This is a genomic window from Chitinophagales bacterium, assembly GCA_013816805.1.
Lineage (GTDB): Bacteria > Bacteroidota > Bacteroidia > Chitinophagales > UBA10324 > MGR-bin340.
In genome coordinates, this window is sequence record JACDDS010000014.1 from 1 (window position 1) to 57,671 (window position 57,671).

Genomic DNA, 57,671 nt, shown 5'->3' on the forward strand with positions numbered 1-57,671 from the left:
TACATTTGAAGTGCAAATTGATCTGCCCCAAAATTGCATGCTTATCTGCGTTTTGGGGCTTTTCATTTTCCACATCCCATTGTGAAATCCTTCATAGATAAGCCTTTTGAGTTTTCAGGTTGACCCTTACTAGAGGAAGACTGCTTGCAATGGAGTCTGTAACTAAGAGTTTAAAGTCTATTTATTTTAAAATAGCTAGTACTGTTTTTCCTCCTTTTACATTCTCATTCAGGGCTACTTTAATTTCTGCATTAACCGGTATAAAAACATCAACCCGGGACCCAAATCTGATGAAGCCAATTTCATCACCAGCTTTTAACACCTCGCCGCCTTTCAAGTAGCAAACGATTCTACGGGCCATAAAACCTGCAATCTGCCGAAACAAAATTTCTTCCTGACCATTACTGATAACAATTGTATTGTGTTCGTTGTCAATGGATGATTTTGGATGCCATGCTACAAGATAATTTCCTTTGTGATACTTTACATATTTTACTTCACCGCCGACAGGAGTCCTGTTTACATGAACATTGGCTGGTGACATGAAAATGGAAAGTTGTTTTTTCTTTGCCTGAAAGTATTCTTTCTCCTCCGTTTCCTCAATAACCACAATTTTTCCATCAGCAGGTGCAATTACCTCATTATCTTTTGCATCGGTAAAACGGTTGGGATTTCTAAAAAAAGAAACAACGGCTAAAAAGAAAAGCAATGAAATAAAGGATAGTATAAGTTTCCATATTAAAAATTCAAGTAAAAAAACACATAGAAAAAGATTAATTGCAGTTAATACAACAAAGACAATGATTAAAATTTTAATTCCTTCTTTGTGGATTCTATACATAAAGTTTTAACAGCATTAATATTATAATGTGCAGTTTCATTTTACCTGGAAAATATATCTTCAACGGGAACTTCCGGTAAACAACATTAAACCTATATAATAAATAAATACAAAGGGTATCATAAAGATAAATGCATCAAAGCGGTCCAATAATCCACCATGGCCCGGAAAAAAATTTCCGGAATTTTTAACACCTGCATGCCTCTTAATCATAGATTCAATAAAATCTCCGAAAGTGCCAAAAATTGAAACAATACAGGCTATCACAAGCCAGTTAACAGCATTCAACTGATGAAAAAAATATGACAATATGAAACCACATAAAATTGAAAATAGTAAACCACCTGAAAATCCTTCCCAGGTTTTTTTTGGTGAGATGGAAGGCAATATTTTATGTTTACCTATGAGCGATCCGGTAACATAGGCCATAGTATCATTAGTCCAGACGAGAAAAGTAATACCTAAAATTAATCCGCATCTGTTGGGGAACCATTCCGTGTTTTCATTAACATAAGGGAAAAATACAATCATTGATAATGGGAAAGTGATATAAAATATTCCAAGGATATTTATAGCCGCATTTCTTACAGGACTTGCCGTTCTGTAGAACAGCTCAATGATTAAAAAAATTAAAATGCCCGGAATAATTAAAAAATAGAGAAGGTTATTTATATAAAACACAAAACGGAACCCGGTAGCTAAGATCCACCACGAAATAATCCCAACTACAATCCTGATAATATTTATTGCTTTAAGCTGCATTACAGAATAATTCTGCTCTGATTTCATCAATGAATAAAACTCCCAAAGACAACCCGCATGGATCAGAAAAATAAGGGCGAGAAAAGTTAATTCATGAGCTGCAATGCTTCCGATCATTACAATAGCAAATAGAGTTCCTGTAATCGAGCGGCGTAGCAGATCATTCATAGTGGTTGGTTATCGATAATCACGTAAGCCTCTGCTGCCTGTTCTATTGATACATATACAGCAACCTCTCCGATCGTAATATAGGATGAATCCTGCTGGTTAAGAATTACGGCTTTAATGTTATGCTCTTCCAGTATTGACTGCACCATTGCTGCCTGGTGCGGCTTTGAAGTTTCATATACTTTAATCCATTCTGTGTCCATCAGATAATAATGCCGGGCTTATTGCAACTTACCGCTTCAGTAAATAAATTTATGCAGCTCACATTTTCTTTGATACATATATACACCTGCGGCTGTTAAAACAGTACAAATCAATACGATTATAATCGGGATTGGATCATTAGAATTAATATCGAAAGCAATCATACCATGATCATGAAGATAAATAAGAATTACCTGTACCCCATTATTAAGTGCATGTGCTGCAATAGGAGTCCATAAATTACCGCTCCACAAGAACAGATACCCTAGTAATGCACCCAGCAATAACCGCGGTATAAATCCATAAAATTCGAAATGAATAAAGCTAAAAATGGCTGCGGAAATCCAGACAGCTGCGTGCTCTTTGTTTATCCATTCATTTATTACCTGCTGTATACAGCCTCTGAACATTAGTTCTTCACCGATAGCAGGTATAACAGCTATTACAAGGAGATTAAATAATAAATCTATTGGTCCCGGCATTTTCAGAAACAGCAGCATCAGTTTTTCAGACGCGTCTTCTGAAGACCGGATTTCTTTTTCCAGGTCACCCATAAAAGCAGGCAGCGAAAGCTTTTGATTGAGCTCATAAGTAAATTGAACCAATGGTGTGGATAAAAAAAGAATAGCGATGGCGAGAAGCAGAAGTGAAAAGCGGGGTACTATTTTTAATTTCAGATAATCCCCAACCGGAAACTTTCGCTGCGCAAAGAATAGTGCCGGCAATAGAAATGCTCCTATGGAGGCCAGCAATTGCAAAAGTTTAAGCGCATTCAGCTCACCTGGATTTTTTGCTACCTCATCAGGCTGGGTTGTAAAAGCGCGTATAACATCCTCCAGATTTGTAATTCCAAATAAAGGCCTGACTAATGCAAAGCCAAGGGCAGCAAATAACCCTGCAGATACAATAGATAGCGCGCCTAAGAACAATAATTGCATCAGCGGATGCATTGTATCAAACAGATAGCGGGGACGACTCATGGGACAAAAGTCGTAAATTTGGCGACTCAAAGAGATGATAAAAATCGGAAATATAGAGCTCCCTGAATTCCCACTGTTGCTGGCACCAATGGAGGACGTTAGTGATCCGCCCTTTCGTGCGGTATGCAAAATGAATGGTGCTGATCTTATGTATACGGAATTCATTTCTTCCGAAGGATTAATACGGAATGCGCGTAAGAGTATGATGAAGCTTGATATTTATGAAGATGAACGTCCCGTTGGTATTCAGTTTTTTGGAGGGGAAATAGATACCATGGTTAATTGTGTCGAAATTATTGAAGAAGCAGATCCGGACATTATTGACATTAATTATGGTTGTCCTGTTAAAGGAGTAGCATGCCGGGGAGCAGGAGCTGGTATTCTAAAAGATGTACCGAAAATGGTAAGGATGACAGCGGAAATTGTAAAGAAAGCTTCACGGCCTGTTACTGTTAAAACACGTTTAGGATGGGATGATCAATCAAAAAATGTAATAGATGTGGCAGAGCGCCTGCAGGATATTGGTATTGCTGCAATCTCTATCCATGGCCGCACCCGGGAACAAATGTATAAAGGGCAGGCTGATTGGAACTTAATTGGTGAGGTAAAAAACAATTCACGCATGCACATACCGGTGTTTTTAAATGGCGATGTTACTTCACCTGAAAAAGTGAAGTATGCTTTTGAGAAATATGGTGTGGATGGGGTAATGATTGGCAGGGCAGCAATTGGAAATCCATGGTTTTTCAATCAGGCAAAGCATTATTTAAAGACTGGAACCCATCTTCCCTTACCTGATATTACCGGCCGCATCAATGTATCCCGTACGCACCTTTCAAAATCTATTGCATGGAAGGGAGAACGGCTTGGTATTTTAGAAATGCGAAAACATTATTCTAATTATTTTAAAGGATTGCCTAATGTAAAAGAATATCGTGATCAATTAGTGAGACTGGAAACAGAAGAGGAAATAGAAAATATTTTTAATCAAATGGGTGAAGCCTATATGAATGCCGAACCTGCAATTCAGGAAACACTTGAAATGTCTTTATAAAATTGTAATTGGTTTAGAAGAATCCTTTGAAATTCCACAGGAATTTAAAGTACACCACGATCTGATAAAAAAGCAGCATTTTCGCTAAAGATTAGTTACCAGCCTAGCAGCCAGGCAAAAACTAACGGTGCTACAATGCTTGCATCCGATTCAATGATAAACTTAGGAGTTTCTATACCTAGTTTTCCCCATGTAATCTTCTCATTGGGAACAGCTCCGCTATAAGAGCCAAAGCTGGTAGTGGAATCTGAGATCTGGCAGAAATAACTCCAGAAAGGAACGTCATGCCATTCGAGATCCTGGTACATCATGGGTACTACACAAATTGGGAAGTCTCCGGCTATGCCACCACCGATCTGAAAAAATCCGATACCTTTTCCATCTGAATTTTGTCTGTACCATTCTGCAAGCCAAACCATATATTCAATCCCGGACTTCATGGTCGAGGCTTTTAACTCATTTTTAATAACATAACTCGCAAAAATATTTCCCATGGTAGAATCTTCCCATCCGGGAACTACAATCGGGAGATTCTTTTGTGCGGCCGCAAGTACCCAGGAATTCTTCGGATCAATTTGATAGTATTGTTCAAGCACGCCACTGAGCAACATATGGTACATATATTCATGGGGGAAAAAACGCTGATTAGAAGATTCCGCTTCCATCCAGATTTTATAAATATGCTGTTGTATCCTTCTAAAAGCCTCTTCTTCTGGAATGCAAGTATCAGTAACCCTGTTAAAATGATTTTCTAGTAAGTTCCACTCATCAGCGGGAGTAAGGTCCCGATAATGCGGTACGCGCTCGTAATGGTTATGGGCTACCAGGTTCATCACATCTTCTTCAATATTTGCTCCGGTGCACGATATAATCTGCACCTTATCCTGACGAATCATTTCTGCAAGCGAAATCCCCAGCTCTGCAGTGCTCATTGCTCCGGCAAGTGTAATCATCATTTTTCCCCCTTCATTCAAATGTATTTCATAACCCTTTGCGGCATCCACCAATGCAGCGGAATTAAAATGAAGAAACTGCCTCTCCATAAATTCTGATATTGGTCCTCTTTTCATACCCTTATTTTTTTGCAAATATAGAATGATGTGTCACCCGCGGGTGTGAAAAACAATCTTATTTTTCTTTATTATACAGGATTGCTTCCTGCAAAGTATTTACCTGAAATACTCCTACTTCAGGAACTGAGTCCTGAGTTTGAATTATATTTCCTGTAGTCCATGTACGGTTGTATTCACCTTCAAAAAGCTCAATGCGCATTTCCTTCTTCGTGATCAGGTTAAAGGTGCATTCAAATAAGATTCCATTCAGGCTAAATCGGCTTATAAAATGGTTTCCAAATACAGAGCTTGGTATATCAATTCCATTTTTTTCATCTATAGAGTACGTGTCATTGCCTTCACCCCGCTTTACTAATTCATATGTTTTAGAATACGTATCGTATGCGAGCCGTAAAATCCATCTGTTGAAATAAATGTTTGGTTCAATGACAAGCTGTACAGGTATTATCTGCTCTAATCCTTTTGCAGAATAAGACTTCAAATTTCCGTGCCAGTTACCAACCCAGTCATCGGGAAATATTAAAGCATCAGAATCGGTTAATAATACGGCTGGATAAAAAAGAAACGGAGGTTCCTGGGGCAGCTCCTCTACAAGCACTTTAGCCCAGCCCTGATATAAAATGTTAAGAGAATCTGCCGCGGCTCTGGAAAGATCGATAATTCTTCCTCCAAAGTAAGGGCCGCGATCATTAATTCGTACAACAATGGATCTATTATTCTCCAGATTGGTCACCTTTACAATGGTTCCAAAAGGTAATGTCCGGTGTGCTGCAGTTAAAGTTTTGTTAGAGAAAATTTCTCCGTTCGCTGTCTTTCGGCCGTTAAAAAAATTAGCATAATATGATGCTATTCCATTTTTGGTGTATAGTGTTTGAGAAAAGGAATCAGCAAAAACCAACAACAGACTAAAAACAAAAAGTGATTTCTGCATCAGGCGACCGGTAATGATGCTGATAAATGTACAGAATAAAAATTACTGCCGTAATCGGTTTAGGATACGGATTATCCTGAGTTCTCTTTACTTCTTTTTTCTGCTTCCAACCGCCTGGCCATTCTGCTATTGGTAATTTTTTTTGAAATAAGAATCCCAATCTCGAACAATCCATATAAAGGCAGGGCAACTAATGTTTGACTCACCATATCTGGCGATGGTGTAATAACAGCTGAAAGGAGTAAAATAAAAACAACAGCATATTTTCTATAGCCCGATAAAATTTCGTGGGTTGCCACTCCTATAACAGCAAGTAAATAAATAATCAGGGGGAATTCAAAGACAAGCCCGCATGCAAAGCTTAATCCGGTAACGGTTTCAATATACGATGAAAGGCTGATCGTATTTTTTACTTCAGTACTTACCTGATAAGTGCCCAGGAAAAATACTGTAAAAGGAACAATAAGGAAATAACCGAAAACTACTCCGAGATAAAACAGCAAGGATCCACTCAGCACAATACCATATATTTTTTGCCTTTCCTGCTCATATAAAGCCGGGCTAATAAATTTCCAAAGTTCCCATAGCACAAAAGGAAAAACGATCACAAGCCCGAGTGTAAAAGCATTTTGCAGGGAAACCATGAATTGCCCGGAAAAGTCTATGTTCTGAACGGGCACATTAAAATTTTGAACACACAGGCTGCTCATATGTACCCAGCTTCCCAATTTGCACATGACCCTGAAGGTCCAGAAGTCAGGATTTTTAGGAGCAAAAATGATGTGATCAAAAATAAATTTAGTATTTAAAAAAATAAAAATACCGGCAACTACTATAGCAATAAGAGACCGCAAAATAACCCAGCGCAATTCTTCCAGATGATCAATAAATGACATCTCTGCCTGATCACTGCTGCGCTTTTTTATTAAAGTATTGAGCCAGCCCATTAAATAGAATAAATAATTCGTTTATAGTCTCAGCAGTCCGGATTCATCTGGTTAACGGCATTAATTTCCGAGCAGCTTTATCAGTTCATTTAACCTGGGAGAAAGTATAATTTCAGTTCTGCGGTTTTTTGCTCTTCCTTCCGCGCTTTCGTTTGACGTAACGGGAAAATATTCTCCGTGACCGGAAGCAGTAACTCTCTTCGAATTCACACCATTCTGAACTAAGATTCTTATGATTGATGTGGCACGCAATACGCTTAAATCCCAGTTATCTTTCATGGAGCCGCTACCGGCTAAAGAAACATTATCCGTATGTCCTTCCACTTCCACATTTATATCCTGATTTTTTTTTAATACCGCGGCTAATTTTTGCAATGCATCGGTACCCTTAGGATCAACCGCTGTACTTCCTGATTTAAATAATAATTTTTCAGCCATGGAAACATAGACTCTTCCATTTCGCTGCTCTACAGTTAAATCACTTTTTTCAAATCCGAGCAAGGCTTGTGATATAGCATTTTTTAAGGCAACTGTCGCAGAATCTTTTTTATCGAGCAGCGATTGAAGTTCTTTTGTCTTTAATTCTCTCTCGGCGAGATTTAGCTGAAGAGAATCCAATGCACGTGCTTTTTTATTCAATTCAGCTTGTTTCTTTTTTAGCGAATCATTCAGGGCTAATTTTTCTGAGGAAGAAGATGAAAGTAAAAGTTTATTCTGCTGCATGGTCTGCTCATAGAGCTGTGTCATTTTTTTATGCTGCTCATTAACGCTGCGGTATTTTTGCCCTAAGGCTATGGTATCTCCGGTTAAATCTTTTACCTGGTCATTTAAAGCATTGATGCTTTTAACAATGGCAGCGTTTTTATTAATCTGCTCATCAACCTGGATTTGCAAATGAGCGGTTTGATCTTTGAGGTCGGTAATTGTTGATTGTGCATCTTCTAATTTTTTTGCCGGAACACATGATTGTAAGATCATTATTCCGCAGAAAATAATCAGGACCGTTTTAAATTTCATGCGGGCTGAAATTTTTAAGGGGCGAAATTACAATTAATAAACAGCCGGCTGATCGTAATGTATGTTTAATGCTCCCGCATATGGAGATATATAAAAGAAACAGCCACCTGCTTTAACAGGTGGCTGTTTCTTTTATCCGCATTTAATTATTTTTCAATCATAAATTTAACATGACTGATTTCATTTCCATTTCTAATTTCAAAAATATAAATTCCTGAATTCAGGCTGCTGAAATCGTAATTCAATGTGTTCAATCCTTCAGAAGCATTTTCAAATTTGCTGAACACAATTCGTCCCATTACATCCATTACATAAACCGTTATATTGCTGGAGGCGCTGCTGGAGTATTCGATATTCATTAATCCATTGGAAGGATTTGGGTAAATGCCGCTAATGCCTGTCACTATAACTCGTGCGCTTTCATTGCTTCTGAAAGGCGAACTGCTGACAGATGCAGTAAGCGTGTAGCAATTGATAGCATCGCCGGAATTATAGGGATATACCTTTATTTTATATTTGCCAATAGACCCATTATTATAAGTTATTATTTCATCCAGTGTATTGCTGCCGTTGGAAGTAGCTACTTTAGTTCCGCTTGGGTTATATAGTTGAAGGTCATAATCCTGCGGAAGATTGGTAAGGCTAACCTGAATGTTAGGTGTGCTTGCTGAATTACTGAAGCTAAACCAATCCACATCAGTAGAGGTAGCGATAAGTGCGCTTATGTTCGTATTTACACTGATAGCAGCAGCCTTATTTTTACCATTATTTGGTTCATAGATGTCAGAACAGCCATTAGAGGTAGTTGTGAAATTTGCAGAGCCTGAATAACTGCTATTACCGCTGCTGCATGAGGCCTGAACCTGAAATTCATAAATAGTACCTGATGTAAGTCCTGAAACTGCTACAGAAGTAGATGCAGAAGAAGTCAAAGACCAGGTAGAATTTCCGGTAGGCCGGTATTGTACATTGTAGCCTGTAGCACCGGATACAGATGACCAGTTAAGCGAAGCCGAAGTGCTGGTTACACCGGTTGCATTTAAGCCTGAGGGAGTACCGCAGGAACCGCCGTTGGGCGGTACACAACCCTGGGAAGAAGCAATAGAAATACGTGCGCCACCTGAAGCAAACAGTGCCTGCATTCTTGACTTCTGATCTGTGGTAAAGATATTCATGCAGCGGTCATCTGAATAGTCCATGTAATTTTGATACATATTTCCGTTTGGTCCGTTAGTACAGCTAATAACTATTCCCGAAGGGCAGCCGAACGTATTATTTCCCTGGTTGGGTGTATCATTACATTGGTCACTGCCATTGCATCCGTTACCGTCATCGCCCCAGATGTGATAAAGGTTTAGCCAATGACCTACTTCATGGGTTGCGCTTCTGCCCAGATTGTAAGGATATAAAGAAGAGTTTCTTCCGAATGCAGAATATAAAATAACAACTCCATCAGTGCTTGCAGGTCCACCGGGAAACTGCGCATAGCCTAATAAACTTTGTCCAAGATTACAAACCCAGATATTCAGATAAGAATTTCTATCCCAGGCATCATCACCTCCTTTGCTGGTGTATTTAACATCATCATTCGTGGTAAATGCGCTGTGGGTAGTGGATACGTGGCGTATGCCATTGGTAGCATTGCCCTGGGGATCGCGCGCAGCAATGCAAAAATTGATTTCACAATCAGCGGCAACTCCTGTAAAATAAGAAGGTGTCTTAGAAGCATCTGCATTGAGGCGGCGATAATCTTCATTTAAAATATCTACCTGAGAAGAAGCCAGAGCATCACTTATGTTCTGGGTGCTGCCGTTGTACACGATGTGTATCACCACAGGAACGGTAACTACAGTCCGGGCATCCGCATGTTGCGAGGAAATATAATTTTGGGTGAAGGTTTCAATATCCTGAAGCTGCTTAGCATATCCGGGATTGGTTTGTAGTAATTGCTGCATATACTCAGAAGTCGCGCAGCGGTCAATGGATTGTTGCTGTGCAGATGCACCATACACTAAAGACATAGCAATAGCTAGAAAAGTAAAAAGTTTAATCATTGTTTGATTTTGGATTTGGTGAAAGAAAAATAATACTGGAAAACGTACTCAAATGTATAAAGTTTCACCCACGGTGACAAAAAATTCAACAGTCACTTAAAAACAATAATTATGCTTTCCTTACCTGCCGTTTTATAATTTATAGAATCACAAATGTTAATATTATGGATCTGAATTTTTAATGCATCTGTTTGTATGGCTTCAGTAAAAACAACCTTTTATTGTCAGAACTGCGGGGCACAATCCCCAAAGTGGATAGGCAAATGTCCTGCCTGCGGTGAATGGAATACTTACGTGGAAGAAGTAATAATTAAAGAAAAGAAACCTTCTTCATGGAAAAATAAGGAGAAGGGTGTTAAGATCATTAAGCCGGTAAAACTGGAAGAGATCAGTAATGATCTTAACCATAGATTCGTAACACCCGACCTGGAATTGAACAGGGTGCTCGGCGGCGGTATTGTTGCAGGTTCCATTGTATTAATTGGCGGTGAACCCGGCTTTGGAAAATCTACACTAATGCTTCAGCTTGCACTAAGCTTAAAGAATAAGGTACTGTATATTACCGGTGAAGAAAGCGAACAGCAGATTAAGATGCGTGCTGAGCGCCTCGGGCAGAAAAATGAAAATTGTTTTATATTGACTGAGACGAACACTGAAAACATTTTTTATCACATTGCTGAGCTCGAGCCTGAAATAGTAATTATTGATTCTATTCAAACAATGCAAACACCCGCACTCGATGCGACAGCGGGCAGTGTTTCACAGGTTCGGGAATCAACCGGCGAATTTTTGCGATACGCAAAGGAATCAGCCACTCCGGTATTTTTGATTGGTCATATTACAAAAGAAGGAATACTGGCAGGGCCAAAGGTGCTCGAGCATATGGTAGACACGGTTTTGCAGTTAGAGGGTGACAGGCATTATGCCTACAGGATTTTAAGAACAATAAAGAATCGCTACGGCTCCTCATCAGAGTTGGGTATCTACGAATTAAATAACGCTGGCATGCGACAAATTAAAAATCCATCAGAGCTGTTATTAACACAACGTGATGAAGCAGTGAGTGGTGTTGCAGTTGCCACTACTATGGAAGGAATTCGGCCTATGCTGGTGGAAACTCAGGCACTCGTCACTCAATCGGTATATGGCACACCACAAAGAACTTCTACAGGTTTTGATTTGCGCCGTATGAATATGCTCCTTGCTGTGCTCGAAAAACGGTGTGGTTTCCACTTTGGTATTAAAGATGTTTTTTTAAATATTGCAGGTGGACTGCGCGTAGAAGATCCTGCAATCGATCTTGCTGTAGTAGCTGCCTTGATTTCTTCTTTTGAGGATATTGCTATTGAGAATAATATTTGTTTTGCAGGCGAAGTGGGATTATCAGGGGAAATCAGGGCTGTGAACCGGATTGATCAGCGGATTACAGAAGCGGACAAGCTTGGGTTTGAAAAGATTTTTGTTTCGAAATACAACAGGAAAGGATTAGACGTTTCTAAATTTAAAATTGAAGTGAACTGGATCGGAAAAGCAGAGGATATGATTAGCAGGTTGCTCTCCTGATGCGGATTATTTTATCCGTACACAATCACCCGATACCTGGTCGTGGAGTTATCGGTCAAATCAAACGCTTTGCCGATTTATACGCTCGGTTTAAGCGAAAACCTTAATCAATAAATCACCAGTCCCTTACATTCAACTTTATAATATCTAATAATGAAATCCTTATTTATGAAATACATAGTATTCCTGATAATTGCATTGGTCACATTGTTTGCCGGATGTATCTCCCCTAAACAACCCACTGCAAAACCAACTGCAATCAACCTTGATTCCCTCAATAATTTGCTCAAAGAAACGGATCTGGACTTTTCAGATCTGTCGGTGAAGGAAGGTTTCAATAAAGCATTTATAGCATATGCTGCCGGGAACGCAACTTTGCTGCGCAGAAATCATATGCCTGTTGTAGGAAGAGATTCTCTTTATGTAAATATAAATTCAGAGCCGGATTCAACATATACGCTTACATGGCAGCCGCTCTTTGCGGATATAGCTGCTTCTGGTGATTTAGGTTATACTTATGGAAGATTTCTTCTGAAAGAAAAAAGAAGCGGTGAAGAAGCGGAAGGAACCTACTGCACAATCTGGAAAAGGCAAGGTGATGGCAGCTGGAAATACGTGCTGGATACCGGCAATTCAGGATTAAAGCCTGCAAAATAATCTATCTGTTTTTCATTAATACTCCTTCAATTTTTTTAGTGCCGCCTTGAATCTTTCTTTAGGCAAAAAATTATTTTCGAGAGGAATTGCAAATGGGACGGGCGTGTCCAGTGAGGCACATCGCATAACAGGTGCATCAAGATAAGTAAACAGATTTTCAGAAATCCAGGCTGCTATTTCTCCCCCTATGCCACCAGTTAAACAATCTTCGTGAAGAATTATAACCTTTCCGGTTTTCTTTACGCTTGCTGCAATTGCTTCTTTATCGAAAGGAAGTAGTGTTCTCAAATCAATAACATCAGCTGACACATCTGTGTTTTCTTTAAGCGTATCTAATGCCCAGTGAACTCCTGCTCCATAAGTAATCACAGAGACGTCCTCACCTTCCTGTACTGCCTTTGCTTTTCCAATTTCGGTGGTAAAGTAATCATCAGCTACCATACCGCTGATGCTCCGGTAAAGGGCTTTATGCTCAAAAAAAAGAACTGGGTTGGGATCTTCAAATGCAGCTAACAACAGTCCCTTTGCATCATCCGGAAAAGCAGGGTAAACTACTTTTAAACCTGGAGTGTGCGTGAACCATGCTTCATTACTTTGGGAATGAAAAGGACCGGCACCCACACCTGCACCCGTAGGCATTCGAATTACAACATCAGCATGTTGTTCCCAGCGGTAGTAGATTTTTGCAAGGTTGTTAATGATCTGGTTAAATCCGCAGGTTACAAAATCAGCAAACTGCATTTCAACCATACTCTTATAACCTTTTACAGATAGGCCAAGTGCTGCACCTAATATGGCGCTTTCACAAAGCGGGGTATTGCGAACACGCTCTTTTCCAAAAATATTTACCAAGCCATCGGTTACTTTAAATACACCTCCGTATTCAGCGATGTCCTGGCCCATGAGTATCAGGTTAGGATGATGCTCCATGGCCTGTTTCATTCCTTCGGCAATTGCATCAACCAATCGCAGCTCTTTTGATGAACCTGCTGAGACTGTGACTACAGGTGAATACGGAGCATATATATCATGAATTTCTGTTTCCGTATTAGCAATCAGTGATGGTTCTTCAAAAGCAGTTTTTAAACCTTCATCGATTTCTGTTTTTAAAGTATTTCGGAATTCATTTTTTATATCTTCTTGCAAAATGTTATTTTCCAGAAGAAAATTTTCATAAGATATTACCGGATCTTTCAAGCCCCATTCAGTTATCATTTCTTTTGGTACATACTTAATGCCGCTGGCTTCCTCGTGTCCTCTCATTCGGAAGGTCATACATTCCACCAGATAAGGTCGCTGGTTTTCAATACAATAATCTCGGATGCCTTTTATAGTCTCATAGACTTCAATAATATTATTACCATCAATCGTGATGCCTTCCATACCATAACCTATTGCCCGGTCGGCTAATTGTTTGCAGCGAAACTGTTCCGAAGAAGGTGTCGACAGCCCGTAGCCATTATTCTCAATTAAAAAAATTACCGGCAGATTCCAAACGCTCGCCACATTCAATGCCTCATGAAAATCACCTTCACTAGTCCCTCCTTCGCCTGTAAATGCAAGAGCCACTTTATTTTCCTTGCGAAGCTGATGTGCTAACGCAATCCCATTGGCTATAGTAAGCTGCGGGCCCAGGTGAGAGATCATCCCTACAATGTGGTGCTCATTGGAGCCAAAATGAAAAGAGCGTTCCCTGCCTTTCGAATAACCGGAGCTGTTTCCCTGCCATTGGTTAAAGAGTTTTAAGAAAGGCATTTTACGAGTGGTAAATACACCTAAATTTCGGTGCAGTGGCATAATGTATTCATCTTCATCCAAAGCCAGCGTAGCTCCAACTGCTATTGCTTCCTGTCCAATGCCTGAAAACCATTTTGAAATTTTTCCCTGACGAAGAAGGTTGAGCATCTTTTCCTCTATAACACGCGGCTTTACAAGTGCTTTATACATTTCAATAAGTATCTCATTACTATAATTTTTTTTGTTGTAAATAATCATGCTTGGTAAAATGTGGTGCAAAGGTCGCTTTCCGTTTTATAATTCTAAAATGAATACTTAAAAGCAAAAGCTCTCACAGGCATGACTGCAAGAGCTTTTGAAAAGAATTTCTAAATTTTTATTTTTCTATAATAAGTTTTGTTGTTACAAAGTGACCGCTCTCTTTAAGCTGCACAAAATATATTCCAGCAAGAAAATCCTTTGCATCAATAGTTTTTGAGAACATACCCGTATTAGCAAATTCACTCGATTGAAAAACTATTCTGCCCGATAAATCTGAAATCCACAGCGTTACTTCCCCCGGCAAGGATAGGTTATACTCCAGCGTTGTCTGTATTTTAAATGGATTGGGATATATCTTCAAGCTATTTACTGTAATTGCATCACGTAAAATGGGAGAAGATGAAATTCCAAAATCAGAGAGTGGTCTTTTCCACACACCATCGTGATATAATCCTGCAAATAAATACGTGCTGTTCGCTGCTATTCCCTGTACAGCATTGTTGGGATCTGGATCCAGGCCTGTATTTGCATTGGTAAAGCTCGAGCCCTGATTATTAGAAAAATAGATACCTGCTCCATTTCCTACAAAAACATTGCTGCCGATTGCTTTTATAGCAAATCCTCCCGTTCCGGACGGAATACCATTTTCCATCAGTGTAAATGTAAGCCCATTGTTCGTGGACCGGTATGAATTGAATAAGGTGCCGGCATAAAATGTATTCACATTATCAGATTCTATGGTTATCACATCCAATATTCCCCCAATAAATGTCCAGGTAACCCCGCTATTTGTGGATCTGTAAAGGCCGCTTTGAAAGGGCGAAACTATTTGATCAACACCAGCCACAGCAACGCTTCCATTGGCACCCAATCCTTCCACGATGAAGCCACTACCGGAGATGTTGGTTGATTGCCATGTTTTCCCATTATCAGAAGAATAAAAAAGTCCCTGGTCAGTGGCTATTAGAACATTTGTTCCACTCATGGTCAAACTAAAATCACATTCATAATTGTTGTTACTGCTGAAAGGCAATCCATTCAATATATGTTTCCAGGATTTTCCATTGTTTGCAGAACGGTATAAGCCAAATCCACACGTGCCAGCAAGAATAATATCGGGAGCGGGATTCAGCATACAAAAAACTATTCCGTTTGAGAGCGAATCATTGTTGTTTGTGGTTCCTTTTTTCTTCCATGATTTTCCATTATTGCCTGTTTTATAAACTCCGTCGCTGTGAGTTCCTGTCCAGATATTATCCCCGATATCAATCATGCAATCATCAATAGTAGAGGCGCCCGGAAATCCTGAAATAGATGGATTCCAGGTGCTCCCTCCGTCAGCAGATGTATATATCCCAAGCTCATCCATTCCCAATAAAAAAATATTTCCGCTTTGTATAAAATGATTATAAAAGCGTGAGCCGATACGCAATCCTGTTTCGGGAATCTTCTGCCACGTTAATGCAAAATCAGTTGATCGGTACATGCCATCCTGAGATCCCGCATATACAATTCCATTTGAATACGCCAGGCCATCAATGCTGAAAACAGGGTTTACCTGCAGGAAACGGCTCCAGGATACTCCGCCATTATACGAATGAAAAACACCACCATAAGCCGATGCAACTATGGTATCTCCGATTACCAGAAAGTTATCGATTGGATAAAAAGCGGTGCTGCCCTGATCCACGAACCACGTATTACCTGCATTGGTACTATAGAAAATATAATTATCTGCTTCTACTATTAATCTATTATTGACGTAGCACATTGCCAGAATAAAGCTTTGATCCAAAGCGCCGCCATTTGCATTTGTCCAGGAGCCGCCCTGGTTTGAAGATTTAAACACTCCGAAGCCAATTGTGCCTGCAAACAAATATCCGCCCCCAATCGTCATTTCATATACAGATTGATTTTGAATGCCTGTATTAGCTGCTGTCCAGGTACTTCCATTGTTAGCAGAGCGGTAAACACCACTTTGGGTACCAGCATATAAGTTGGTTTGATCCTGAGCAAATGAATAAACAATTGCATTCTCTAAACCATCATTAGCTGCTGCCCAAGTGGCTCCATGATCAGCAGATCGAAATACGCCTTTAGCACTCGTTCCTGCAAACAAGTAAATTCCATTATCGAAGAATACATTCACATTAATTCCCTGAGGGCCTGAAGTTTGAGACCATTGTGCCTGAGCAGTTTCACCAGAGTACATGATGATAAAAAGCCATGAAATATTCAGGATTTTATGGCTTAAAAATGTTAAAATTGATTTCATGATTAAGGATTTAGGTTAATAATAATGGTGTGTCAAATCACCTTTTCATTGGGGTATTAATATAAAATGAATAAGCGGGGTAAATAGAAAGAAGTTAATGAAAGAGAATATCTAAGGTTTGAAGAGGCAAAAAATCTATTTCAGCCGGTACATTTTAATATTAAAACTCATGGATTTAAAATTTTAACGTCTGAGTCAGAGTGCTTTCTTCGTCTGGAATTTATAGTTATGCGGCCTGTTCATTTTCTTTTATTTTTGACGCGCACTACAATTTAGCTGAATGGCTTCTATAGAAGAATTAAAAAATATTGCTACCCAAATACGAAGAGATATTTTGCGCATGGTACACGGATCGCAGTCGGGCCATCCCGGGGGTTCATTGGGATGTACTGACTTTTTTACGGCGCTTTATTTTGAAATTATGAAGCACAATAATCAGTTCAATATGGATGGCATAGGAGAGGATCTATTTTTTCTTTCCAATGGGCATATATCTCCGGTTTGGTACAGCACACTCTCCAGGGCAGGGTATTTTGATATAAAGGAAATGTATACTTTCCGGAAGCTCAATACAAGATTACAGGGGCATCCTGCTATCGCCGAGCATTTGGAAGGTATTCGAGTAGCAAGCGGTTCGCTGGGGCAGGGTATGTCTGTTGCCATTGGCGCTGCACTTGCAAAAAAATTCAATCATGATGATCACCTGATATTTTCTTTACATGGGGATGGTGAATTGGAAGAGGGTCAGAACTGGGAGGCAATCATGTTTGCAGGTGCAAAAAAGGTAGATAATCTCATCTCCACGATTGACTGGAACGGGCAGCAAATTGATGGTACTACAAAAAAAGTTTTAGATTATGGCGATCTGGCACCCAAGTTTGAAGCTTTTGGATGGAAAACCCTGCAGATGTATGGCAATAATGTGGAAGAGGTAGTCTCGACTTTAAAATTAGCAAAAACGCTTACAGGCCAGGGACAGCCTGTTGCAGTGATTATGAAAACGCATATGGGATACCCGATAGATTTTATGGTGGATAATCATGAATGGCATGGAGTGGCGCCAAACGATGAGCAGCTGGCAAAGGCACTGGAACAGCTCCCTGTAACCTTGGGTGATTATTAAGAACTATAATTATTAATAGCAGGCTTTACGATATTTAACTATTACCATACATTATGCTTGACACATATACTGATAAAGACAAAAAAGAAACCCGTGCCGGTTATGGTGCCGCATTAGTGGAATTGGGTCGAAAAAATCATAATGTGGTGGCTCTTACGGCCGACCTTGCCGGCTCTCTCCGGATGGATGCTTTTATTAAAGAATTTCCTGATAGATTTATACAGGTTGGAATTGCTGAAGCAAATATGATGGGTATTGCAGCAGGCTTAACAATAGGAGGGAAGATTCCTTATACTTCCACCTTTGCCAATTTTTCAACAGGCCGGGTTTACGATCAGATACGTCAATCTATTGCATACTCTGAAAAGAATGTAAAGATATGCGCATCACATGCAGGACTTACCTTAGGAGAAGATGGTGCAACACATCAAATTCTGGAAGATATTGGTTTAATGCGAATGATTCCCAAAATGACTGTAATCGTGCCATGTGATTACAATCAAACCAAGGCTGCAACCCTGGCTATTGCCGATTATTATGGTCCCGTTTACTTGCGTTTTGGAAGACCAAAAGTAGCCAATTTCACACCGGAAAATGAACCTTTTGAAATCGGCAAAGCCTATGTTCTTTCGGAAGGAAATGATGTCACAATCATCGCCACAGGCCACCTGGTTTGGAAAGCAATTGAGGCGGGTAAAATATTAACACGTCAGGGAGTTTCACCTGAAATAATAAATATTGCTACCATTAAACCTCTGGATGAAAAAACAGTTATTAATTCTATAAGGAAAACAGGTTGTGTAGTAACCGCTGAAGAGCACCAAATTTATGGAGGTCTTGGAGACCTTATTGCAGGAGTTATAAGCCGGAATTATCCAGTGCCGATGGAAATGGTTGCCGTTAATGATTCATTTGGTGAAAGCGGACAACCGGAAGAGCTGATGACTAAATACAATATTGACACTCCAAACGTCCTCGAAGCAGTAAATAAGGTTATGGGCCGAAAGCAAATGAAGAACTGACAATGACCCCAAATGCAAGGTGATAAATGGTATAATATCCTTCCTTAGTATGTACTTCACCTTATTTATGTAAAGCTTAACGCTTATCTTTAAGTGTTTTGTTTTGAAAAAAAAATCAAACATTGTCAGGGCCTGCACTGCGCATTCAACCAAATTATACTGACCAGCAAATCCTTTCTGCCTTTCGTGAAAACAGGAAAGAAGAAGCTTTCACATGGCTGATGCACCGTGATCAGGAGCGTATATACTGGTTTATCCGGCGAATGGTAATTGATCATAATGATGCAAATGACCTGGTGCAGGATGTATTTATAAAAGTGTGGGAAAACTTGCCACAGTTCAGGGAAGAGTCCAGGATTATTTATTGGATGTATAGAATTGCTACTAACATTACCTTAAATTTTCTTGATAGAAAAAAAAGAAAGGGATGGTTTTCAATTGATGATGAAGACAGCGATCTCAAAAATAAACTGCAATCCGGTAAATTTATCAATGCAGATGAGGTACAGTTAAAACTTCAGAATGCCATACTCTCATTACCCGCTAAACAGCGCATCGTTTTTCAGTTACGTTATTATGATGAATTGCCCTATGAAGATATGGCCGGAGTTCTGGAAACATCTGTAGGAGCTCTAAAGGCAAGCTTTCATCATGCAGTAAAAAAGGTTGAAAAATTCTTGCTCGATGAAGAATAAAATTTGCCATCAATTAAACCTTTGTGAACAAATCCAATCTTAGAAACCGAATAATAATGCAGTGCAAAAGAAAATGGAAGAAAAAAAAGTCATACAGCAGGAAATAAGCAGGCATGCACCGGTTTTGGCTTCAGTTCAAAAAAGCCATCCTTTTATTATTCCGAAAAATTATTTCCAGAACCTGGAAATACTGCTTATTAAGGAAGTAAAAGGAAAAACCCGTAACGATATTGGAAACCTTTCAACAGTTAAAGACCATCCTTTTGATGTGCCGGATGGTTACTTTGATAAGCTTTCTGAGTCTATACTAAATTCAGTTAATGAATCTCAATACGCTAATGCAGCAGCGGCTCCTACTCACTTTATTTCAAAATATAAAAAATATAGAATCTGGCTTGCTGCTGCATCTGTTGTATTGATTGTGACTTTTTCAGCGTGGTTTTTCAGGAATGAAAATAAGTTGCTGACCGTTTCGCCCGTACCTCATGAGGTTGTAAATAAGAATTTGACTGAGGAAAACACAAGATTTTTATGTGAAAATATTTCTGAGCTGGATGAGTCCTTTGTTTATGACCTCTACTATAAGCAACACAACGATAAGGAGACGATAAAACAGAAAATTAAAAGCTCTTCAAAGGCCCCGGTTATTAAGCCGGAGTTAAAAGATTATCAACAGTATATGCTTGAGGTAAGTGATGTAGATGCGGGATTTATTGAAAATTTAAAATGATAGTTAAACATTATTGCTAATGAGGAAGAAATGTGTAATGGTGATAGTAAGCATCCTGCTTCTGAGTAATTTATCAAAGGCGCAAAGTCAAACTAAGCTAACAAGGGATATTGAATCGCAGCGTATTGCTTTTATCACTGAGCAATTAAATCTTTCACCCCAGGAAGCACAACAATTTTGGCCTGTCTATAATAAGTATCGGCAGGATCTTGCAAGCCTTAGAAGTAACAGAGCAGTGAAATTACTGGAGCCCAATGTAAATTTTGATAAATATACAGATGAGCAAATCAGTAAGCTTATGGAGAATGAATTAAATTATAAGCAAAAGGAACTGGATCTGAACCGTGAATATAATGAGGAATTTAAGGAAGTGTTACCCATAAAGAAGGTAGCTCAGCTTTATCGCGCGGAACAGCTTTTTAAAGTTTATATTATCAAGGGAAATGAGCCGCCTGCCCGGCAGAATGATCCAAATAGTAAATAGTGGGTATTAAGGATCTTCTTATTTGATAAGGGCTGGTGCATTTTAATTAATTGAGTTACTTTTACCATCTTAATCTTCTTAAATGGAACCCATTTTTCTATTAAGTGCTCCCGGTGGAAGTGAGTGGCTGCTTATCTTCCTTGCAATTCTTTTGCTTTTTGGCGGAAAGAAAATTCCAGAGCTCATGCGTGGCCTCGGTAAGGGTATTTCTGAATTCAACAGCGCTAAGAATAATATACAGAAGGAACTGGAAGATGGTATGAAGGATGGAGATAAAAAAAAGGAAACTTCCAATGAAGTTTCAAAAAATGCCAGTTAGTATTTTATTAACCGGCATAATATAACGAGCAATAACTCTATCGTACAGTGCAATAATCTCCTGCTAATTTTACCTTACCTTTTTATCTATTCATCTGGTGAGTTATCACACGAAATGGATTAAAATTGTTATCCTTCGTAAATAGCATTGTACTCAAGTGCATTATAGTTAATTGAATCGAACATTTGAATTATATCATATCCAGACGATAAAAGATATCGTTTTAGAGACAATGCGTTATTCCTTTTATCGTTCATCGTAATTCAGATCATAACAAGGTCATTCCGTTGTTAAAAATTTCTAAAAATGAATTTTTCCAGGTGATATTACATTTATTTGCAGCAAAGGAATTTCTAATGTAACAACAAAGTATCAATGACGAAGTACTTATCACTAAAAATGAAAGCAGTTTTTCTCTTCGCCTTTAGCTGCTTGCTAACTAATTCAGCAACATTATTTGCGCAAACAGATAGCTCTATAGCCTCCGATCCTTCGTTGCTGCCGGGCCAGTTTGAGAGTGACGATTCACTTAATGCCCTAGATAATAGTAATATTGTTATTGATAGTTTACAACCTGATAAAATTTCTTTTGCAGATGTGAATGTTCCTGCCTATGCTGATTCAGTGTATGAGGCTCGCATCCATCAGATTGCATTGGTATCCGGAGTTCCATTTGTATATAATTCGGAAGTAAGAAAATATATCGACCTCTATGTGCTCAATCGCCGGGAGCAGGTATCACGTATGGTTGGGCTCAGCAAAATGTATTTCCCCATATTCGACCAGATCATGGATCAGTATGGAGTACCACGGGAGCTTAAATATTTGTCTATTATTGAATCTGCCTTAAACCCCCATGCAGTTTCAAGGTGTGGAGCAACAGGCATCTGGCAATTTATGTATGGAACCGCTAAGCTATACGGGCTTAATATCAATTCATATGTTGATGAAAGAAAAGATATAATCAGGGCTACGGAAGGTGCTGCCCAATACTTAAAGAGTATGTATGAAATTTACGGTGACTGGCTGTTGGCAATTGCATCCTATAATTGCGGTCCTGGAAATATTAATAAAGCAATCTCGCGATCCGGTGGTAATACTTTTTGGGATGTTCAAAATTATTTACCACGTGAAACCCGGGCATATGTACCGGCCTTTATTGCTGCAGCATATGTAATGAACTACTATGATCAGTACGAACTTTCCCCAACTTACCCCCAATACATTTATGACTCTATCTGCACCGTGGATGTTTCAGGTCGAATGACTTGTGATGTGGTGGCGAAGTTTATGGATATGTCGGTAGAAGAAATAAAATTCTTAAACCCGGGTCTGAGGAGTAATGTAATTCCTGGCCTGGAGGACATTCACTACTTTTTTAAATTACCGAGCTCGAAAATTTCCCGGTATGATGAGAAAAAAGATTCCATGATTTTATATTCCAAAAATGTTAAAACCCTGTTTGAAGGTGGATACGATCCTACAGGCCGGGTAACTTATACGGTCCGCAGCGGGGATAATTTAGGAAAGATTGCTTCACGATACCATGTATCTGTAACTCAATTAAAAAAGTGGAATGGATTAAGGAGTTCTACCGTTCATAAGGGGCAGCATTTAAAAATCTACTCATCTCATAATGCTACAGGTGCTATTGCTTCCTCTTCTACCTCAAATTCTGTTAAAAAACCAATATCCTCAAACACCAGGTATGTTTATTATAAAGCAAAATATGGAGATACTTTATCAACTATTGCACAGCGGCACGGTACTACTATTTCCGCATTAAAAGCTATTAATGGCCCTTCCAAGTGCAACAATCTTAAAGCCGGTACGGTACTTAAGATTAGTTTGAAGGGGTAGTTACTTCGCAATATCTTTCTTTTTTTATTTTCATAATAATAAAAATAACTACCAAAAAAGAGAAATAAGTGTATTTTTGGCGCTGTTTAAAAAAGCAATAAGGCAGGAATCAGCAGCAGATTTTATGCGCCTTTTCTTTTAAATGCAGTAAATAGTCATTCATCCAATCATATTTTGGCTACAACTCCGATACCAGACACACTAGCGGTTGAAACGCCTGCTGAGCAAAAATCAATTTCTCTTTCCTACATTTTCCTTACTTTTTTAAAAGCAGGATGTCTTGGGTTTGGTGGATTTATGTCATTAATATCTGTTGTTGAAAGCACCGTTGTTAAGAAAAAGAAGCTGTTGAAACCGGAAGATATGCTTGATGGAATTTCATTAGCCAGTTTGCTTCCCGGGCCTCAGGCGGTTAATGTAGTAGCATACGCAGGCAATAAGTTAAAGGGAACTAAAGGTGCCATAACAGCTGCAGTGGCTGTAATAATACCATCATTTATACTTATGGTATTGCTATCCTATCTTTATTCCAAATATGGTCAATTAAGCCAGGTAACCCGTTTCTTTCATGGTTTCATTCCTGCAATTGCTGCTGTTATTTTAAGCGTTGTGTGGAGAATGGCAAAGCAAACTGTAAAAGGCTGGAAAGAAGCAGGGTTGGTGATAATTTCTTTTCTGTTGCTGTTCTTCGCTCCAAAAGAATATCAATTGTATATCACCTTTTCTATTGTAATTCTTTTTGGATTTATAGGATACTTTCTGTTCAACGATAAAACGAAACAACCTGAAACAGTAATAACGGTACAGCATAAATTTCCACTTGCAAAGGTAGGTATAACCCTGCTGTTCGCTGCAGTGCTTATTGCATTGGGTCTTTCTCATCCGGCTCTTGATAAAAACAGTTATGGAAATCTTGTTACTACATTCAGTGGATTAAGCTTGATGCTCTTTGGAGGAGGGTATGTCATTATTCCTATGATTCAGCACCAGATTGTGGATGGGTTTCATTGGCTGAATAAAAATGAATTTGTCGATTGCATTGCCTTTAGTCAGATTATGCCGGGTCCCATATTAATTGCGGCTGCTTTTATTGGCTATAAGGTCAAAGGTTTTCTTGGTGCTTTACTTTCTACGATTGCTATTTTCGGGCCACCTGCCGTATTGATGGTAGTGGCCTCCCAGGCTCTTGATTATTTTAAGAAATCGACTGCAGCAAAAGCAGTGATGCGGGGAATAAGATGCGGAGTTATAGGTATGATACTTATAGCTGTATATGTAATCCTAAATGCACCACCTCCCCGTGGGATTAATTGGCATAATATACAGGAGATTTGGCCAACAGTTATTATTTTTGCCGGCGCCTTACTAGCATTATTTCGGTTTAATCTCGATGTAGTGTATATAATTCCTACAGCTGGTTTAATTGGATATTTTCTTTACCCATAAATTGCAAATAAACTATACCTCATGCAAGCACTTTTTCTCGTAGGCGAACAGCGTTCGGGCTCTAACTTATTGCGCCTGATGATTTCTAATTCTCATGAGATTGCGGCTCCTCATCCTCCTCATATCTTACAACGCATTGATCCCATTGTTCCTGTAAGCCGGATATTAGACGATCATAAATTTAACCAGCTTGTTGAAAGTGTTTGTCGTTTGGTGGAAACCAATCCGGTGCCCTGGTTAAATACAGTGCTTGAACGTGATGACGTTAAAAGACGTTGCCGCGAGCAACATGTTATTGCAATATATGGTGCTGTAATGGATATTTATGCGGAGTCAAATAATGCACACGCATGGATGTGCAAGAGCATGCAAAATATCAGGTGGGCAGATTCACTTAATAAATACTTTGGCAACAATAAATACATATACCTTCATCGTGATGCACGTGATGTAGCCTTATCTTTTACGAAAGCAGTAATTGGCGAAAAGCATGTTTACTTTATTTCAAAGCAGTGGTCAGACCTTCAACGCCTTTCTCTTGATGCCCGCTCTAAACTACATTCTGACCGTTATTTCACCATATCCTACACAGGCCTGACGGAAGAAACAGAAAGTACTTTACGGAATCTCTGTGGCTTCTTACGTATCGATTTCAGAAAAGATATGATGGAATTTTATGACAGTGAAGAGGCTAAAAATACAGCAGCATCGAGCTCGCTCTGGGAAAATGTTACCAAACCTATCATGCATGATAATTCCAATAAATTTATGAAGGAATTGAAAGAAGATCAGCTTCGCATTATTGAATCTATAACCGGAAAGGAAATGGATGAATTAGGATATGAAAGAGTATTTATTAAAAACGGCGAAGAGATGCGTTTTACTGCTCAACAGGTTGAACAATTCCGTGAAGAAAATGAAAAGCTTAAAAAAGAGCAGGCCAAAAAGACAGATCCGGAAGATGCTGAAAAACGGAAAAGGCAGGAACAGGTGCTCATTGAGCTAAAGCAAGCAGTTAAGGAATGGAAAGAAGAACAAGTGCTTTTATAGTTTTTTAATTAAATCGTGTTGAATAAGATAACATGGAGGTTTCCAGATTTTCACATAAACCGTGAATATTATGGAAGAATTTTAAGATCTTTTAAAATATCCATTGTAATAGTTGATCTCACCTCTGCAAAATTTTTTGGCTGCTTTTCAGATGATTCAATATTAAGTGCAAAAAAATAAACGCCAGTATCCTTCACAACATAGCCAATATACCAGCCAATATTTTTTCCTGATTCTTTTCCCCATCCCGTTTCCCCGCTTATGGAATAACCTGAAGTATGTTTTTGCAGCACAATTTTTTTAACGATATCTACTGAGCGTTTGGTAACCGGAAACTGGTACGTATAAAAATTCTTTAGAAATTCGATTTGCTCATCGCAGGAAATTCTTAAATCACCGTTCAGCCAAAAACTATCGATAATACTTCCCGTTTGCATATTTCCATAGTGCAGTAAATGAAGATATTGCTGCATTTTGCTTAATCCAACCCTTCGTGCCACTTCCTGATAATACCATGCGGTAGAGTTTTTAAACGCTTCTTCCATATCCTGATCGTATTTCCCGGCAGGTATATCACGCTTTATACTATCCAATTCTATTACATAATGCTCATCAAAAACTACTTTAGTTTCTAAGGCAACAAGAGAATTAAGAATATTAAAAGTAGAGGCAGGTATAAACCGTTGCGCACAACGGTCGGGATTATAATCTGTAAAAGCGGATTCTTTTAAGTCGTAGATCTCAATGCATCCGGTGACATTAAATTCATCAAAGTACTTTTTCCATTCTGGATGATGGTCTCCAATGGGAGGGGTGCAGGAGCTTAAAAGAAAAAACAAGAAACAAAAAAATAGAAAGTGTTTAGTTGGGATATTCAATTATAGATGAAGTTCAAATAGAATGATGTTACCATCGGCCACCGGCTCCGCCACCGCCAAAGCTTCCGCCCCCAAATCCGCCAAAACCACCACCGCCGCCAAAGCCGCCTCCGCCTCCCCCCAAACCCCGGCCCATGCCACCCAGAAACAGCCATGGAAAGAAAGACCCTCTCCGGTTAATAATACCACCACCGCCCCTGTTGATACGGTTCATAAGGAGCAGCAGAATGATGATCACAATAATTAAAGCAGCATACGATGAATGGGAATCAGTTTTGCGAGTACCCAGCTCATTTACAAATTCGCCCCTTGTAAGCTTGATTATAGCTGAGGTTGCATCATCTAACCCCTGGTAATAATTATTGTTTCTGAAATTAGGAATAAGGATTTGATCTACGATTTGTTTAGCCTGCACGTCTGTAACCGGTCCTTCACCCCCTTTACCGGTAGCAATAAATACCTGGTGACCTGTTTCTTCCACAAGAATGACAAACCCATTGTCCTGTTTTTTACCGCCTACACCCCATTCATCACCAATCTTAAAAGCTGTTTGAGCAATATCGTTATCATCGAGCGAGGTAACAGTAACAATAACGATTTGAACTGAGGTCGAATCGCTTAAAGCATCCAGCTTATATTCCAATTGCGCTACCTGGCCTGCAGACAGCATGTGGGCAAAATCATTAACAAGCTTCGGTGGATCGGGTTTAGACGGGATCTGAAAAGCAAATACTGTATGTGCTGTAAATAGCACCAGGCAACTAAGAACTGTATTTAAGAAAATGTTTCTCTTATTCATCGTCACCAAAATCAATTTCATCTGAAAGCTCATTCTTATCCTCTGGGCCTCGTGAAAAGTGTTTTTTTAAATGTTCACCAGACATGGTAATTGCCTTAACCAAACCTTCTGCAAATTCATTATTCTGAAAATGGCCTTGCATGATTTCTTTCGTTTCATCCCAAAAATTTTCAGGCACTTTTTCATGGATACCTTTATCTCCCAAAATGGCAAAGACCTGGTCTTTACAGGCAACATAAATTAAAACACCTGTCCTATTTTCTGTTTTCTCCATTTGCATCTTCTGAAAAATCTCGATGGAGCGGTCAAGCACATTTTTCCTGCAATAGTTTTCGAAGAAAACTCTGATCTCACCTGAAGTTTTTTCTTCGGCTTCACGGATTGCAAGGACAATTTTGTCTTTTTCCTCAGCAGAAAGCAAATTTTTTGAAGAGGGCATCAGCGTTATTTTCTTGATGTATCAGTGCCCGAATGGTGCATGTCAAAATTGATATCAGGAGGATTTTGGCTGCCAGGATTTGACTTGAAATATCCTTTCTCTGTAAACCCAAACATGCCTGCCATCATATTGTTAGGAAAAGTTTTGATGTAGGTATTGTAATCCTGAACTGAAAGGTTAAAATCATCCCTTGACTTATTGATACGGTTTTCAGTGCCTTCTATTTGTACCTGAAAATCCTTGAATTGTTGCGTAGTTTGAAGAGTAGGATACCTTTCCGCAACCACCAGCAAGCGGCTGAAGGCTGAGCTCAGCTGATCCTGGGCCTGTTGAAATTGCTGGATGGATTCAGGAGTAAGCTTGGATGGATCTACAGTCACCGACGTAGCCCTTGCCCTGGCATTTATAACCTGCGTTAATGTGCTTTGCTCAAAATCCGCAGACCCCTGAATTACCTTTACCACACTGGTATAAAGATCAGTACGGCGTTGATACTGACTTTCTACCTGCGACCATTTGGCCTGTGTATCCTGGTTCTTGGTCACCATATTATTGTAGGCTCCCTTGAATGTGGAATACAAGACAATGGCAATAAGAACAATAACTCCGATAACAATCAGTGACCTGTTTATTTTCATGGCTGGAAAATTTTTTAAGTTTACGAAAATGGAAGCAAAGGTAATTATTTCGAAAAGCTAAAGTGAATTCTGTAATTTTTAATCAAAAACTACTATGCATCAACTCGTAAAAGCCTTCAACGACTATCGTTCAAAGATGAATGAAAAGATTCTATCTCAAAATAATAAAGTGATCAACCGTCTTTATAACCTTGATACCAATACGTATTCAGAAGGCGCGCTGAATGTAAAAACAAAGGAGATGCTGGGATTGGTTGCTTCCATGGTGTTGCGTTGTGACGACTGCATTAAATATCACCTGGGAAAATGTAAGGAAGCAGGAGTAACTACAGAAGAGATATTTGAGATTTTTGCAGTAGCAAATATCGTTGGCGGCACTATTGTGATTCCGCATTTCCGGAGAGCTGTGGAATATTGGGAAGCGCTGGATTAAGGTGCCGGGAGGCAAGTTTGAAAATCAAATTTTACCTAATTCGGGCCCGACAGGGTTTAAGAGGGATTCACGGTCATGTATTTTCTGAGGTGGTCTTATTGGACACATTTGCCTGTTTAACTGAAATTAAAATAACAGTTAAGTACTGAGTTTATACAATTATCTCTACGAAATTTTTTTTGACCAGGAATAGGGCAGATATCGCTTTAATAAAAAAACTGCTCTGATACTATCTTGCCAATCTTTACTTCATAGATCATTATCTCATTGATCTGTATTCTTCCCAACCCCTGCACAGTAATATCGATTTCTCTTCCTACAGCGAAATGATTTCCGGCTACAATGGGCTCAGTTGTATAACGTTTATGAGCTGCCTCTATACGTTTAACCCAGTCTTCACCTTTTTTGCGGACGTTAGCTTTGCCTTCTGCATATGCAAAATAGGGAGAATTTGGCGGGTCAATGCTTCGTACATTATCTGCAAACAGTTCGTCCTGAATCTCAAACCATTTTTCCTGCTGTGCAAGCTCACTGAACCGTGCAGCAACTTCATGAATCGTGTTTGCTTTTTCATTTCCATTAGGCTGACCTTTACCTGTAGTTATCAAATCCGGCAAACTATGCTCTATATATTGCGTCCAGCCATTAACACAGGCATTGTAACATTCATATTCAGGAACTAATCCTTCGTGCGTAAAGTGCAGTTTTGTTTTATTATCCTGTTGAGTAATTTCAAAGATGATTTTAGTTCCTATCCATTCGCTTTTGTCTTTTGTAAAAGAAAAGTAATTATCGAGCACAAGCCAAACGACCTTTTCGTCAGGAATCACTTCTATTAATTTCATTTTGCAGGAATGGACATCTTTATAATGATACGTAAACTCATCATTAAGTTTTTCTGTATTGCCATCAATTTCTTCTGACCACCATTGGCGGACATTATTGATGGCATTGAATACTTCTTTCGGTTTTTGGTCTACCAAAATGGTAGTGGTGAAATCTTGATTATTCATGTTATATTTTTATTGATTTATTATTTCACTTTTCCTTTTTATTGGGCTGCCCTTTGCCTGTAGTTATCAGGCTCAGCAAACTACGCAAATAGTAGTTCCATCCATTTGAACAATCTTTGAAACATTGGATTTGAGGAACTAAACCTAAGTGCGTAAAATGAATTTTTGTTTTATCACCTTCTGTTGATATTTCAAAAATATTTTTCGTGTCCGTCCATTCGGTTTTATCTTTTAGAAAATTAAGTTTACTGTCTGTAACAAGCCAAACAACTTTCTTGTTTGGGATTATTTCAACCAGTTTATATTTGGAATAATGCACGTCTCCAAAAACAACTTCGAATTCATCATTCAGGTTTTCTGAACTGCCTTTAAAATCTTCTGACCACCATCCGTAAACATCATTGATGGCATTGAATACTTCTTTGGGAGATTGGTCAACTAACATCGTAGTTGTGAAATCTTGTGTGTTCATGTCATTATAATTTTTAATTGTAATTCTATCAGCAAAAGTATTGTCTGAATATTACCTGTGTGGGGTGCAAAATGGACTTTGTAGCGGGTTGATTTGGACACAGTATATATCTATCTTTGTTCGATGAAACATCTCACTATAATAGTTCCTGACGGAAAAAATAACTTAAGCAGTATAGTTGGTGCTTATAAAATATTCACAAGAGCTAATGAATATTGGAAGGAGAACAAGAGAAAGGAATTGTTTAAAATAGAATTAGCAGGCATTTCAAAAGAAGTGGAATTCTATGGTGGTTTATTTACAGTGAAGCCGCATACACACATTTCCTCTATAACAAAAACCAACCTTATTATCATTCCTTCATTGAACCATAATTATCAAAAAACCGTAGAGAAAAATAAGCTGCTTATTGATTGGATCGAGAAGCAATATAAAGATGGTGCTGAAATAGCAAGCATTTGTACCGGTGCATTCCTGCTTGCATCAACCGGTTTGCTGGATGGAAGAAGTTGCTCTACGCATTGGTCTGCTGCAGATAGTTTCCAAAGCATGTTTCCGAAAGTGAATCTACAAACTGATAAATTGATCACTGATGAATACGGTATTTATACAAATGGCGGTGCGTATTCTTTCCTAAACCTGATAATTTATCTTATAGAAAAATATTACGACAGGCAAACAGCAATTTTTTGCTCCAAAGTTTTTCAGATTGAAATGGACAGGCAAAGCCAATCAGCATTTATAATATTTAAAGGACAGAAGATGCACGGGGATGAAATAATTCAGAAGGCACAAGCTTATATTGAAAATAGACCGCATGAAAAAATATCGGTTCAACATTTGTCTTCAAGATTTGCCGTGGGCAGGCGAAACTTTGACAGACGTTTTATAAAAGCAACCGGTAATACTCCTGTAGAATATGCCCAAAGGGTAAAAATTGAATCGGCAAAGAAGGCATTTGAGACCAGCCGTAAAACTGTTAATGAAGTAATGTATGAAGTTGGCTATTCTGATGTTAAAGCTTTTCGGGAAGTATTTAGAAAATTCACTGGTATGTCGCCATTAGAATACAGGAGTAAATATAATAGGGAAGCGGTAGTGTGAAAGCTTGGCAATGGAGCCGGAACTCAGGGATATTTTTAAAATTCAGCTTGCTATCTGCCTGTCAGTAGTAATTTATTTTTTTCGCCCGACAAATCTTATTACCGAACCCTTTCCATTATGAAATAGTCCTTCATTCAATTCAATTTCCTGCTCAGCCAATTCTATAATATCAAAATTTTCAAAGTCAGATCTTATCTCGTCTATAGAAAATAGCATACCTATTTCTTTTGGCCCGCCCACTTTTTCATTTTTGCTATTATATTCCAGGTGTTTTTTGCTAAAGGCTTCAAATATCACCATTCCGCCCGGCTGAAGATAGGTTGTCAATATTTTATGGTAGCTGGATTTTTTGTCTGCAGGAAAATGAGCATAAATTAAAGCAATTGCATCAAATTGATTGATATTATAAGTCAGAAACTGAAAATCTCCAACCTCATAATTAATTTCAACCTGATGAATGGCTGCCAATTGAATTGCTTTCTTTTTTCCCTCTATGCTAAGGTCAAATGCAAAAACGGTCCAGCCAAGAGTAGCTGCATATACTCCATTTCTTCCTTCTCCATCAGCAGGAAACAATATCGTTCCAACCGGGATTTTAGTCAGTTGTTTTTTAAGGTAGTTGTTAGGTTCTTCACCATAGGCAAATTCCTTTTTACTATATCTGTCGTCCCATTTTTCTTTCATTACTATTAAAGTTTTACCATTAATTAAATTGATTCCTGAATACTTTAACTAAAGGGGGGCTGCTGTTGCGGGGGTCAGGCGACACGGCAATGGCTTACGGCTAATATTTTATTTATCTTCAGAATTTATATTTCATTACTAGAAAGCTTCACGGTTTTAATCTCATTATGTTCAAAAGTTAAATTAACAGATCGACCTCCTTTCGGACGTGTTCTGTGTTTTACATTCACAGGTACCGTAAATAATTGCCCCGGCAATAGTTCCACTGTATGTGTTTCGAGATCAATATATAGGGAGCCTTCGATGGCTAAAAAAATTTCATCAGAATTAGGATGAAGATGCCAGTAAAAAGGCTCAGTCATGATACTCATTCTTATGACATGATCATTTATTAAGCAAAGTGGCAAATTAAGATAATCAGAAACTTCATCTTTTGATTCACTATTAATATCGATAATTGTTAACGGGAGAAATTTCATTACATCGTTCATAAAGACTTCTGATTGTTACCTGGTTTGCTATGATTAAAGCTGCTTGTTTGCAGAACTAGCTCTTTAACCTTTTGAGCAATAAATTCAAACTGCTCTTCCTGCAAAAGATGTTTAGCTTCTACCGGAAAGGTTGGTACGTCGGGCCGAGCTTTTTGAAACTGCACTGCAAACTCATCATAGGGAAGAAAGGGGTCATTTTTTCCCCAAATTAATTGTACAGGATAAACAGGGTTTTGAACAGCTGCATAACAGGTGGTCGTAAACTCATGTGTTTGTTCAAATTGCCGCATGATCTTTAAAAACGCCTTGCCATTATCTTCTCTTTTCAGAAGGTCAATGTAGGCAGCAGTTTCTTCTTTGGGTATAGCATCCAGGTTTTCTACGCATGCATATTTCATCATTAAAGGCCAGGTAGCATGCGTTAAAGTCATAAGCTCTGCTTCGCCTAATATCGGTTTTTCAAAAGGACGCATGAGCAATGGTTTGGTGAAGTTTTCCAGGTCGAGCATAGAATTTAAAATGGTAATGGACCTGACACGATCGCTAACCATAGCAGCTAAAGCGAAACCTATAGGCGCCCCGATATCATGCACTATTAAATGGAATTGCTGCACCCGGATATTGTCTAAAAAATCTTTGCAGAAAGAAGCAAACACAGGAAAGCGGTAGTCAAAATCTTCCGGCCTGTCTGACAGCCCTAAACCCGGCAAATCAAGAGCTATAGCCCTTAGTCCGGAAGTTTTTAATTCTTTAACTACTTTACGATATAAAAAAGATGAGGTCGGTACCCCATGAATACAGAAAACAGTTTCACCTGTTCCCTGGTCTAACATAAATGTTTTGATGCCATTTATTGTTATATACCTGCCTGAAGCTTCATGCTCACTAATGACTTTTTTAATTTTTTCAGCATCCATAAAATATTTGTTCAAACTGCCTTTTTATTTTTTCAATCCTGCATAGTAAATTAAAGAACCAATACCTACAAAAAGATGAGTTATTTCAACCAGAGCCATGTTGCTGATGGTCAGCGCACCGTCAACCACGCCCCACAGGTCTGCGGATAAACCCAGCGCATGTGTAATCATATTTGTCAGTAAAAGTGCTTTAATAATTTCTGAATTGTTTTGATTACGCAGGAAATAGTTATAGCACCACTGACAATAATTAGTCCGCCCATGCCTCTTAAAACGGATAATGTGGGAGGCGTTGTTTCAATGCTTAAAAACCCTGCTGGAAAGCTTGGGATAAAGAACATCACTGCACCAAATACAAACGAAGCAAGGGCTGTTACAAGAAGAAATATTGAAAGTCTCATTGTTATTTTGCTAAGAATTAAAAGTCATCAATGATATGGTTTCTTTTTGCGGTATAATATTAAATCCCATCTGGATGGTTCAGATTAATGCGGGTGTCAGTGAGTTGCCAGTAATTCTGATTACTTCACTTGCTGAATTATACTTGCCTGAAGCACTTTGATGTCAATAAATTACTCGAAGTGTTTACCTGATAAAATAAAAGTGTTTCGTGCCATATACTTTTTAGAAAAGTACCAGTAACTGGTATTACTACAAAAGTTATTTATTGATAAAGCATAGGTGATTATGACTAACGGAAGCATCCAATTTCAATTAATTAAGCTTTGCAAAAGCTCAACTCAAAATAAATTAGCATCTTGGCTGTCCAGGTTATCCATCAAAATATTATTTCTTTATGCACGACAAACGCCTCTTCCTTCTCGATGCGTTCGCACTGATTTACCGGGCATATTTTGCCCTCAGCAAGACTCCTTTTTACAACTCCAAGGGATTAAACACCACCGCTATATTCGGGTTTACAAATACCCTTGTCGATTTAATTCAAAGGGAAAAACCCACCCACATCGCTGTGTGCTTCGACACGATGGCGCCTACCAAGCGCTCTGAAGATTTTTCAGAATATAAGGCAAACCGCCAGGAACAACCGGAAGATATATCGCTTTCTATGCCGCACATTAAAAGGATCATTGAGGCTTTCAAAATCCCTATCGTGGAGCTTGACGGTTATGAGGCTGACGATGTGATCGGGACATTAGCAAAAAAAGGCGAGGCGATTGGTTACAAGGTGTACATGGTAACGCCGGATAAGGATTTTGGACAATTAGTGACAGGGAATATATTCATGTACAAGCCTGCTTACCAGGGCAGGCCCATAGAGATATTAGGAGTAGAAGAAATTAAGAAAAGATGGGAGATCGATGACACCAAAAAAGTGATAGACATACTGGGTCTAATGGGTGACTCAATAGATAACATTCCCGGTTTGCCTGGGGTCGGAGAGAAGACTGCTAAAAAATTGGTAAATGAATTCGGCTCCATTGAAAATCTTGTCGATCATCCTGAACAGCTAAAAGGAAAACTTCAGCAAACAGTAATTGAAAATAAGGAGCTGGCTCTGCTTTCTAAAAAGCTCGCAACGATCGACATAAATGTGCCGGTGAATTTTGAGGAAGAACGGTTAATAATGGAACAGCCGGATAAGGAAGAGCTGACCAGGATTTTCAATGATATGGAATTCAGGACACTGGGAAAACGAATAATAGGGGAAAACTATTCGGTGATTTCGGAAGGAAAACAAAAAAATCTATTCAGTGAAGAAGCCGCTGCCGTTGCCACCAATATTGTTTCAGCAACGATTAAAGAAACTGTAACTGCCGAGAAAAATATTTCAAATACCGAGCATCAATATCATATAGCAGATTCCAAAGAAAAGATTTTGGAATTGGTACATCAGCTTTCTCAGCAAAAGGAATTTTGCTTTGACACGAAATCTACCCAGGTCGATGCAAATCTTGGAGAACTGGTGGGTCTTTCATTTTGCTTCAGGCCAAATGAAGCTTATTACATTCCAACTCCACCGGACTTAAATGTTACCCTTGAAATTCTATCCCATTTTAAACCGCTTATGGAAAATGAAAGTATTCTGAAAATAGGTCAGAATATTAAATATGACATCCTGCTCCTGAAATGGTATAACATTGAAGTGAAGCCTCCATTCTTTGATACGATGCTTGCGCACTATCTCATAGAACCCGATCAACGTCATACTATAGATATCCTTTCTGAAAATTATTTAGGTTATGCACCCATTCGCATTGAGGAATTGCTGGGCAGGAAGGGAAAAAACCAGGGAACCATGCGCGATGTGGAAATAGATAAAGTTTCGGAATATGCCGGTGAAGATTCAAGCCTTACGCTTCAGTTAAAAAATATCTTTCTTCCCCTGTTAAAGAAGGCAGAAGTAGAAAATTTATTTAATGATGTGGAAGTTCCGCTCGTACCGGTGCTGACAGAAATGGAATTTCAAGGTGTGAAGATCGACAAGGAGTTTCTCGATGATTATTCAAAACAGCTGGAAAAAGAAATAACCCAGGTTGAAAAAGAAATTTATGAACTGGCTGGCATGCAATTTAACATTGCATCACCAAAGCAGTTGGGAGAGGTTTTGTTTGATAAGCTGCAAATTCCATATATAGGCAAGAAAACAAAAAGTGGTCAGTATTCTACGGACGAAGACACCTTAAGCAAGCTTGCTAAAGAATTTGAAATTCCTAAAAAAATACAGGATCACCGCGAGCTTTCTAAATTGAAGTCAACTTATGTAGATGCACTTCCTTTATTAATTGTTCCGAAAACGGGAAGGGTGCACACCTGTTTCAACCAGGCAATTGCTGCGACAGGACGATTAAGCTCAAATGATCCGAACTTACAGAATATACCTATCCGAACCGAGCGCGGAAGAGAAATCAGGAAAGCCTTTATTGCAAGGGATGATGAGCATGTTTTGCTCTCCTGTGATTATTCCCAGATTGAACTGCGTATTATAGCATCCCTGAGTGATGATGAAAATATGCTTGATGCATTCCGTAAAGGCCTGGATATCCATTCAGCCACTGCTTCAAAAGTTTATAATGTAGAGCTGGGTACAGTTTCATCTGAAATGAGGCGAAATGCTAAAGCGGTAAACTTTGGAATAGCCTATGGGCAATCTGCATTCGGTCTCGCTCAGACATTGGGAATCTCGAGAGGTGAGGCAAAAGAAATTATTGATAATTATCAAAAACAATTTCCGGGAGTAAGTACTTTGATGGCAGGCAATATTGAATTTGCGCGCTCCAGCGGATATGTGCAGACTGTTCTGGGAAGAAAAAGATATTTGCGTGATATCAATTCAGCCAACTTTACCGTGCGCGGTCAGGCCGAACGGCTTGCCATAAATGCCCCCATCCAGGGATCTGCTGCTGATATGATAAAAGTAGCGATGATCAATATTCACCACGAATTCAAAAAGTATAAATTCAAAAGTAAAATGACCCTTCAGGTACATGATGAGCTTGTGTTCGATGTATATGAACCTGAACTAAATGAAGTAACAGAGATTGTGGTAGAGAAGATGAAAAGCGCAATGCCATTGAAAATACCTATTGAAGTAGGAGCCGGAACTGGCAAGAATTGGCTAGATGCGCATTAATCCCGACCGATATTTTACTTATCATACGTTGAATGGCACAATAATCTACAACTGAACAAAGAGATAAGTCAATTTTTAACGATTATAGAAGTGTGTACCATACCAGTATCGGTTTTAATAGTAACAGCATAAATTCCTTTCGGAATTTTTGAAAGATTCAGCCTGGAGTCTATTGAATTTAATAATTCCGAGAAAATGGTCCGACCAAAAATATCCGTTAGGGAAATAAAAGAAGGTGACTGAGATGCGACTTCTAAATGGACAAACAAATCATTAGTAACCGGGTTTGGATAAAGTCTTACATTTTCCTTTTTCTGTTCTGGTTCCTGAACCGCTACATTGCAATTGTAGTAAGCTACCTCATGCTCCAGGCTTCTGTTTACATTTAGCCGGCCACCACTTACTGTTTTATCTTTAAGATCGGCAATAGAATCAATTCCTTCCAAAATAAATTTTTTTATCCGCAGTGCTGTTCCTGACGGATCGTTTAGCGCATCAATAACGAGTTGATTGCACTGCAGGGAATAAAGTAACGAGACTGCACCTGCAACGAAGGGTGCAGATACAGAACAACCCGTAGAATAGGTATAAGCATTATTTTGATCCGTACTTAGTATGTTGGTTCCAGGTGCCCCCAAATCAACTGTTGTGTCACCCCAGGCTGCACCACTCGGGTATTTCTGATCGGTTGAAGTAGTATTTGTTACTGTAATAAGCCAATCACTCGCACAACTGGTAGGCACATCATTTACAACATCTATATCTACGTTGGCATTGCTGGTAGCTACTACGTTTAAAATTCCTACCCTTCCCATGCTGTCGTACATTGTACACCACAAGGGATGGTTCGCCGGGTCTTCTCCAAATTCTCCAAGCCCCAATGAGGCATTTGCTGCAACGACCAAAGCGCCCTTTGTTCCCTGAGATTGATTGTATAAAAAACGCATCTCCAAAATGTAGCTGTAACTCGCTATAACCTGCGCCTCAGTTCCTAACCCAATCACAGGCATAATTTCAACATTCCAATTCATACCTGTTATCCCAATTTCATTATTGCCGGTTGCGCCTGCAACGCCTGCTACCTTTGTACCATGAGATGAACTACTTATTATGTTATTAGTATCAACTGCATTCCATCCATCGTAATCGTCCACATACCCGTTTGAATCATCATCAACCTGGTTATCAGGAATTTCATAAGCATTTTTCCAAAACCGGATATCCTGGTGTGCAAGATCGAAGCCATCATCATCTATGGCTATTACAATCGTTGCACCGTTTGCCATGGTGCCTCCTGTAGTTAGATCCCATGCATCTTCTGCACTTATATCGGCACCCGAAATACCTGTAATACCTTGCACAGATTGACCTGTGTTTGACAATCCCCATTGGAACTTAAAATCCGGATCATCAGGAGTATTTCGTGGCTTAACGAAGAAATTAAATTGAGCATTTAAAACACGGTTATCATGTTTTATTGCACTCAGTAAAGCGTTTCCGTTTATAATCGAGCTGTTAAAGTGCAGCAGCCATATGTTCATTCTTTTTGATAGCAGTTGCGAAAATCTTAACTCCGTAGCGCGACCCTGGAAAGTCGAATACGCCGATATAAAGTCGGTGCCTTTTATATCCTTTTTCATCATTACAATTAAATCGCCATCTATATGGTTCATGGCATAAGATTTCTGAAAAGAATAAAAAGGAAGAAATAATAAAAATGATATGAAAATTTTTCTTGAGGTATAAAAAGTAAAATTCATAGAAATGCTCTTAACAATAGGGTTTAAATTATCAATTTCACTTTCTGATTACCAGTTTTTGCCGGTGAACTGAGTCTTTATTTTTTATAGCCACGAAATAAATACCATCGGGTAATTCTGATGCATTGAGGTTAAAAGTTTGTGCAGGAGAGGAGGGAATTATTTTAATTTCTAATTGCCCCGAAATATTCCATACGCTTAATTCATCTGTTGTAATGCCTTTTGGTAATTGAATAATAAAGATACCATTGCCGGGATTCGGATATATCTTAATATTTTCAGAATGGTTATCATCAATACCGGTGCACTCAGCCACCGTCACGATTTCTGAATCTATTGCATAGCAACCAGCATCATTTTGATAACTGTAATAAATAGTGAACGTGCCAATACCCGCTTCATCAGGCTGAAAAAAATTTCCCGAAATGCCAGGTCCTGAGAATAATCCTCCTTCAGGGCTTCCTGTGAGCAAAATTGAAGTTTGATAAGTACAGTAAAAAGAATCTAAACCTGATATGCTTATGAGTGCCTTATCAACTACGGTTATTGGACTGGAAATATTAGTGCAACCTTTTGAATTGGATACTGCCACTGAATAGGCACCTGCGTTGATTGTGGCGTAGGAATCGGTAATGGCGCCTGCGATATCCACACCATTGATCATCCACTGATATTTGAACCCGGTATCAATCAAGGCGTGCAGAACACCGCCTGCACATACCGTTGAATAGATGCTTTCCATAATAAAAGCGGTAGGACCACAAATGGTATCGGTAATATGGTAAATGGTTCCGTTTATAATTCCCGCAGTATAAAGCTCCTGCAAATGATCTTCGCCGAAGGTGACAAAATTAAAACTCGTATCATCACTAACCAGCGATTCGATCCATGCTCCATTTTCATCCTCGAATAACGTATAAAACTTGCCGCTGCAGTAATCATTAAAAATATATCTTCCGAATAAATTTCCATATTCCGCACCGCGATAAACAAAGCCTCCGGTTATAGAACAATTTCTATCAGGGATAGGAGTATGCATGTATTCATATATTGGAAATGTGACGTTCGCCACTCCACTGCATAGCGATAAATTATAAGGGTGATCGCCTTCGTAGCACCGCCATCCATAGTTGAGCATACCTGCTGAGAAAGCCTTTTCAAGATCCACTTCCTCGAGTAAATCCTGACCTACATCGCCGATCCAGAGGTTGCCAGTGAGGTGATCAAAGCTGAAGCGCCAGGGGTTTCGTAACCCAAGATCCCATATTTCCGGATATGCCGAGGTGTCAAGCACAAAGGGATTATCAGACGGTATTGTATAAGGAAGTTCATGGTTTACATCAAGGCGTAACATTTTTCCCAGGTAGCTTTTTTTATTTTGAGCATTATTAAAGGGGTCACCGGCGGATCCTCCATCGCCCGTTCCTATATATAAGTATCCATCATGGCCGAACTTAAGGCAACCTCCATTGTGATTAGTAAAAGTGAAGTGCGGAATCTGAATAAGTATTTGCTCACTGTTAGTGTCTGCAACACTTACATTATTGGAATCTGTTTGAAAGCTTGAAATCCGAAGAGCGCCCGAATCTTTCTCAGTATAATAAACAAAAAACTTTCCGTTGACTATATAAGCAGGATGAAAGGCAAGCCCTAATAAACCGCGTTCACTATTTAAATTGTTTATCCTTAAATGTATATCTAAAAATGGAACCGGTTTTTTATTTCCTGTGGAGTCGCAGACGTATATAAATCCATCTTTTTGCACAATAAAAAGACGACTGTCGCCGCAATTTTCAATATCAACCGGGGAAGTGTAACCAAAAGAAAAAGGAATGAGCTTAATGGTTGATTGCGAATGGACCAATTTATTGCAACAGCATATGCAAACAATAAGGAGTAAATATTTCTTCATAATAAGAATAGGTAATTCTTTAGTGGCACTAACGAAAAAAAAAATTAAGGATTGTAAGATAGATTGGGTGATAACCATTTCTCAACGTACTTCACCGGCACACCTTTCCTCATTGCATAATCTTTTACCTGGTCCAGGGCAATTTTCCCTATTCCGAAATATTTTGATTGCGGATGAGAAAAATAGAATCCACTTACCGAGGATGCAGGATACATTGCAAAATTTTCAGTGAGAATTATCCCGCAATTTTTTTCTGCATTAAGCAAATCAAACAATGACCTTTTCTCAGTATGATCAGGGCAAGCGGGATATCCGGGAGCCGGTCGAATACCAATGTACTCCTCTTTTATAATTTCTTCAGTGGAAAGCGCTTCCTCTCTGGCATAACCCCAATATTCTCTTCTCACGAGCTCATGCAACGTTTCTGCAAAGCCTTCTGCAAGACGGTCTGCCACTGCTTTGATCAAAATAGAATTATAATCATCATTATTGCTTTCAAATTCCTCAATTAATTTTTCAATTCCAATTCCCGCTGTTACAGCAAAAAATCCCATGTAATCCCCGGTATCACCTGATAGCGGGCGTATAAAATCTGCAAGAGAAAAATATTGTTGTGCTAGGGCTTTTTCATTCTGCTGGCGCAGGAAATGGAAACAGGTTTTTTCGTTTCCTGCTGCATCATAAATCTGAACATCATTGTCATTAATTGTTGCGGCAGGATAAAAACCGATTACTCCTTTAGCACGTAATGATTTATTTTTCACTACCGTGTCAAGCAAAGTATTGGCATCATCAAACAGTTTTTTTGCTTCCGATCCAATTATTTTATCTTCAAAAATTGCCGGATATTTTCCATGTAATTCCCACGTTTGAAAGAAAGGAGTCCAATCTATTCTTTTCCTTATCAGCTCCAGTGAAAAATCCTCAAAAGCTTTAATTCCGGTAAAGGAAGGTTTTGGTGCAGTATAATTATTCCAATCGATACGGGTCTTATTTTTTCGGGCAAAATCTATGGATACAAACTTTTTATCCTGTTTCCTTCCGGAATACTGAGCCCGCAATTCAGAATATTCCCCTTTGATTTTATTTGAAAAATTTGCTTTTGTTTCTTTTCCCAGCAAACTTCCTACAACCGTAACGCTCCTGGAGGCATCAAGGACATGTACCGTATCGCTTGAATAGTTAGGGGCTATCTTAACTGCCGCATGAACTCGTGAAGTGGTTGCGCCACCAATAAGCAGGGGCGTGGTGAATCCCAATCGCTCCATCTCTTTCGCAACGTGCACCATTTCATCAAGGGATGGAGTGATTAATCCACTCAGGCCAATAATATCTGCATTTTCCATTCGGGCGGTCTCCAAAATTTTTTCAGATGAAACCATAACTCCCAGATCGATAATGGAATAATTGTTACAGGCAAGTACTACCCCTACTATATTTTTACCTATATCATGTACATCTCCTTTAACCGTAGCCAGCAAAATTTTTCCAGCTTTAGTGGGGTTAATTTTCGATTTTCTTTCTTCTATGAAAGGAGTTAAATAGGCAACTGATTTCTTCATCACGCGGGCACTCTTTACTACCTGGGGCAAAAACATTTTTCCTGAACCAAATAAATCACCGACTACGCTCATGCCATCCATAAGCGGCCCTTCTATTACTTCTATTGGTTCAGAATATTTTTGACGTGCTTCCTCTGTATCCTGCTCAATAAATTCCACAATTCCTTTTACCAATGCATGCTTTAATCTCTCTTCCACCGAGAGCTTCCTCCATTCATCCTCCTGCTCCACCTTTTTGCCCTTTCGTTTTATCGTTTCAGCAAATGACACCAGTCGTTCGGTTGCATCAGACCTACGGTTAAATAATACATCTTCAATTGCCTCCAGAAGGTCTTTAGGAATTTCATCGTACACTCCAATCATTCCGGCATTTACAATTCCCATGTCCATGCCCGCTTTCACTGCGTGATAAAGAAATGCAGTATGCATGGCATCTCTCACGGTATTATTTCCGCGGAAAGAAAAGGAGAGATTGCTTACTCCTCCGCTTACTTTTGCGTGAGGCAAATTTTCTTTTATCCATTTTACAGTGCGGATGTAATCAATGGCGTAATTGCTGTGCTCTTCGATCCCAGTTGCAATGGCAAGTATGTTTGGATCAATAATAATATCCTGCGGAGGAAAGCCAATCTTTTTTATTAACAGGTTATAGGAACGTTTGGCAATTTGTATTCTTCTTTCAAAAGTGTCTGCCTGGCCTTTTTCATCGAAGCACATGACTACTACAGATGCGCCGTAGCGTTTTACCTTTTTAGCCTGCTGAAGAAATTTTTCTTCGCCTTCCTTCATTGAAATAGAATTTACTATTCCCTTTCCCTGAATACATTTTAATCCTGCTTCAATAATTTCCCATTTAGATGAATCAATCATTACAGGCACCCTTGAAATGTCCGGCTCTGCTGAAATAAGATTTAAGAATTTCACCATAGCCTCTTTCCCATCCAGCATTCCTTCATCCATATTCACATCAATTATCTGTGCACCATTTTGAACTTGCTGCAATGCGACGGCAACAGCTGCTTCGTAATTTCCTGATAGAATTAACCTGGAAAATTCCTTGGAGCCGGTAATATTGGTACGTTCCCCGATATTTATAAAATTTGTGGAAGGGGTCAGTGTTAGTGGTTCGAGACCACTCAGGCGCAGATAAGGTTTTATAACTTTTTTTTCTTCGTCAATTTCGTCCATGTCGATTAGCACCTAACCATTAAATGCGCTACCTATTTAATGTTAAATTATTATTTGATTTGTACAGTTGTATCCTTTGTTATAATATTATTTACTCTTTTAATATTCAAATACAGGAAGCATTCGTGGCTTTATACCTTTTACGGAATCAGCAATAGCAAGAATATGATCAGGTGTGGTTCCGCAGCATCCCCCTATTATATTTATAAATCCGGCTTCTGCAAACTCTTTTAATACCGTTGCCATGTGTTCCGGAGATTCATCATATTCACCAAATTGATTTGGCAACCCTGCATTAGGATAGCAACTGATGTAGCTTGTGGCAACATTGGAAAGCTCTTCTATATATGGTCGCATAAGCCCGGCCCCCAAAGCACAATTTAATCCAACAGAGAGTGGATCGGCATGAGCAATAGAGTTCCAAAAGGCTTCAGGTGTCTGTCCGCTTAATGTCCTGCCACTTTGATCAGTAATAGTTCCTGAAACCATGATTGGCAACTCTTTTCCTATTTCATCAAAGTAGTCTCTGATTGCAAACAAAGCTGCTTTAGCGTTTAACGTATCAAAAATGGTTTCCACCAAAAGCAAATCTGCACCTCCATCAATAAGCCCTTTTATTTGTTCTCTGTATGCTTCTGCGAGCTGATCGAAGGTGACAGCTCTGAACCCAGGATCATTAACATCAGGAGACAGAGAAGCTGTTTTATTGGTAGGACCGATGGCACCCGCTACAAACCGGGGTCTGCCAGGTGTTATATCGGAATATTTTCGTGCAGCTTCTTTTGCAATTTTTGCTGCAGCAAGATTTATCTCATAGGCAAGAAATTCCATTTTATAATCTGCGAGAGAAATCTTTTGGGCATTAAAAGTATTCGTCTCAATTATATCTGCGCCAGCCGCAAGATAAGCCTCATGTATTTCAAGGATAATATCAGGCCTGGTTAAGCTTAAGAGATCATTATTACCTTTCAGATCGTGGGTAAAATTTCTGAAACGATCTCCCCGGTAGTCTTCTTCATTTAATTTGTAGCGCTGAATCATGGTACCCATTGCTCCATCGAGGATAACGATTCTGTGATCTAAGATTTGTGTAAGTTGCATAACGGCTTTTCGTATAAAATTTTGTTATCAATCTTATCACGAAAGCCTAAGTGATTTATCAGACCACTTATCTTTACCGGTTGCTGTGCAACTGGCTAGGAATTAGCACCCACCGGGATGGGTTGCTAAGACATCGCAGGGCCTATTCCCTCCGTCTTTCTTGATAAGATAAGCCAAAGGTAGTGTACCTTAAAGTAATTATCAATACCCTTAAATAAGCGTTTAATTAAACTCTTATTAAAATAGTAAAACTTTCAGGATTTGTTGAATGATAGAAAGCTTATAGCAAAAAAAACAGGCTAGCCAGCCTGTTTTCAATTCTGAAAATAAAAATTAATAGGACCACATGTCTTGCTCCTTATCTATAATTTCCTGTTTAACCCGGTCGGACTCGCGTAATGCGTCTACCCCACTGGTATAATCCTGGATACGACGATCCAGTGCGTTGGATTCTTTAATAATATAACTGCTGAAATACCGCATTTCAAAAAGATCGTCCCAGCTTAAACGTACGGCGTCATTTTTTGGATTGAAAACTTCCTGCTTTGCCAGCACACTTCTGCAATCAGGATAATATGCCCAAAACATTGGAATTTCAATCTGTGCCTGATCGTCATAATATAAGGGCGCAACAGCTTCAATCCGCACCATCATCTGGGAAGTTTGTTTATCAATAAACCAATCCTCTTTTACACGGTATTTGCTCACTCTTGTTGGATCAAATTCTTTTTTAATTACAGTATCCCTGCTGAAGTTTCCTTCCAGATCATTCATAGCTATGGTATCCGTACCGGCTCCAAATTTATCCACATCAGCAGGAGTTTCCGGAGTCTGTAAGTAATCCTCATTGTATACCGTTATTTCACCGTTTATCGCTGCTTCCCGTAGAATCATCACTAACGATTTCATTCCCTTCCAGTCGTTTCCTTCATACCGGAAAGGAAAATTCATCTTTTCTTTAGCATCAATAACTCTCCACACCCTTTTTTGCCACAATACATTCGACTCATTTATATAAGGATAAGGGATGGCCTCTTTCTCAGCAGTAGTCACCTTATCATAAAACAAATCACGCGGTGTGGCTTCCGTTGATTGACTTTTGGCAGCTGAAGCAAGCAGGCAACCCAATACCAAAAAATTTAACTGAATCAATTTTAATTTTTTCATGATTTCTATTTAAGCGTAAGGCTATTTTCAGATAAAGATCATTTGATTTGAAAGGAAACACTATTCAAGCTTCTTGTAGTCCTATCTGGTCCAATGGCTTTAATATTCCTGAATATTACTGCATCACCCGGGTGAGCATTTTGAATAAAATCAGCGACCTTACCATTAAATTTCGCACCGCTGTTATTTGCAATCTTTGGATCCTGCCTTTTTGGAATGAATATGCAATCAAATGAAGTTACATCAAAGCGTACTCCATTAAAATAAAAATCTTTTAGCTGAGCGCCGACTCCTGCAGATACTTTTAATTCGGCGGAAGAAATATCCCCATCGACTTTTCCATTTACCTGGGCTACAGGATCAGGGATCCGCTTTACGAGAAACTCTGAAGAGCCTATTTGCCTGTTGCCACCTTCCAATTGCACACCTACATTTATATTTATTTTTTGACCTACCAGAGAAGAGGGCATCTCGGCAGAGAATTTACCGGAACCGGATTTAGCAAAAGATCCGGAGGAAGCAGCTGCAAAGACCTTATCGGACGGAAAGCCGGGCACAGACACAGAAAAAGGATTGGGGATGCCGGCGTAAATAATGTTTAAGTTATCTGAAGAAACAATGGCAGATCCTTTTGCAGTCTGATATTCAGATTCAAAAGGATAATATCTTGGCTTACCATCAGGTCCTAATATCATTATAGCGCCTGTATATTTCTGAACCCCTTCTCCTCCTGCAACCACGGAATATTTTCCCATACCGTTCACTACGTCTATCTTTTTACCACCTCCTGAAATAGGATTGACAGTGAGTTCCGGAAAATTGCCATCAGCATCTCTTTTGGCAATGTTGCTATTTAATGGCCCTACATAAATTTCAGGGTTTACAGTGGAACTATACGCAGCTACAAAAATATCGGCCTTATATTGCTGACCTGACATTATATAGCTGGAAGGTGCAATAACTTCAGCCTGCATCCGGTCCACAACAACTGTTTTTGCATTTACCTGTTTAAATAAATACTGCACCATCAGATCCTCTGAAGTGCGGATATCATTCTGAAATTTGTTAAGCAATGTTATTGCTGCAATAGTAGGAACCATTTCAAAATTCATTTCGGACCATGTCTTTAAACTACCATCGTCCGATTGCATTAGTGAATCGGAAGCCCTTAATGGAAGTTGACTCTCAAGCTCTTTTTTCGACTGAGGATCAGCAACCAGATTCAGCAGCCCATCATGAAGCTTGGTAATTTCGTCTTTTAACTGATTTCCTTTTCCCTTATTAATCATAATATTGGTTGGCACTTCCAGGTTACGATCATCTTCCAGGTTTCCCTGTTTCATTAAAGCGGATAAAGGTGCCGATTTCAGGTCAAGGGCTTTGCCTGTTTTACTGTCTTTAATTCCCCCCGATTTATCTATAATTTGTCTTTTCAAATCTTCAATGGAATCATAAAGGGAATTACTCATCAACTTTACCTGGTTCGCTTTATCTAAAAAAGGTTTTGTACGGGAAGGATCTGTTTCCATCTGCTTTTGAAAGGCATCAAATGTTTTTTCATTTTTACTGCCAATTGCAGCAGAAGATACATCAAGCCCGGAGTTTACAACGTGAAATGCATGCAGGATTTCTGCAGAAACGTTAAGTGCCAATAATGCGGTCAGAACTAAGTACATGAGGTTAATCATGATCTGTCTCGGTTCCTTTGGAATAGCCATTCTTTCTCCTCTTTGTTTTTAAGGGTTATATCGTTTATTCTTATTTATTGTTACTTCCCAAACTCATTGCTGAAAGCATATTACCATAAATATTATTTAGCTGTGAAAGGTTCTTCGCCAAACCAGCCATTTCATTTCTATACCGGTTAGTATCTTCTACAGATTCCGTAAGGTTATTCATGGCATTTGTCAGGGAACCATAGAACTTATTCATAGTTTTAAGATGACTATTGGTGTCCTGCAGCTCCAGTTCATAAAGTGCATTTAACTGGGATAAGTTTTTCGATACCATCTGCACCTGTTGCTGATAGTTTTTAGCATCATTGGAAGTAGCGGAGAGTAGCTTTGCTGCTTCCGTGGCGTTGGTATAAGCCACCTTCATATCTGCAAGGGAGGCTGCTGCCTGGCGTGCCTTATCTGAAAAATCATTGGTTGCCATGGAGGCATCTGTAAGGTCTTTTAACTGCCCGATGTGATCACCTAATCTTTTGAGGTTATCACCCAGACGCTGAAAGAGCTGAGGCTCTACGTGAGCCTGGGTCATCATTTGATCCAGTTGCTGGGTCATGGAAGGCTGATGTGCATGATGAGCGGTAGCCTTCAGCATTTCCAGTTCATCTTCATCCGGAGCAACATCAAGCTCAGGGTATATTTTCTCCCAGTAATAATCCTTATGAGGCGGAATAATACCTAGAAGCAGAAAAATAAAAGCTTCTGTGCACATTCCTATAATCAGCATCATGTTTGCAACTTCCCAGTGTTCCAGCTTGGCAAGTGCACCTATAAGCACCACAGATGCCCCGGCGCCGATAATTAGGTTTTTAATATATTTTCCGCGGTCTGTTTCAAAAAAAGCCGAAATCTTATTCATTTTAAAAATTATTGTTGAGTTAGTGTTGTAGAAAATAGGGCAATTACTGCTTATCACTTATCGATCTGCCAAGGAAATCAATAACGTCGCGAAAGCCGAGATAACATTTATCAGAATCCTGATACTCATAATTCCGGGTACCTACCTGGCATTCATAAGCAATATCTTTCCAGGAGCCACCTCTTACCACTTTTCTTTTCATGGTAACAGGATCACTATCCTGTGCATCGTAGCGGATATCAGGATTTAAATCGTGTTCGAATTGGTATGCATTTTCGTAAAAAGCGCTCAATGTCCATTCGGATACATTTCCTGTCATATTATAAAGTCCGTAATCATTTGGGAGATAAGCATCTGCTTTTACAGTGTAAGTACCTCCATCGTCAGAATAATCACCCCGGCCCGGTTTAAAGTTAGCGAGAAGACATCCTTTTTTATTTCTCATATAAGGACCCCCCCATGGATAAGGTGCGCTTTCATGACCTCCGCGAGCAGCATATTCCCATTCTGCTTCGGTAGGTAAGCGAAATTCATCATTGGCAACATCACCCTTATTGGTCCGGTAATCATTCCAAAGGCGTGATCTCCACTTTCCAAAAGCCATGGCCTGCTTCCAGGTAACGCCAACAACAGGATAATTATCGAATGCCGGATGCCAGAAATAATTCCGGGTCATTGGCTCATTATAGGAATATGCAAAATCATGAACCCATGCAAGGGTATCAGGATAAACATTTACTACTTCCTCTTTAATTACCGTAGTACGGTCGAAATCCGGATTATGACGGTTTTCATCCATAGCCGCCGTTTTGTAATCGATCCAATAATATACATAATTCAACTGCCTTGGATCAATTTCTTTTCGTCCGAGGATACTCTGTTCTTCCGGGTAATAAAGTGGAGCTAAAGCGTCTTCATTAGCGGCATCTTTATAATCAATTTTACGATCCCAATTAATATGTTCATTTGCTTCTCCTTCATTTACCAGGTAGTCACCACCAAGCAATTTATGCGCGATAGAATCTTTAACCCAGTCAACGAATTGACGATATTTATTATTTGTGATCTCTGTCTGATCCATGAAAAATCCCTGAACGGTAATGGCTTTGCTGCGCTGAATTAGAGCATTATTATAATCCTCATCACTCTGACCAATATTTAATGTACCGGATTTAACATAGACCATGCCGTAAGGAACCGTTACGCTCCATTTAGGTCTATTAAGTTCGCCTAACAGTTGACCATTGTATCCGCCTTTGCATCCAGCCAGGAATACCAACCCTAAAAATAAAAATTTATGTTTTTTCAACATTATCCAATTATTAATTTGAAGATTTTCTGAACGAGGTAAAAATAAAAAAATCTGTTTTTACGAATTGAAAATTACTTGTGAAAAATAGCTTGCAATATTTAACTTGTTTTTATACTATTTTACAAAATTATGACATGCGTCTAATCATCTAAAATCGCGGCGTGTATATAATCTTTCCGGGTTTTGCTGGCTTTATTAAATTTACACGGTAATTAATGACCACTTCATGCGATCCATTGCTTACGGAATTAAGCGAAGAAGTAGTATAATCATAAGAATATCCTAAACGCAAATTTTCACCAATTCGTATTCCAACAGTTCCGATAATTGCATCCAAAGTTTGATTGCTATAGCCTCTGAATCCTGCACCAAACCAAAGAAAATTGTTATAGGTTAATACCACATCACCTTCCCCCTGTAAATAGGATCCATTCGATTTCACCATTAAAGAGGGCCGAATACTGATTGTATTTCCTAATGGTGCAAAATAAGCTACTTGTAAATAATATTGTCGTGCGAAAATCATCGAAAGATTACTATTTGTGCCATCGAGCTTAATATCAACAGGTATGAGGTGATTTGCAGAAATCCCTGCAGTAAATTTTCTTCCTGCAAAAAAAATACCTGCTGCAAAGTCTGGTCCTATTCCACTCACCATAACGCCTGGAAGTATATCATCATTGTGATTTATTCCATCAATATAATTTCCATCCGGAGCTCTGAGTTTTGATCCGTCAAGAGATGACTGTACTGCTCCTCCGCTGACTCCAATAGAAAATGTGCCTGCATTGGTTCTGATATGATAAGCATAACCTGCACTTACAAAAGTATTGCGCAGCACCCCTTCCTCTTCATTCAATAAAAGAATGCCTAATCCTCCATGCAAAAGGGGTACCGGTGAGTGAACCGATATATCCTGAATAAATGGATGGCCTTCAATTCCCATCCATTGACTTCTGAATTGGGCCGTAGCACTCAAAGCATTATCCAAACCATTATAACCCGGATTAAAAACACTTTGATTTAAAAAGTATTGACTAAACTGAGGATCATTTTGGGCAGATACCGCTCGGGTAGCCAATTGCAAAAACAATAATAATAAGATGCTTTTACAGTACAAATTCATACTAGCCAATCGTGTAAATTAAAGACATTAAACTTACAGTTCACAATGATTTCGACTAAGTACTAAAACAGAAGTACTCACAAATCGATAAACCTTATTATTCCTTTTTACCAAAGGTTAACTGTAAACGAAGGTGAATAGCAATTATTTGAGAAAACAAAGTATTGCGCTATTGAGTTTCCTTGTGAATTTTTATTTGGCTCCTTACAGACGAAAATATCAGGATTTCGAGCTCAAAAAATTATCAATTGCCATTGTCATAGAAGGAGCTGAGGGCGCAGGAGCTTGCAGATCAAGACGTAGCCCCGCTACAATAATTGCCTGAGAAGTGAGAGGGCCGAATGCTCCGATGAGCAGATTTTTTTGTTGAAAGGCGGGAAAGTTTTGCTTAAATGCGGTAACACCTACAGGTGCAAAAAAAACGACCATATCATACTTCCTGATTTCTTTCTCAATAAGTTCAAGCGGAACAGTCTTAAAAATAATTGCCTCCGCAAATTCATATTTTTTCTTTCGCAGGTAATCAGCTATATCGGATTTATGAGTATCCGAACAAGGAATCAGATACCTTTCATCATCACGGTGCTTTTCAATAATTTCAGTTAATCCTTTAAAAGTGCCATCACCAAAAAATACTTTTCTCTTGCGAAAGAGAATATATTTCTGCAAATACAACGCAATGGCTTCAGTCATGCAGTAGTATTTTGTATCTGGCGAAATCTTAGCCCGCAAATCATCGCATAGTTTAAAAAACTGGTCTACAGAGCCTCTGCTGGTAAACAAAACTGCATTAAAACTGGCCGGATTGATTTTAAATTTCCTGAAATCGCGGGCAGCAATTCCTTCAAGGTGAATAAAGGGCTTAAAATCAATAATGATATTATGTTTCTTAGCTAAATCGAAATAGGGACTTCTTTCCGTATCAGGACGTGGCTGAGTAATCAAGATCGATTGGATATTGACTTTTGGGGATAAAACGCTTAATGTTTTATCCTGATTATTGCCGGGTATTTCTGTTGCTTTGCTGCTGGTATTCTTTTCTACCATCAATTTCATCGTATGTCCCGCGTTTTTCTAAATAGAGACTCCAATTGCACCAAAGTTTTTGATCAAGCGTATAATGATAAGTATAGGTGCAATTTCGAGGGCGCAAATATACAACAAAAAGTGGAACGTATACTTGCCAAGGTATTGAATTCCTATATTTAAACCCTTAAGGTAGCGCATCAAAATAAAGGTAAGCACAACCAGATAAGAGACATACCAGGTATAGTCACTTATCATATCTTTTGAGAATGCAATAAGTACTACCAGTGGAAAAAGAATAACGCCCATTATACGGTTGATTTGAAGTTCATAGAAATTAAAGAGTGTAATTTCTTTTCGAAAGGGCAGGAGCGATGCTGCCGATTTTAACAGCAGATATCGCGAAGAAAATAATATCGGAGTAACTATAGATACTGTAATAACCATTACGCCGTCAGAGGCAGCAAAGGATAAATTAAAGCGGTGTAATAATAAATAGACGTAAAAAGCTATTACAAGCACTGAAAAGAAATTTAACAACACGGTACCAAATGAAATTCCCGTACCCAGTTCACGAATTATCTGAGGCCTCATGCTCCAATTTCGAAAAGAAGACCGGAGGTCGTCAAATTCTTTATCATATACCACCCTGATTAAGGCAAGTAAAGCAAGGAGAAACATGCTCAGGTAAAATTTCCAATCATCGCTTTTTACAAGACGTTTAAACTCGTAATTCTGGTATCCGCGCATACCCCGGATATGCTGAATAATGGGAGATGGAAACTGATCCTGAAGTTGCTGGTTAAAAATTATAATTTGAGAAAATGTAAGTTTGGTTTTTACCCTCTTTATCGAATCCAGCCTCAGATCCCGGGCCACACGTGGAGATAGCTTAACCTGTTTCCACGTTTCATTAGTGTCTTGATTTCCCTCTCTTTGATTTATGGTGTCCTGTGCAAATGATAAACCTGAAAGCCATCCTGTCAAAATGCAAAAGAATATTCCAAGAACAATCGGATAACGAGGTAAATGTTTCTTCACATTAAAAATAATTTACGTAACCAAAATTAATTTTTGCTGAGCGGAATTGAACTGCATTATTTTTTCGACCACCCAAAGCGTAGTTCACCGTAAAAGTGCCGGCTTTTGTAGCAAAGTTAATTCCTCCGCCAAACCCATATAGTGTATTATAATTATAAGGAGCCATTTCACGATTTAATAAATAACTGCCATCAAGAAAAAGATAAAAGAAAGAGTTACGGTCAAGCAAATAATGATATTCTAATGTAACTATATGGTACTGTGAAGTTAAAACAGAGGCTTCATCAAAGCCCCGCAAAGTATGCAGTCCCCCTATACGGTATAATTCATTTTGCAGCAGGTTATTTCCAACAATGAATCCTCCCTGATAAGACGTTTGAAGAACGTTATGGCTGCCCAGAGGCCAGTATTTATGTATGTTACCTTGTACCCGGAATTGTATCTCTGAAGTGTTTACAGAATCATATAGCTTGTGGAAATCATATGCTGGATCCGTCAAATCCCTTAGCTGTACAATCTTGCTGTTTTCCTTGATTTTTCTGTTACCTGCTTCCGCATTGAGAAAAATATCATACCCGCTGCGTGGGTTAAAGCGGTAATCAAGGTTTTCAAGCCTGTATTCAATTCCATAAAATTTTGCATTTAAATCCAGGTATGGAGGTAGGGTTTTGTTTCGAATGATGGAAAATGTATCCAATGATAGTATGGAGGAACCTTCATTGCTGAAAAAGAATTTCAAATAATTAGATCCTATAAATAAATAACTGATACCTGCTCTTTGCTTAACATCCAGGTAAAGTGTGTCATTTTTATAAAGATTAAAATTATAGTCAAGGCTGAAAGGAATAGAAAAGAGATAAGGATATGTGAATTGGGCAGTTACCTGAGTACTCCTGTTTTGCAGTTGCAGGAAGCGCAAGTTCAGGTATTCACCCCTCCCAAACGCATTGTTTAATACCAGTTGGCCGTCACCTGTAATTAACAGTTTTCCGGTAACCTGATCATTAGGTAATACACCTAACACAAAATCAAACCGGCTCGCATTTTTCTTTTTCAGGAAGAGCGTAATGGCAGCGCGTTTTTCATTAAATAAAATTTTGGCGGGCCTCTCTTCGGTTATAAAAGGAAGCTCCTTTATTCGGGTGCTTATTCGTTTTACATCATCTTCCCTATATATAGAAGGCAGCCGAAAGCCCAGATAATTGGCCAGGTAAATATTCGAGATCCTTGCATCACCCACAACCTGAATGCTGTCGATGGTGATCAGATTATTTCTGGTAACAAAAATTTTAGCACTTAGCTGGTGTCCCGATACCGTCAGGCTGTCCAGGTGAACGGAAGCAAAAGGATAGCCATTATTTTGGCAATAGGTTAAAAGGCTTTGAATAAGGTCGTTAATTTGATTTATGCGCAAAGGCTTTTCATCATAACCTTTTTCATGGAAGCCAATGTGTTGTAACATTAAATTGTCTGCATTTCCATTAGTGAGATGAGCCCACGTCCATTGAGTTCCAACAATTAATAAAGCTGCCAGACCAGTTGAGTCCTTTTTAATTGAACTGTATTCCGCTTCCAGATACCCTGTTTTATGAAGTTCGTCCAGAGTTTTTTTCAGCTCCCTATCTGCAGCATCAGAGTCCGCCGGATTTCTTTGATACGGCAGATTCTTCATTAAAAAGCCGGTATCTTTATCTGTCGGAAAGATTTTTAAAAAATATGTAGCCTGACCTTCGGATAAGGATGAAAACGCAAGAAAGAAAAGAAATATGAAGTGACGCACTTTATAAAATTCTATACAAAATTAAAGACAACTGGATTTTCAAATTAGATGTCTGAAAATCCACAATCAATAAATTGGATAATTTGAATATATTATTGATATAGGCATTAATTCTTATGGCAGGCATTTACATCCACATTCCTTTCTGCAAACAGGCTTGTCATTACTGTAATTTTCATTTTTCCAATCAAATAAATGGTAAAAACGATTTCATAGAAGCATTATTGAAAGAGATTGAAATGCAGAAAGGCTATTTGAACAACAAAGCTATATCAACTATTTATTTTGGCGGCGGCACACCCTCCTTATTGGAACAGGACGATGTAAAGAAAATTTTTGAAAAGCTTCATCAGTATTTTACAATTAATCCCGATGCAGAAATCACATTTGAAGCAAATCCGGACGATCTTACCACACAAAAGCTATCTACTCTTCGTGCTCTTTCAATAAACCGGTTAAGCATTGGAATACAATCTTTTATTGAGCGTGATTTAAAATTTATGAACCGTGCGCACGATAGCTTGCAGGCCCGTACTTGTGTAGAACAGGCAAAAAATGAGGGTTTCAATAATATATCTATCGATTTAATTTATGGACTTCCTGACCTCACAAATGAGGAATGGGAAACAACTCTCCAGACAGCCTTTGAATTAAGCATTCAGCATATTTCTTCCTACTGCCTGACAGTAGAGCCTAAAACAGCTCTTGCCAAGAGTATAGAAATGGGCCGGATTCCAAAGGGAGATGAAGAAAAATCAGCCACTCAATTCGAGATATTGATGAAACGAATGGCAGAAAATCAATTTCTTCATTATGAAATCTCCAATTTTTGCAGGGAGCGTTATTATAGCAGGCATAACAGCAATTACTGGAATGGTGAATGGTATTTAGGGCTTGGGCCGTCGGCACATTCTTTCAACGGACAAACCCGGCAGTGGAATATTTCCAATAATTATAAGTACATCAATTCCATTTTTAAAAAGAATATTCCTTTCGAGAGAGAATCCCTTACTAACGTCCAGCAGCTGAATGAATATATCATGACCTCATTGCGTACTCATTGGGGATGCGATCTTAAAAGAGTTAAAAATGATTTTAGAAAGGATTACCCGGAAGTAAGAAAAAACCTTGAAAAAATTTCTTCCGACTATTTCCTGGAAGCGGATGAGAAAATTTTTCTTACAGAAAAAGGAAAGTTGGTTGCCGATAGAATCATTTTGGAAATGATCGTATAAGTGTTATCTGTTTTCCTGTCGCATTTGCGGGAATAAAATAACGTCCTGAATAGAAACAGAGTTGGTCATGATCATGGTTAAGCGATCGATTCCTACTCCAAGGCCTGCGGTAGGTGGCATGCCATATTCGAGTGCCCGAAGGAAGTCTTCATCCAGAACCATTGCCTCTTCATCGCCGCGTTTTCCAAGCTCGATCTGCTCTTCAAAGCGCATTCTTTGGTCAATAGGGTCGTTAAGCTCTGAAAACGCATTGCATATTTCTTTACCGTAACAGATTGCTTCAAAGCGTTCCACGAGCCCAGGCTTGCTGCGGTGTTTTTTTGCTAATGGAGACATTTCAACCGGGTAATCAGTAATAAATGTTGGCTGAATCAGCTGAGGCTCACAGGCAGCGCTGAAGATTTCATCAATAATTTTCCCTTTTCCCATAGTTGCATCCAGATGAAGGTGCAAATGCTTTCCTGCTTCGCGCAGCTGTTCTTCATTCATTTTACTTATATCCATTCCTGTGAAATGCGCAATGGCCTCATACATAGTAAATCGTTTCCATGGACGCTTAAAATCAATTTCGTATCCACCTGCAGTTACCTTAGTGGTGCCATGCAGATCCATTGCTATCTGCTCTACCATTTCCTCCACCAGGTTCATCATCCATTCATAATCTTTATACGCCACATACAACTCCATCATAGTAAATTCCGGATTGTGAAAACGGTCCATACCTTCATTTCGAAAATCTTTTGCAAATTCGAATACTCCATCAAATCCGCCTACGATCAATCTCTTCAGGTACAGCTCATCAGCAATTCTGAGATACAGTTTCATATCCAAAGTATTGTGATGGGTGGTGAAGGGACGCGCTGCTGCTCCACCATATAATGGTTGAAGGATTGGTGTTTCCACTTCCAGGTAATTGCTGCTGTTTAAAAAATTGCGCATAGACTGAATAATCTTTGACCGCTGGATAAAAACGGTTCTGGAGTGTGCATTAATATTCAGGTCAACATATCGCTGGCGGTAGCGCAATTCCGGATCGGTTACCTCATCAAACATATGCCCTTCCTTTTCTTTTACCACCGGAAGAGGCTTAAGTGATTTACTTAATAGCACTAACGTTTTTACATGGACAGAGGTTTCTCCTGTTTTAGTGGTGAAAACGTAACCGGTAACACCGAGAATGTCCCCCAAATCCAATAGTTTTTTAAAAATAATATTATAAAATGTTTTGTCTTCACCCGGGCAGATTTCGTCCCGGTTCACATATAATTGGATCTTGCCGGTTGCATCCTGAAGTACCGCAAATGATGCACTACCCATTATACGTTTACTCATGAGCCTGCCTGCAATGGAGATGTTTTTCAATAAATTATTTTCCGGGTCTTTTTTATATTCTTCGTGAATAAAGCCTGCAGAGGCTGATATCTTAAATTCTTCCGCTGGGTAAGGTTCAATACCCAAATTGATTAGTTCCTGCAAGGTTTGTCTTCGTAAAAGTTCCTGTTCACTGAATGCCATCGGAAAAAAAATTTTAACAAAAATACTTTTTGTATGGAGGAGTTTGGGAATGTTGATGAATAAAAGTGTCATATCTTTTCACATTAAAGCCTTTGACGGAAAACACTTCTAATCTTAAGCTCCAGCGATGGATTTTTGTTTCAAGCATTATATTGCTTGCCGGTAAATTTTCCGCCTTCATTCTTACTTATTCTAATGCGGTGCTTACGGATGCAATGGAAAGCATTGTGAATGTGGTTGCCAGCGGAATCGGTTTGTACAGTTTATGGCTATCTGCGAAACCCCGGGATACTGATCATCCATATGGCCATGGCAAAATTGAATTTATATCTGCAAGCATTGAGGGTACTATGGTTTTAGTTGCCGGCCTGATCATTGTTGGAAAATCAGTTCATAATATTTTTTATCCGCAGGATCTTCATGACCTGGATATTGGTATCGCAATATTGTTTGGAACTGCTGTTGCGAATTACATGCTGGGTTTTATAAGTGAAAAGCAGGGAAACAAAACAGATTCTCCCGCCCTAATTGCCAGCGGAAAACACCTTAAAACAGATGCTTGGTCAACTGCGGGCATAGTCAGTGCGCTGTTGTTAATTTATTTAACAGGTTTAGCCTGGCTTGATATTGTGATTGCCATCGGT

52 protein-coding genes and 1 riboswitch (1 of these 53 running past the window's edge) are annotated in these 57,671 nt (G+C 39.0%); of the genes, 17 read left to right on the plus strand and 35 right to left on the minus strand.

Annotated features, from left to right (window positions below; translation table 11 throughout):
* Window positions 1-181 precede the first annotated feature (181 nt).
* Genes H0W62_11950 through H0W62_11965 form a run of 4 tightly spaced genes read right to left on the minus strand, consistent with a single transcriptional unit; the run spans window position 182 to window position 2,985 of the window.
* Window positions 182-841, minus strand: coding sequence for a phosphatidylserine decarboxylase family protein (locus tag H0W62_11950; GenBank protein MBA3649240.1), 660 nt, complete (start codon window positions 839-841; stop codon window positions 182-184).
* 60 nt (window positions 842-901) lie between these two features.
* Entirely contained in the window at window positions 902-1,771 is an 870-nt protein-coding gene (locus H0W62_11955) for a phosphatidate cytidylyltransferase (protein MBA3649241.1), read from the minus strand.
* The gene (locus tag H0W62_11960; GenBank protein ID MBA3649242.1) at window positions 1,768-1,974 is read right to left on the minus strand and encodes a DUF2007 domain-containing protein; all 207 of its coding nucleotides are present in this window, start codon (window positions 1,972-1,974) and stop codon (window positions 1,768-1,770) included. The genes H0W62_11955 and H0W62_11960 overlap by 4 nt, the downstream gene beginning before the upstream one ends.
* Window positions 1,975-2,010: 36 nt before the next feature.
* Window positions 2,011-2,985, minus strand: coding sequence for a CPBP family intramembrane metalloprotease (locus H0W62_11965; protein ID MBA3649243.1), 975 nt, complete (start codon window positions 2,983-2,985; stop codon window positions 2,011-2,013).
* Window positions 2,986-2,989: 4 nt separating this feature from the next.
* Between H0W62_11965 and dusB the strand changes: the two genes are divergently transcribed.
* On the plus strand, window positions 2,990-4,009 hold the full coding sequence (gene dusB, locus H0W62_11970) for a tRNA dihydrouridine synthase DusB (GenBank protein MBA3649244.1): 1,020 nt from the start codon (window positions 2,990-2,992) through the stop codon (window positions 4,007-4,009).
* 95 nt (window positions 4,010-4,104) lie between these two features.
* Here the strand turns inward: dusB and H0W62_11975 are convergent, their stop codons facing one another.
* The 5 genes from H0W62_11975 to H0W62_11995 all read right to left on the minus strand — a co-directional run bounded on the left by H0W62_11975 (window position 4,105) and on the right by H0W62_11995 (window position 10,031).
* Window positions 4,105-5,079 carry a deoxyhypusine synthase family protein gene (locus tag H0W62_11975; protein MBA3649245.1) on the minus strand — a complete coding sequence of 325 codons (975 nt, stop codon included), beginning with the start codon at window positions 5,077-5,079 and terminating at the stop codon, window positions 4,105-4,107.
* A 58-nt stretch (window positions 5,080-5,137) separates the two neighbouring features.
* Window positions 5,138-6,013, minus strand: coding sequence for a septal ring lytic transglycosylase RlpA family protein (locus tag H0W62_11980; protein MBA3649246.1), 876 nt, complete (start codon window positions 6,011-6,013; stop codon window positions 5,138-5,140).
* Window positions 6,014-6,084: 71 nt separating this feature from the next.
* Window positions 6,085-6,960 (minus strand): twin-arginine translocase subunit TatC, encoded by an 876-nt coding sequence (gene tatC, locus H0W62_11985; GenBank protein ID MBA3649247.1) that lies wholly within the window; start codon window positions 6,958-6,960, stop codon window positions 6,085-6,087.
* A gap of 60 nt (window positions 6,961-7,020) precedes the next feature.
* Window positions 7,021-7,938 carry an OmpA family protein gene (locus H0W62_11990; GenBank protein ID MBA3649248.1) on the minus strand — a complete coding sequence of 306 codons (918 nt, stop codon included), beginning with the start codon at window positions 7,936-7,938 and terminating at the stop codon, window positions 7,021-7,023.
* Between the two features lie 185 nt (window positions 7,939-8,123).
* A complete protein-coding gene (locus H0W62_11995) occupies window positions 8,124-10,031 on the minus strand; it encodes a T9SS type A sorting domain-containing protein (protein ID MBA3649249.1) in 1,908 nt (635 codons plus the stop codon).
* A 195-nt stretch (window positions 10,032-10,226) separates the two neighbouring features.
* On the opposite strand from H0W62_11995, the gene radA reads away from it, so the two are divergent.
* Together radA and H0W62_12005 are read left to right on the plus strand one after the other, a co-directional pair.
* Entirely contained in the window at window positions 10,227-11,594 is a 1,368-nt protein-coding gene (gene radA / locus H0W62_12000) for a DNA repair protein RadA (protein ID MBA3649250.1), read from the plus strand.
* A 153-nt stretch (window positions 11,595-11,747) separates the two neighbouring features.
* Complete coding sequence (locus H0W62_12005) at window positions 11,748-12,251, plus strand: hypothetical protein (protein MBA3649251.1); 504 nt, start codon at window positions 11,748-11,750, stop codon at window positions 12,249-12,251.
* A gap of 15 nt (window positions 12,252-12,266) precedes the next feature.
* Here H0W62_12005 and H0W62_12010 read toward each other — a convergent pair whose 3' ends face one another.
* Together H0W62_12010 and H0W62_12015 are read right to left on the minus strand one after the other, a co-directional pair.
* The gene (locus tag H0W62_12010) at window positions 12,267-14,246 is read right to left on the minus strand and encodes a dehydrogenase (protein MBA3649252.1); all 1,980 of its coding nucleotides are present in this window, start codon (window positions 14,244-14,246) and stop codon (window positions 12,267-12,269) included.
* A gap of 118 nt (window positions 14,247-14,364) precedes the next feature.
* Window positions 14,365-16,524 (minus strand): T9SS type A sorting domain-containing protein, encoded by a 2,160-nt coding sequence (locus H0W62_12015; protein ID MBA3649253.1) that lies wholly within the window; start codon window positions 16,522-16,524, stop codon window positions 14,365-14,367.
* 280 nt (window positions 16,525-16,804) lie between these two features.
* On the opposite strand from H0W62_12015, the gene H0W62_12020 reads away from it, so the two are divergent.
* The 9 genes from H0W62_12020 (at window position 16,805) to H0W62_12060 (ending at window position 25,253) form a co-directional block, all read left to right on the plus strand.
* Window positions 16,805-17,647: a transketolase gene (locus H0W62_12020; GenBank protein MBA3649254.1), complete on the plus strand. Its 843-nt coding sequence runs from the start codon at window positions 16,805-16,807 to the stop codon at window positions 17,645-17,647.
* Between the two features lie 53 nt (window positions 17,648-17,700).
* Window positions 17,701-18,669, plus strand: a complete 969-nt coding sequence (locus H0W62_12025) for a transketolase family protein (GenBank protein ID MBA3649255.1) — start codon at window positions 17,701-17,703, stop codon at window positions 18,667-18,669.
* 221 nt (window positions 18,670-18,890) lie between these two features.
* Window positions 18,891-19,364 carry a sigma-70 family RNA polymerase sigma factor gene (locus tag H0W62_12030; protein MBA3649256.1) on the plus strand — a complete coding sequence of 158 codons (474 nt, stop codon included), beginning with the start codon at window positions 18,891-18,893 and terminating at the stop codon, window positions 19,362-19,364.
* Between the two features lie 73 nt (window positions 19,365-19,437).
* A complete protein-coding gene (locus tag H0W62_12035) occupies window positions 19,438-20,094 on the plus strand; it encodes a hypothetical protein (protein MBA3649257.1) in 657 nt (218 codons plus the stop codon).
* A gap of 19 nt (window positions 20,095-20,113) precedes the next feature.
* Window positions 20,114-20,578, plus strand: coding sequence for a hypothetical protein (locus H0W62_12040; protein ID MBA3649258.1), 465 nt, complete (start codon window positions 20,114-20,116; stop codon window positions 20,576-20,578).
* Window positions 20,579-20,660: 82 nt separating this feature from the next.
* Window positions 20,661-20,897 (plus strand): twin-arginine translocase TatA/TatE family subunit, encoded by a 237-nt coding sequence (locus tag H0W62_12045; protein ID MBA3649259.1) that lies wholly within the window; start codon window positions 20,661-20,663, stop codon window positions 20,895-20,897.
* A gap of 399 nt (window positions 20,898-21,296) precedes the next feature.
* Window positions 21,297-22,757 carry a LysM peptidoglycan-binding domain-containing protein gene (locus H0W62_12050; GenBank protein ID MBA3649260.1) on the plus strand — a complete coding sequence of 487 codons (1,461 nt, stop codon included), beginning with the start codon at window positions 21,297-21,299 and terminating at the stop codon, window positions 22,755-22,757.
* A 174-nt stretch (window positions 22,758-22,931) separates the two neighbouring features.
* On the plus strand, window positions 22,932-24,203 hold the full coding sequence (gene chrA / locus H0W62_12055) for a chromate efflux transporter (protein ID MBA3649261.1): 1,272 nt from the start codon (window positions 22,932-22,934) through the stop codon (window positions 24,201-24,203).
* A gap of 21 nt (window positions 24,204-24,224) precedes the next feature.
* Window positions 24,225-25,253 carry a sulfotransferase gene (locus H0W62_12060; protein MBA3649262.1) on the plus strand — a complete coding sequence of 343 codons (1,029 nt, stop codon included), beginning with the start codon at window positions 24,225-24,227 and terminating at the stop codon, window positions 25,251-25,253.
* A gap of 68 nt (window positions 25,254-25,321) precedes the next feature.
* Here H0W62_12060 and H0W62_12065 read toward each other — a convergent pair whose 3' ends face one another.
* The 4 genes from H0W62_12065 to H0W62_12080 form a co-directional block, all read right to left on the minus strand.
* Entirely contained in the window at window positions 25,322-26,092 is a 771-nt protein-coding gene (locus tag H0W62_12065; GenBank protein MBA3649263.1) for a class D beta-lactamase, read from the minus strand.
* 67 nt (window positions 26,093-26,159) lie between these two features.
* On the minus strand, window positions 26,160-26,930 hold the full coding sequence (locus H0W62_12070) for a TPM domain-containing protein (protein ID MBA3649264.1): 771 nt from the start codon (window positions 26,928-26,930) through the stop codon (window positions 26,160-26,162).
* Window positions 26,923-27,369: a TPM domain-containing protein gene (locus tag H0W62_12075; protein ID MBA3649265.1), complete on the minus strand. Its 447-nt coding sequence runs from the start codon at window positions 27,367-27,369 to the stop codon at window positions 26,923-26,925. Before H0W62_12075 ends, H0W62_12070 begins: the two co-directional genes overlap by 8 nt.
* A gap of 5 nt (window positions 27,370-27,374) precedes the next feature.
* Complete coding sequence (locus tag H0W62_12080) at window positions 27,375-28,007, minus strand: LemA family protein (GenBank protein MBA3649266.1); 633 nt, start codon at window positions 28,005-28,007, stop codon at window positions 27,375-27,377.
* A gap of 94 nt (window positions 28,008-28,101) precedes the next feature.
* Between H0W62_12080 and H0W62_12085 the strand changes: the two genes are divergently transcribed.
* Window positions 28,102-28,440, plus strand: coding sequence for a carboxymuconolactone decarboxylase family protein (locus tag H0W62_12085; protein MBA3649267.1), 339 nt, complete (start codon window positions 28,102-28,104; stop codon window positions 28,438-28,440).
* A gap of 206 nt (window positions 28,441-28,646) precedes the next feature.
* Here the strand turns inward: H0W62_12085 and H0W62_12090 are convergent, their stop codons facing one another.
* A complete protein-coding gene (locus H0W62_12090; GenBank protein MBA3649268.1) occupies window positions 28,647-29,453 on the minus strand; it encodes an SRPBCC domain-containing protein in 807 nt (268 codons plus the stop codon).
* 25 nt (window positions 29,454-29,478) lie between these two features.
* Window positions 29,479-29,925 (minus strand): SRPBCC domain-containing protein, encoded by a 447-nt coding sequence (locus tag H0W62_12095; protein ID MBA3649269.1) that lies wholly within the window; start codon window positions 29,923-29,925, stop codon window positions 29,479-29,481.
* A gap of 123 nt (window positions 29,926-30,048) precedes the next feature.
* Here H0W62_12095 and H0W62_12100 point away from each other — a divergent pair, with 123 nt between their 5' ends.
* Window positions 30,049-31,029: a helix-turn-helix domain-containing protein gene (locus tag H0W62_12100; protein ID MBA3649270.1), complete on the plus strand. Its 981-nt coding sequence runs from the start codon at window positions 30,049-30,051 to the stop codon at window positions 31,027-31,029.
* Between the two features lie 72 nt (window positions 31,030-31,101).
* Here the strand turns inward: H0W62_12100 and H0W62_12105 are convergent, their stop codons facing one another.
* The 5 genes from H0W62_12105 to H0W62_12125 form a co-directional block, all read right to left on the minus strand.
* Window positions 31,102-31,713, minus strand: coding sequence for a class I SAM-dependent methyltransferase (locus tag H0W62_12105; GenBank protein ID MBA3649271.1), 612 nt, complete (start codon window positions 31,711-31,713; stop codon window positions 31,102-31,104).
* Between the two features lie 125 nt (window positions 31,714-31,838).
* Window positions 31,839-32,192: a cupin domain-containing protein gene (locus H0W62_12110; protein ID MBA3649272.1), complete on the minus strand. Its 354-nt coding sequence runs from the start codon at window positions 32,190-32,192 to the stop codon at window positions 31,839-31,841.
* 8 nt (window positions 32,193-32,200) lie between these two features.
* Entirely contained in the window at window positions 32,201-33,121 is a 921-nt protein-coding gene (locus H0W62_12115) for an alpha/beta hydrolase (GenBank protein MBA3649273.1), read from the minus strand.
* A gap of 24 nt (window positions 33,122-33,145) precedes the next feature.
* Window positions 33,146-33,292, minus strand: coding sequence for a hypothetical protein (locus H0W62_12120; protein MBA3649274.1), 147 nt, complete (start codon window positions 33,290-33,292; stop codon window positions 33,146-33,148).
* A gap of 5 nt (window positions 33,293-33,297) precedes the next feature.
* Window positions 33,298-33,522, minus strand: a complete 225-nt coding sequence (locus H0W62_12125) for a hypothetical protein (protein ID MBA3649275.1) — start codon at window positions 33,520-33,522, stop codon at window positions 33,298-33,300.
* Between the two features lie 395 nt (window positions 33,523-33,917).
* Here H0W62_12125 and polA point away from each other — a divergent pair, with 395 nt between their 5' ends.
* Window positions 33,918-36,713, plus strand: coding sequence for a DNA polymerase I (gene polA, locus H0W62_12130; protein ID MBA3649276.1), 2,796 nt, complete (start codon window positions 33,918-33,920; stop codon window positions 36,711-36,713).
* Between the two features lie 68 nt (window positions 36,714-36,781).
* On the opposite strand, the gene H0W62_12135 is transcribed toward polA, so the two are convergent.
* The 12 genes from H0W62_12135 to H0W62_12190 form a co-directional block, all read right to left on the minus strand.
* Window positions 36,782-38,386: a S8 family peptidase gene (locus H0W62_12135; GenBank protein MBA3649277.1), complete on the minus strand. Its 1,605-nt coding sequence runs from the start codon at window positions 38,384-38,386 to the stop codon at window positions 36,782-36,784.
* A 124-nt stretch (window positions 38,387-38,510) separates the two neighbouring features.
* Window positions 38,511-40,385, minus strand: a complete 1,875-nt coding sequence (locus H0W62_12140; GenBank protein MBA3649278.1) for a PQQ-dependent sugar dehydrogenase — start codon at window positions 40,383-40,385, stop codon at window positions 38,511-38,513.
* A 44-nt stretch (window positions 40,386-40,429) separates the two neighbouring features.
* The gene (gene metH, locus H0W62_12145) at window positions 40,430-43,135 is read right to left on the minus strand and encodes a methionine synthase (GenBank protein MBA3649279.1); all 2,706 of its coding nucleotides are present in this window, start codon (window positions 43,133-43,135) and stop codon (window positions 40,430-40,432) included.
* A 99-nt stretch (window positions 43,136-43,234) separates the two neighbouring features.
* Entirely contained in the window at window positions 43,235-44,236 is a 1,002-nt protein-coding gene (locus H0W62_12150) for a homocysteine S-methyltransferase family protein (GenBank protein MBA3649280.1), read from the minus strand.
* Between the two features lie 64 nt (window positions 44,237-44,300).
* Window positions 44,301-44,406, minus strand: a riboswitch (SAM riboswitch).
* Window positions 44,407-44,569: 163 nt separating this feature from the next.
* Window positions 44,570-45,403: a gliding motility protein GldN gene (gene gldN, locus H0W62_12155; GenBank protein ID MBA3649281.1), complete on the minus strand. Its 834-nt coding sequence runs from the start codon at window positions 45,401-45,403 to the stop codon at window positions 44,570-44,572.
* A gap of 38 nt (window positions 45,404-45,441) precedes the next feature.
* Window positions 45,442-47,121 carry a hypothetical protein gene (locus tag H0W62_12160; GenBank protein ID MBA3649282.1) on the minus strand — a complete coding sequence of 560 codons (1,680 nt, stop codon included), beginning with the start codon at window positions 47,119-47,121 and terminating at the stop codon, window positions 45,442-45,444.
* Between the two features lie 40 nt (window positions 47,122-47,161).
* Entirely contained in the window at window positions 47,162-47,992 is an 831-nt protein-coding gene (gldL, locus tag H0W62_12165; protein ID MBA3649283.1) for a gliding motility protein GldL, read from the minus strand.
* 43 nt (window positions 47,993-48,035) lie between these two features.
* Window positions 48,036-49,304, minus strand: coding sequence for an SUMF1/EgtB/PvdO family nonheme iron enzyme (locus H0W62_12170; protein MBA3649284.1), 1,269 nt, complete (start codon window positions 49,302-49,304; stop codon window positions 48,036-48,038).
* A 148-nt stretch (window positions 49,305-49,452) separates the two neighbouring features.
* Window positions 49,453-50,391, minus strand: coding sequence for a PorP/SprF family type IX secretion system membrane protein (locus tag H0W62_12175; GenBank protein ID MBA3649285.1), 939 nt, complete (start codon window positions 50,389-50,391; stop codon window positions 49,453-49,455).
* Between the two features lie 258 nt (window positions 50,392-50,649).
* The gene (locus tag H0W62_12180) at window positions 50,650-51,477 is read right to left on the minus strand and encodes a uroporphyrinogen-III synthase (GenBank protein MBA3649286.1); all 828 of its coding nucleotides are present in this window, start codon (window positions 51,475-51,477) and stop codon (window positions 50,650-50,652) included.
* A gap of 27 nt (window positions 51,478-51,504) precedes the next feature.
* Window positions 51,505-52,497, minus strand: a complete 993-nt coding sequence (locus H0W62_12185) for a DUF4271 domain-containing protein (GenBank protein ID MBA3649287.1) — start codon at window positions 52,495-52,497, stop codon at window positions 51,505-51,507.
* A 1-nt stretch (window position 52,498) separates the two neighbouring features.
* Window positions 52,499-54,277 (minus strand): hypothetical protein, encoded by a 1,779-nt coding sequence (locus H0W62_12190; protein ID MBA3649288.1) that lies wholly within the window; start codon window positions 54,275-54,277, stop codon window positions 52,499-52,501.
* 116 nt (window positions 54,278-54,393) lie between these two features.
* Between H0W62_12190 and hemW the strand changes: the two genes are divergently transcribed.
* Window positions 54,394-55,512, plus strand: coding sequence for a radical SAM family heme chaperone HemW (gene hemW / locus H0W62_12195; GenBank protein ID MBA3649289.1), 1,119 nt, complete (start codon window positions 54,394-54,396; stop codon window positions 55,510-55,512).
* A gap of 3 nt (window positions 55,513-55,515) precedes the next feature.
* On the opposite strand, the gene lysS is transcribed toward hemW, so the two are convergent.
* Window positions 55,516-57,027 carry a lysine--tRNA ligase gene (lysS, locus tag H0W62_12200; GenBank protein MBA3649290.1) on the minus strand — a complete coding sequence of 504 codons (1,512 nt, stop codon included), beginning with the start codon at window positions 57,025-57,027 and terminating at the stop codon, window positions 55,516-55,518.
* A 92-nt stretch (window positions 57,028-57,119) separates the two neighbouring features.
* On the opposite strand from lysS, the gene H0W62_12205 reads away from it, so the two are divergent.
* On the plus strand, window positions 57,120-57,671 hold the 5' portion of the coding sequence (locus H0W62_12205) for a cation transporter (protein MBA3649291.1). 435 nt of this gene lie beyond the right edge of the window; only the first 552 of its 987 coding nucleotides appear in the window; the start codon lies at window positions 57,120-57,122; its stop codon lies off the right edge, out of view.

Excerpts from the sequence above, each read along its gene's own strand:
- H0W62_11950 (MBA3649240.1), bottom strand. The coding sequence starts at position 841 with ATGTATAGAATCCACAAAGAAGGAATTAAAATTTTAATCATTGTCTTT.
- H0W62_11955 (MBA3649241.1), bottom strand. The coding sequence starts at position 1,771 with ATGAATGATCTGCTACGCCGCTCGATTACAGGAACTCTATTTGCTATT.
- H0W62_11960 (MBA3649242.1), bottom strand. The coding sequence starts at position 1,974 with ATGGACACAGAATGGATTAAAGTATATGAAACTTCAAAGCCGCACCAG.
- dusB (MBA3649244.1), top strand. The coding sequence starts at position 2,990 with ATGATAAAAATCGGAAATATAGAGCTCCCTGAATTCCCACTGTTGCTG.
- H0W62_11975 (MBA3649245.1), bottom strand. The coding sequence starts at position 5,079 with ATGAAAAGAGGACCAATATCAGAATTTATGGAGAGGCAGTTTCTTCAT.
- H0W62_11980 (MBA3649246.1), bottom strand. The coding sequence starts at position 6,013 with ATGCAGAAATCACTTTTTGTTTTTAGTCTGTTGTTGGTTTTTGCTGAT.
- tatC (MBA3649247.1), bottom strand. The coding sequence starts at position 6,960 with ATGGGCTGGCTCAATACTTTAATAAAAAAGCGCAGCAGTGATCAGGCA.
- H0W62_11990 (MBA3649248.1), bottom strand. The coding sequence starts at position 7,938 with ATGATCTTACAATCATGTGTTCCGGCAAAAAAATTAGAAGATGCACAA.
- H0W62_11995 (MBA3649249.1), bottom strand. The coding sequence starts at position 10,031 with ATGATTAAACTTTTTACTTTTCTAGCTATTGCTATGTCTTTAGTGTAT.
- radA (MBA3649250.1), top strand. The coding sequence starts at position 10,227 with ATGGCTTCAGTAAAAACAACCTTTTATTGTCAGAACTGCGGGGCACAA.
- H0W62_12005 (MBA3649251.1), top strand. The coding sequence starts at position 11,748 with ATGAAATCCTTATTTATGAAATACATAGTATTCCTGATAATTGCATTG.
- H0W62_12010 (MBA3649252.1), bottom strand. The coding sequence starts at position 14,246 with ATGATTATTTACAACAAAAAAAATTATAGTAATGAGATACTTATTGAA.
- H0W62_12015 (MBA3649253.1), bottom strand. The coding sequence starts at position 16,524 with ATGAAATCAATTTTAACATTTTTAAGCCATAAAATCCTGAATATTTCA.
- H0W62_12020 (MBA3649254.1), top strand. The coding sequence starts at position 16,805 with ATGGCTTCTATAGAAGAATTAAAAAATATTGCTACCCAAATACGAAGA.
- H0W62_12025 (MBA3649255.1), top strand. The coding sequence starts at position 17,701 with ATGCTTGACACATATACTGATAAAGACAAAAAAGAAACCCGTGCCGGT.
- H0W62_12030 (MBA3649256.1), top strand. The coding sequence starts at position 18,891 with ATGCACCGTGATCAGGAGCGTATATACTGGTTTATCCGGCGAATGGTA.
- H0W62_12035 (MBA3649257.1), top strand. The coding sequence starts at position 19,438 with ATGGAAGAAAAAAAAGTCATACAGCAGGAAATAAGCAGGCATGCACCG.
- H0W62_12040 (MBA3649258.1), top strand. The coding sequence starts at position 20,114 with ATGAGGAAGAAATGTGTAATGGTGATAGTAAGCATCCTGCTTCTGAGT.
- H0W62_12045 (MBA3649259.1), top strand. The coding sequence starts at position 20,661 with ATGGAACCCATTTTTCTATTAAGTGCTCCCGGTGGAAGTGAGTGGCTG.
- H0W62_12050 (MBA3649260.1), top strand. The coding sequence starts at position 21,297 with ATGAAAGCAGTTTTTCTCTTCGCCTTTAGCTGCTTGCTAACTAATTCA.
- H0W62_12060 (MBA3649262.1), top strand. The coding sequence starts at position 24,225 with ATGCAAGCACTTTTTCTCGTAGGCGAACAGCGTTCGGGCTCTAACTTA.
- H0W62_12070 (MBA3649264.1), bottom strand. The coding sequence starts at position 26,930 with ATGAATAAGAGAAACATTTTCTTAAATACAGTTCTTAGTTGCCTGGTG.
- H0W62_12075 (MBA3649265.1), bottom strand. The coding sequence starts at position 27,369 with ATGCCCTCTTCAAAAAATTTGCTTTCTGCTGAGGAAAAAGACAAAATT.
- H0W62_12080 (MBA3649266.1), bottom strand. The coding sequence starts at position 28,007 with ATGAAAATAAACAGGTCACTGATTGTTATCGGAGTTATTGTTCTTATT.
- H0W62_12085 (MBA3649267.1), top strand. The coding sequence starts at position 28,102 with ATGCATCAACTCGTAAAAGCCTTCAACGACTATCGTTCAAAGATGAAT.
- H0W62_12090 (MBA3649268.1), bottom strand. The coding sequence starts at position 29,453 with ATGAATAATCAAGATTTCACCACTACCATTTTGGTAGACCAAAAACCG.
- H0W62_12095 (MBA3649269.1), bottom strand. The coding sequence starts at position 29,925 with ATGAACACACAAGATTTCACAACTACGATGTTAGTTGACCAATCTCCC.
- H0W62_12100 (MBA3649270.1), top strand. The coding sequence starts at position 30,049 with ATGAAACATCTCACTATAATAGTTCCTGACGGAAAAAATAACTTAAGC.
- H0W62_12105 (MBA3649271.1), bottom strand. The coding sequence starts at position 31,713 with ATGAAAGAAAAATGGGACGACAGATATAGTAAAAAGGAATTTGCCTAT.
- H0W62_12110 (MBA3649272.1), bottom strand. The coding sequence starts at position 32,192 with ATGAAATTTCTCCCGTTAACAATTATCGATATTAATAGTGAATCAAAA.
- H0W62_12115 (MBA3649273.1), bottom strand. The coding sequence starts at position 33,121 with ATGGATGCTGAAAAAATTAAAAAAGTCATTAGTGAGCATGAAGCTTCA.
- H0W62_12120 (MBA3649274.1), bottom strand. The coding sequence starts at position 33,292 with ATGATTACACATGCGCTGGGTTTATCCGCAGACCTGTGGGGCGTGGTT.
- H0W62_12125 (MBA3649275.1), bottom strand. The coding sequence starts at position 33,522 with ATGAGACTTTCAATATTTCTTCTTGTAACAGCCCTTGCTTCGTTTGTA.
- polA (MBA3649276.1), top strand. The coding sequence starts at position 33,918 with ATGCACGACAAACGCCTCTTCCTTCTCGATGCGTTCGCACTGATTTAC.
- H0W62_12135 (MBA3649277.1), bottom strand. The coding sequence starts at position 38,386 with ATGAACCATATAGATGGCGATTTAATTGTAATGATGAAAAAGGATATA.
- H0W62_12140 (MBA3649278.1), bottom strand. The coding sequence starts at position 40,385 with ATGAAGAAATATTTACTCCTTATTGTTTGCATATGCTGTTGCAATAAA.
- metH (MBA3649279.1), bottom strand. The coding sequence starts at position 43,135 with ATGGACGAAATTGACGAAGAAAAAAAAGTTATAAAACCTTATCTGCGC.
- H0W62_12150 (MBA3649280.1), bottom strand. The coding sequence starts at position 44,236 with ATGCAACTTACACAAATCTTAGATCACAGAATCGTTATCCTCGATGGA.
- gldN (MBA3649281.1), bottom strand. The coding sequence starts at position 45,403 with ATGAAAAAATTAAAATTGATTCAGTTAAATTTTTTGGTATTGGGTTGC.
- H0W62_12160 (MBA3649282.1), bottom strand. The coding sequence starts at position 47,121 with ATGGCTATTCCAAAGGAACCGAGACAGATCATGATTAACCTCATGTAC.
- gldL (MBA3649283.1), bottom strand. The coding sequence starts at position 47,992 with ATGAATAAGATTTCGGCTTTTTTTGAAACAGACCGCGGAAAATATATT.
- H0W62_12170 (MBA3649284.1), bottom strand. The coding sequence starts at position 49,304 with ATGTTGAAAAAACATAAATTTTTATTTTTAGGGTTGGTATTCCTGGCT.
- H0W62_12180 (MBA3649286.1), bottom strand. The coding sequence starts at position 51,477 with ATGGTAGAAAAGAATACCAGCAGCAAAGCAACAGAAATACCCGGCAAT.
- hemW (MBA3649289.1), top strand. The coding sequence starts at position 54,394 with ATGGCAGGCATTTACATCCACATTCCTTTCTGCAAACAGGCTTGTCAT.
- lysS (MBA3649290.1), bottom strand. The coding sequence starts at position 57,027 with ATGGCATTCAGTGAACAGGAACTTTTACGAAGACAAACCTTGCAGGAA.